Here is a 55,828-nt window from a genome sequence, read left to right on the forward strand (position 1 = left end):
GCCAACGCCCTGCTCACCAGTACGCCCGAGGGCAGGACCGCCTATCTGGACGCAGACCTGTACGACCCGGAGGCGGTCCTGGAGGCCGCCGCGGGCACGCTCGACCTGTCCCGGCCGGTCGGCCTGATGATCCTCAACACGCTGGGGCATGTCGCCGACCACGAGCAGGCGCGGGAGCTCGTGCGGCGGCTCATGGCCGGGCTGCCGGCCGGCAGCCACCTGGTGATCAGCGACAGCACCGCGACGAGCGAGGGCATGATCGCCGCGTCGGAGGCCTACAACGCGAGCGGGGCCGTGCCGTATCACGTCCGTCCGGTTGCCGAGATCGCCGGGTTCTTCGACGGGCTGGAGCTGGTGGAGCCGGGAGTGGTACGGGTGCCGGAGTGGCGGGCGGAGCCCGCCGATGTCGACGCCGCCGGTGTGGACGCCTACTGCGGCGTTGGCCGCAAGCCGTAAGAGATCCTTTGCCCTGATGATCCCCCACGCGATAATCAGGACATGTCCGCACCGCCCCCCGCCCCCGAGCCGGTCCGGCGGCTCATCAGTGATCTTCTCGCGGTGGGTGAGGCGTACGGCCTCGTCCTCGCGGGCGGGTACGCCGTGCTGGCGCACGGGCTGGTGCGGCGGGGCGGCCGGGACGTGGACGTCGCCACCGAGCACCCCGCCGGGATGGACGGCATCGCCGGCACCGTCCGGACGGGGCTGGTGGCGCGCGGCTGGCTCGTGCAGACGCTGGAGAGCGATCCGCTGTCCGCCCAGTTCCTCGTCACCGACGCGGCGACCGGTGCGGAGTACGAGGCAGGCATCCGCAAGGAAGTGCTGTGGCGCCCGCCCGTGACGACCGGGCTCGGACCGGCCCTCTCCCTCGACGACCTCGTCGGCACCCGGGTGCGGGACCTGGCCGACCGTGGACTCGCCCGCGACCTGGTCGACGTCCACGCCGCCTCGGCCCGCTGGAGCCACCCCGAACTGGAGGAACTCGGCCGCCGGCACGCCACCGAGCCCTTCGACCTCACCGACCTCCAGGCCCGGCTGACCGGCACGGACTGGCTCGATGACCGCGCGTTCACCGCCCACGGCCTCGACGCCGAGTCCGTCGCCGGACTCCGCCGCTGGGCCCAGGAGTGGGCCGACGACATCGCGGAACGGCTCATCGAGGGCGGTGCCCCGGACGAGAGCGCCCCGGACGAGGAGTGACCCGCACGGGGACTGACCGGTCGGTACCCTGACCGGATGGGGAAAGGGGCAACCGGGCAGGTGGGGGTGGTCGCCGCGCTCGTGCGGGCGGCGTTCCTGGTGGACGGTGTGTACGCGGAGGCCAGCCGGACGTACGGACTGACACCGCAGCAGGGGCAACTGCTCTGCGTGCTGATGCCGCAGCCGTACGGGATGGGCGAGCTCGGCGAGATGCTCGGGCTGGCGAAGTCGAGTCTGACCGGGCTCGTGGACCGGACGGTGCGGCGCGGGCTGGTGCGGCGGGAGGCCGACCCGCGCGACGGACGGGCCGTTCGGGTGGGGCTGACGGAGGAAGGCGCCGCGCTCGCCGAGAAGTTCTACGCCGAGACCTGCCGCCGGATGGAGGCCCTCCCGTCCGGGCTGAGCGGCACCGAGCGGGAGCGGCTGGCCGTCCTGCTGTCGCGGGTCGTCGCCGACAACGAGGTTCCCGAGGTGTTCGTGGAGGCCGAGCAGCGGACCGGCCACCGAAGCAGTTCACGGTCCTGACACCGCCGCCATCGCCCGCCGCTCCCGCCTTCCCGCCGTCATCAGCGCCAGCGTCACCCCGGCCGAGACCGTCGCCATCGCCGTCATCGCCCCCGCCGGGGAGGTCAGTTGGGCCACCGAGCCCGCGAGTGTCGCTGCCACGCCCTGCATCGTGAGCATGCCTGCCGAGTGCAGGCCCAGGGCGTGGCCCGTGAGGGTGCCGGGCGTCAGGGCCACCAGCCGCTCCTGCTGGACGAGGCTCGCGCCGAAGCCGACCGAGGCCAGTGTGACGGCGGCCGCCGCGAGCGGCAGCGGGGGGTGGAGCAGGAAGGGCACGTACGGGGCGGCCAGGAGCAGCAGGAGCGGGAAGCCCAGGCGGGGGCGCAGGCGCGGTGGGACCAGGCGGCCCACCAGGACGTCCCCGGCCAGCATGCCGAGCGCGGCGCAGGCGAACAGGGTGCCGGCGGAGTCGGGGGCGTAGGAGACGTAGAGGGATTCGCAGCCGACGACCAGGCCGTTGGGGATCCAGAGGGCCAGATAGACCTGGCGGCGGGGTGCGGACGACCAGAGCAGGGCGTTGGTCCGCCACGTCGCCGACACCGAGGGCCGGCCGGCCGTGCGGGGTGGGCGGCCGGTCAGGCCGAGGTGGACGACCGCGGCCGCCAGCAGATAGAGGGCGGCCGATGCCAGCAGGGAGGCCCGCGGGGACAGCAGGGCCACGAGCGCGCCGCCGGTCGCGTATCCGGCGATCTGCATGAGACCGCTCATCATGTTGAAGACCGAGCGGCCCAGCAGATAGCCGTCCTTGGAGAGGATCTCGTTCAGCAGACCCCAGCGCACGCCCCCGCCCACCGACTTCGCCAGCCCCATGGCCAGGACGATCACGAAGAGGGCCCAGATCGGTAAGCCGGGCAGGGCCAGGGCCGCCGTGCCCGCAGCGAAGAGGAGGGGCAGGGCCGTGAGGGCCGCGCGCGGGGGCAGCCGGTCGGCCGCCGAGAGCAGGAGCGTCGCACCCAGCACCTGCACCAGCGACGAGCCGAACATGCTCACCGCGGACAGCAGCGGCGACTCGGTCGCCCGGTACACCAGGGTGCCCAGCGCCAGTCCGCCCATCGTCTCGGCGACCGTCTGCGCCGACGCGGCCAGGAAGAACGGGGTGAACTCGGGGGTACGGAACAGTTCGCGGTAGCTGCGCATGGCCGGAGTCTCCGGCCGGCCCGGACGGCGTGGTTATTGTTTCGCGCAGGAGCGAAACATCGTGGCCGGGGGCGGTTCATGGGCTGGTGGCAGGTCAACGCCGACACCCTCGCGGGAAGCCGGTTCGTCCTCTCCCCGCTCGCCGAGACCTTCGCGAGTCTGCGGCTGCTGCACACCGGTGTGGCCACGCACCCCGGCGAACGGCGCTGGCTCGACACCCACCTGCCCGCCTACCGGCGCCGGCTCGCGGAGGATCCGGTCACCGCGCTGCTCGTGCGCTCCGGGCTCGGTCCGGAGTGGATCGCCGACTTCCTCACGCCGACCCCGCGTGCCGGGGAGAGCTTCGCGGACGAGGTCGCACGGGTCCGGGAGGCCTCCCCCGACGCCGCCCGCGACCATCTCACCGTGTCCCTGCGCGGTCCGCTCCCGCCCCGGCTGGACCGCGACGACCTGCCCGAACGCGCCGCCGGGCTCCTGGCGTACCTCTGGGAGGAGGCAGTGCGCCCGTACTGGCCCCGCCGCCGGCGGGTACTCGAGGCCGATGTCGCCACCCGGACCGCGCAGGTGGGCCGGGGCGGCTGGGCGGCCGCGCTGGACGCGCTGCGGCCGGGCACGCGGTGGCTCGGTGAGAACCGGCTGCAGGTCAACGCGCACGAGTATCCGCCGCGGGAGATCTCCGGCGCGGAGCTGGTGTTCGTGCCGGTCACCCCGCAGCGCGTCGGCTGGGTGTCGTGGGAGGGCACCGACCGGTACGCGCTCGTCTACCCCTGCGCGGGCGTCCTCGCTGACACCGGTGGCAGGCCGGTACCCGCGAGCCTCGCCGCCCTGCTCGGCACCGCCCGGGCCCGTGTCCTCGTCCTGCTGGACACCCCGCTGAGCACGAGTCAGCTGGTCGCCGTGACGGGCCAGGGCCTCGGCTCGGTCGGGCGGCATCTGCGGGTCCTGCTGGACGCGGGCCTGGTGGAACGGGCCCGGGCGGGCCGGTCGGTGCTGTACGCGCGGACGGCGGCCGGCCAGGTGCTGGTGGAGGCCGGAACCGGCGGGCCCGGCACCCGCCGGAGTTAGCATCCGCTCATGACGACTAGCAACGGTTCCTCTCCCCTCGACGTCGAGATCGGTGCCCTCCAGGGCGGTTCCGCCGACCTGTCCCAGTACGCGGGCAAGACGGTGCTCGTGGTGAACGTGGCCTCCAAGTGCGGCCTGACCCCGCAGTACAACGGGCTGGAGAAGCTCCACGAGCGCTATGCCGAGCGTGGCTTCACCGTCCTCGGCGTGCCCTGCAACCAGTTCCTCGGGCAGGAGCCCGGCAGCGCCGAGGAGATCGCCGAGTTCTGCTCGGCGACCTACGGCGTGACCTTCCCGATGACCGAGAAGGTCGAGGTCAACGGCGAGAACCGGCACCCGCTGTACGACCGCCTGACCGGCTTCGCCGACGCCGAGGGGCACAGCGGGGACATCCGCTGGAACTTCGAGAAGTTCCTGATCGGCCGGGACGGCACCGTCGTCGCCCGTTTCTCCCCGCAGACCGAGCCGGAGGCGACGGAGGTCGTGGCGGCGATCGAGTCCCAGCTGGCCTGACACCGCCCCGGTTGACCTTGCCCCTGGGGCAGGGCCGAGCGTCCTCGTCATCGGGCGGAAGAGCCGCCCGGTGACGGAGGATGCCGTGGTGGACGTACCGGACCGTGACCTGCTCACCATCGGGGCGTTCGCCGCGCGCGCCCGGCTGTCGGCCAAGGCCCTGCGGCTGTACGACCGGCTGGGGCTGCTGTCCCCGGCGCACGTCGACGAGGCCACCGGCTACCGCTACTACCGCGCCGGCCAGGTCGAACGGGCCCGGCTCGTGGCGATGCTGCGGCAGCTGGACATGCCGCTCGCCCGGATCGCCGAGGTGGTCGCGGCGGGCGACGGGCCGACGGCGGCCGAGCTGCTCGGCACGTACTGGGCGGACGTCGAGGCGCGGGTGGCGGGGCAGCGGACGCTCGCCGAGTACCTCCGTGGACGACTGTCGGGGAGGAGCTCCGAGATGTACCAGAGGTTCGCGATCGAGACGGTGGACGTGCCCGAGCAGGTGGTGATCACCGAGAAGCGGCACACGCTGGCGGACGAGCTGCCCGCGTGGATCGGCGCTTCACTGGGCCGGCTGGAGGCGGCGGCCCGGGAGTGCGGGGGCGTGAGCGGCGTGCCGTACGTCGCCTACCACGCCGAGGTGTCGATGGAGAGCGACGGCCCCGCCGAGGCGTGCGTGCCGGTCGCCGACGAGGCGGCTGCACGGGCCTGGGCGGAACGGCACCGGCGAGCCTGGGAGACGGCCGTGCGGGTGGAGCCGGCTCAGCGGCTGGCGTACACCCGGATCACCAAGGCGCAGGTGGCGCACCCGCAGATCCTGGCCGCGTTCGAGGCGGTGGAGGAGTGGATGGCTGCGGAGGGGCTGACCGCGACCGGTCCGTGCCGGGAGCTGTACTTCGCGGACTGGGAGGCGGCGGGAGCCGAGGACCCGGTGTGTGATGTGGCGTTCCCGGTGAGCTGATCGCCCTCGGAGGCCCGCGGGCACAAGCGGAGCCCTCTCGGCAAGGACGGCGAGGCTGGTCGAGAGGGCTCTTCGGGTGGTGCTTGTGCTGTTGTGAGCGGTGGCTCAGGCCTTGACCGAGGCCACGAAGGCGCTCCACGCATCGGCGGGAAACGCCAGCTTGGGACCCTCGGGGATCTTGGTGTCCCCGAGTTCCAGGGCCTCTTCGACGGTCGACCTGACCATCACACAGGCGCCGTTGTTGTTGGTGTAGGAGGACGTCGTCCACGTTTCCGTGGCGCCCAGACGAATTGCCATGTTCGCTCCGTAGCAAGTTGCGTTTACGCCAACCCGTGCTGGTGGTTGGCGTGATCGACGCTACTCGCCAACATCCTCGTTCGGAGCAGTCATTCACTCGACCGGATGGCATATTCCAGGGGAGACTTCCAGTCAGGCGTGTCAGGGGTGTAGCATCCCGCGCTTTGCCGGCCGGAAGGTCCGGTAGGTCCTGCCTCACGGACGGTCAGCGGGCGTACTCCTTCGCCCGGCGCTCGATGAGCTGCCGCGACTGGTCCACGTTCAGCGACTGCGCGCGCAGGTGCTCGTACATGACCGTGTACTTCTGCACGTCGAGCGGCTTCTCCAGGTACAGGTCGCTGGTCACGCCCTCGATGTACACCACGCTGGAGTCGGCCGCGTCGGCGAACTCCAGGATCGAGTACTGGCCGTTGATGCCGGCGTGCGCGCCCACCTCGAACGGCAGTACCTGCACGGTGATGTGGGGCAGCTGCGACATCTCGATGAGGTGCTCCAGCTGCTCGCGCATCACCTGCCGGCTCCCGACGATCCGGTGCAGGGACGCCTCGTCCAGGACCACCCACAGCCGCAGCGGGTCCGTCTCGGCGGTGATACGGCCCTGCCGGCGCAGCCGGACCTCGACGCGCTTGTCGTTGTCCGCCTCCGAGGCCTCGGGCGAGCCGCCCCGGATGATGGCCTCGGCGTACGCACGCGTCTGCAACAGGCCGGTGATGATCTGGGGTTCGTAGACCCTGAGCGACTCGGCGTCCGTCTCCAGGCCGATGTAGACGCTGTACGGGATGTCCCCGAAGGCGTGCCACCAGCCCTGCTGCCGGGAGTCCTTGGCCATCTGCATCAGCGAGTCGACGATCCGCTGGTCCTCGACCTCGTAGACCCCGCACAGGTCCCGGACGTCGCGCTGGCTGATGCTGCGCCGGCCGTTCTCCAGCCGGCTGATCTTCGACTGCGACACCAGCAGCCGCTCGGCGACCTCTTCGGCCGTCATGCCCTTGAGCTCACGGAGCCTGCGGAGCTCCTGGCCCAGCCGGCGCCGCCTGACGGTGGGATTGACATTGGACGCCACGGGACGTGCACCTCCGGCTGCGTGCCTCTACTTTGCGTATCTGCTGTTGAGCAGACTGCCACCAAGGTGCCTGCTACCGCTGGGAAACGGTGGATATGCGACGGGTACACGCCAGTTCGGCCCAGGGCACGCCGAGCGGGGCGGGGAGAGTGTGTGCTCTCCCCGCCCCGCTCGGACAGCGGCTCCCGTGACCGGGTTCTCGGGTGGTGCGTGGTGCTGCGGCTCAGTGCGCCACGGCCCGCGCCATGCTTCCGTGGCGCGGCTGCATCGGAACGCCTCGGGCGGGTTCCGCTGCGGGCCTGGCTCCGCCGGCGGCCTGACGGCCGGGCGGGGCCGGGCTGCGGCGCGGCTGCGCCGCCACGCCGTTCTGGACGTCCATCACGGCGTGCGCGACGAGACCGCCCATGGGGTCGTGCCTGATCAGGTCCCGCAGCCGGGAGCGGGACGAACGTCCCTCGTTACCCGGGTACAGGTGCTTGCCGAGGCCGACCGCGTGTGCCAGTGCGGCGAGCGCGGCGGTCCGCGGGTCCGGCGGTACGCCGGTGCGGATCGCCGAGTCCAGCCGGGCCCTGATCTCCCGGCTGATCTCGTTGTCCGTCGCCTGGTAGCGAGTCGTCGGCAGCACCCCGCACATCTGACCGGCCACGGCATGCACCATGCCGCACCGCTCGAGATGCGAGAGGTAGGTCTGGCGGAGCCCGAGACGCGGCCCGCCAATCCAGTTCACTGCCCGCACGGGAGCGCCGCGCCTACGCAGCAACTCCAACGCGCAGTCCAACGTTGGGTCTCCAGTCGGCCGTGGTACAACCACGGCGATACGATCCCCGTCTGGGGCTATCCGTCCGGCCAGTGCCAGCTCCACTAGCTGTGCTCCGGCCAGACCGAGGTCGAGCGACTGCGGCTGCGCAGTGGTACCCGTGGTCGGGTCCAATGCCAGCAGCAGAAGCTCCTCCGGAAGTGTTCTGCGGCTCCTGCCCATCCATGCCTCCCCGCGTGGATGAATGACAGGGTGACCCCTCTCACATTGGTCTGTCGAGGGTGCGTGACCGGTTCGTAGTGGAACCAGTAGGTATGTCGTTCTCGTCTACCGGATGGGTTCAGCCCGCGCACAGGACACTGGTACATGGTTCGGACAGCGCCGGGGAGCGGTGTCACGGGCGGCGGTTCACGGTTCGGTACGCGCACGCGGGGAGTGCGGCGCGAGGAGGAGGCATCGGTGGCGGGCGAGTCCCCCGACAGGTCGAAGCAGCGCGAGTCGTCGGCAGAACCGACGTCGGGGAGCGCGAGTCCGGTTCCCGAGGCCAGGAGCGAGGCCCCACCCAAGCGTGACCCGCGCCTCGCGGTGGCCCGGGACACGGAGAGGTCCGCGAAGCGCGGCGGCGCCGACACGGCGACCCGCGTGCTCTCCACCCGCACGGCGGAACAGCCGGCCGAGCGAGCGGCTGACGCCGAGCCGGACGAGGGCGAGAAGCCGGACTCGGCGACGGACGCCGGGCGGGTCGCCGGCGACGCCGGTGCCACGGGCACGGCTGACACCGAGCAGGGTGTGAGCGAGGCGGACACCGAGCGGGACACGGGCCAGACCGACTCGGCGGCTGACGCCGACCGGGACACCGGTAACGCCGATGCCACGGGCACGGCCGACGCCGAGCAGGACGAGAGCGACGCGGGCGCCGAGGAGACGCCGGCGGACGCCGGGCGCGACTCGGACGAGGCCGACTCGGCGACTGACGCCGAGCAGGACGCCGGCGCGGCGGGCACGGCTGACACCGAGCAGGGCGTGAGTGACGCGGGCGCCGAGCGGGACGCGGGCCAGGCGGACTCAGCGGCTGACGCCGACCGGGACGCCGGTGACGCCGGCGCGGGCGCGGCGGACGCCGGGCGCGACTCGGACGAGGCAGACTCGGCGGCTGACGCCGAGCAGGACGCCGGCGCGGCGGGCACGGCGGACGCCGAGCGGGACGCGGGCCAGGCGGACTCAGCGGCTGACGCCGACCGGGACGCCGGTAACGCGGATGCCGCGGGCGCGGCCGACGCCGAGCGGGACGAGAGCGACGCGGGCGGCGGGGAGACGTCGGCGGACGCCGGGCGCGACTCTGACGAGGCAGACTCGGCGACTGACGCCGAGCAGGACGCCGGTGACGCGGGCGCGGCCGACGCCGAGCAAGGTGCGAGCGGCGCCGGCGACGAGAGCGCGGCGGGCGACGCGTCCGGGGAGTCTGCGGACGAGCCTGTGAAGGGCTCCGGCGGGTCTTCGCCGACGGCCGGGGATTCGGCTTCCGCCGAGCCCTCCGACACCGACGAGGCCTCCGGCTCCGCCCGTGATTCCGAGCTCGCCGACTCCTCCGGCACCGACCAGGCCTCCGGCTCCGCCGGTGATTCCGAGCCCGGCGAGTCCTCCGGCTCCACCGAGCGCGGGGGCGACGCCGCCGCCAGTGACGGGCGGCTGCGGGATGCCGTGGCCGCGTGGGTCGCGTCGGCCGACCAGGACGCGGAGCCTGCGGCGGCCAAGGGCGCCGACAAGGGCTCCGAGGACGGCCAGGAGGCGGCTGAGAGGGCGGAAGAGCCCGTCGAGGCCGCTGAGGCCGTTACGGACGCCCAGAAGGCCGGGAAGCCCGCTGAGGCCGACGCTGACGCCCGGGACGACCGAGAGGCTGCCGAGGACGGTGCCGGTGCCCGGGGTGGGCGGGAAGAGGCCGACGAGCCGGAGGCGGACCGTTCCGCCACCGGTGGCACGGGCGATTCCGAGGCCGCCTCGGCGGACAGCACCCCCGCGGACGACACCGACACCGACAAGGGCGACGCCGAGCCCTCCGTCGACCAGCCCACCGCCGTCTTCAAAGCCGTGCGGCCCCCGGTCGACCAGCCCACCACCATGCTGAAGCTCGGCGGGGCCGCCAAGGACGCCAAGGACGCGCCCGAGAAGGACGCCGAGCGGACCAGTAAGTTCGTCGCGCTCAAGCCGCTGGACGATCCGTCGACGCGGAGGCCGGCGGCCGGCGCACAGGCCGGACAGGCCGGACAGGCCAGTCCGCCTGCTCCCGCCCCCGCCGACGCCACCGCCCCCGTCCCCACCGTCGGCCCCGAGCGGACCACCCAGCAGCCCCTTCCGCCCCGGCCGCCGCTGGATCTGCTGGCCGAGCTGACGAACACCCCGCCGCCGCCGGACACCCCGCTGCGGACGGCCGTGCGGCGGGTGAAGATCTGGACGCCCCTGGTGCTGCTGCTGGTGGTCGTCCTCGGCGTCGTGCAGAGCGTGCGCCCCCTGCCGGCGCCCACCCTCGAACTCACCGCCGAGGACAGCTACACCTTCGAGGGCGGCAAGGTCGACATCCCCTGGCCGGCCAAGGGCCAGGCCGCGCTGGACGTGCAGGGCATCGGCACGTTCGGGTCGTCCGGCGAGCAGAAGCCCGTGCCGATCGCGAGCGTCGCCAAGGTCATGACCGCCTATCTGATCCTCCGCGAGCACCCGCTCAAGAGCGGTGAGGACGGGCCGAAGATCGAGATCGACCAGGCCGCCGAGGACCAGTCCGACGCCGGCCAGGAGTCCACCGTCGACGTCACCAAGGGCGACAAGATCAGCGAGCGGGAGGCCCTGGAGAGCATCCTGATCGCTTCCGCGAACAACGTCGCGCGGCTGCTCGCCCGCTGGGACGCGGGTTCCGAGAAGGCGTTCGTGCAGAAGATGAACGACGCCGCCGAGGACCTCGGCATGAAGAACACGACGTACACCGACCCGTCGGGCCTGAACAACACCACCGTGTCCACGGCCGTGGACCAGGTGAAGCTCGCCAAGGCGGCCATGGAGCAGCCCGCCTTCCGCGAGGTCGCGGCGATGATGTCGTACGTCGACTACAAGGGCACCAAGCACGACAACTGGAACCGCCTGGTCGGCTACAACGACGTCACCGGCATCAAGACCGGCACCACCACCTCGGCGCTCGGCAACCTCGTCTTCTCGGCGAGGAAAGAGGTCAACGGTGAGACCCGCCGGATCGTCGGAGCCGTCGTCCGCCAGCCCGCCGGCGGACCGGACAACACCATCCTGGGTGCCGCGCTGCACGAGGGCGACAAGCTGATCAAGGCCGCGCAGGGCGCGCTGGAGTCGGCGACGATCCTGAAGAAGGGCACGGTCGTCGGGTACGCGGACGACGGTCTCGGCGGCCGTACGCCGGTCGCCGTCACCGAGGACGTCACGGCGGTCGGCTGGGCGGGCCTGTCCGTGAAGCTGACGTTCGCCGCGGACGAGCTGCCGCACACGGCGAAGGCCGGCACGAAGGTGGGCACGCTCACCGTCGGTGACGGCAGCACCAACGCGGTCAAGGTCCCGGTCGCCCTCCAGAAGGACCTCGTGGAGCCGGGCTTCGCGGACAAGCTCACCCGCCTCGGCTGAGCCGGCCCGCACGCGACCCGCACCCCGCCGGTGACGTCCCGTCCGGGCGCCGCCCGGCGGGGTGCGTGCTAGCGTCGCGAACCGGGCAGGCCGCCGCTCGCGGCGGCACGGCCGTGAACCGCTGACCAACGGGGCACGGCCGGGAAAAGAAGACGAGAACAGAAGACGGGACACGGGGAGTGCCTTCGAGTGGCCACTGCGGAGCCGACACGCGCCGACGACGCCGATCCGGGCCCGGTATCCGCCGGCCCGCGAATACGCCTGCCCGCAGCCGGGGAAGGCAGCAGCCAGGACGGTCGTGAGGACCGGCTGCGGACCCTCGTACTGACGCTGCGTGAGCGCATGCTGCGTCATCCGGTCCTGTCCGTCACGGGCCTCGCCGGAGCGCTCCACGTCCTCTGGTTCTTCACGTTCGCGAACAGTGGCGGCGATCTGGCCGCGCAGGACGCCTGGGCCGAGTTCGTCGGCCGGCACCCGGACTCGGCGTACAACCTCGCCTGGTACGGCGGGATGCACCCGGTGTCGTACAGCGTGGTGTCGCCGTACCTGATGTCGGTGCTCGGCGTGCGGACGACGATGATGATCGCGGGGACGGTCTCGGCCGGGCTGCTGACGCTGCTCCTGCTGCGCAGCCGGTCCGTCCGCAACCCCCTGTGGGCGTCGCTGGCGGGCGTGTTCGGGCTGTTCTGCAACGCGGTGTCCGGGCGGGTGACCTTCGGGCTGGGCATGATGTTCGCGCTCGGCGCGGTCGCGGTCGTGTTCTGCTGGCCGTACCGGTGGCGTTACAAGCGCTGGGCGAAGGCCCTGTCCGCGGCGCCGCTGGCGGCGCTGGCCACCATGTCGTCGCCGGTCGCGGGTCTGTTCGTGGGTCTGGTCGCGGTGGCGCTGTTCCTCCAGAAGCGGCGGCCGGGCGCGTGGGCGCTGGGGCTGGCGCCGAGTGCGGTGGTGGCGGTGTCGGCGTGGCTGTTCCCGTTCTCGGGGACGCAGCCGATGATGATCGGTTCGGTGCTGCTGCCGCTCGCGTTCTCGGTCCTCGTCTTCGTCCTGGTGCCGGAGGACTGGAGGACGGTCCGGCTGACGGCCGCGGTGTACGGGCTGGGCGTCGTGCTGGTGTGGCTGGTCAGCTCCCAGATCGGGTCGAACATCACGCGGCTGGCGATGCTGTTCGCCGGGGTGGCGCTGGTCGCCGCGCTGCCGTTCACGGTGCCGCGCAGCCGCAGGTGGTACGCGGCCGTCGTCGCGCTCGTCGGCTTCGCCGGGTGGATCGGCTTCAAGACGGTCGACGACATCGTGCACACGGCCCCGGCGGCGTCCTGGTCGCGCGAGCTGGCGCCGCTGGTGAACGAGTTGCAGGAGGTCGGCGCCGAGAAGGGCCGCGTGGAAGTCGTCCCCGCCCGCTCCCACCGCGAGGCCTCGGCGCTCGCCCCGTACGTCAACCTGGCGCGCGGCTGGAACCGCCAGGCCGACATGGAGCGCAACCCCCTCTTCTACGACGACACGCTCAACTCGGCCAACTACCACGAGTGGCTGAAGCGCTGGGCGGTGCACTACGTGGTGCTGCCGAAGGACGAACCGGACGGCGACGGGGGTCAGCGGGAGCGGGCGCTGGTGCAGCGCGGACTGCCGTATCTGACCCAGGTCTGGGGCGACGCGAACTGGCAGCTGTTCAAGGTGACCGATCCGACCCCGATGGCCGGGCCGAACGCGGTCGTCGACCGGGCCGAGCAGGGCGAGATGATCCTCCAGGTGAGGAAGGCGGGCCGGATCCTGGTCCGTATCCCGTACTCGCCGTGGCTGAGCATCGTCGACGCCGAGGGCAAGAGCCTGAAGCCGCCGCAGGAGACGGAGGAGTCGGAGAAGCGTCCCGAGGGCGAGCCGAGGACCTTCGTCAACGTCAACGGCTGCCTGGCGGAGACGGAGGAGGACAAGGACGGCGACCGGTGGACGGTGCTGGTCGCGCCGAAGCCGGGCACCTACCACCTGGCGGCGCCCTACCAGCTGCCCCGGGGTACGCCGTGCCCGGAGGAGCTGCGCTGACCGACGCGGGCCGTCAGCGCAGCCGGTCGACGTACCGGTCCGTTCCCGGCACCGTCGGGACGAAGGGCGCGACCAGCTCGACCCGCCCGAGGCCGGATTCGCCGACGGCCGTGTCCAGGCCGGTGAAGAAGGCCTCCCAGCACTCGCGCGGATCCGTCTGGAGGAACCACAGCAGGGTCAGCCGGGTGTCGACGCCCTCGACCTGCTTGACGTAGGTCATCCGGTCGCCGGGGAGCGGGGTCGGGCGGAAGACGGTCACCAGGGCCGCCGGGGAGCCCGCGAGCCGCCTGGGCAGGTGGCGGGAGCGCAGCCACTCCAGCAGGTGCGGGCGCTGCTCGGGGGTGCCGGCCTCGACCACCTGGAGGACCAGGCCGGCGTAGGGGTGGTCGAGGGCGTGGACGTCGCGCGGGCCCGCCGCCCCGTCCCGGTAGACCGTCGCCTCGTGGTCCTGGAACGCCGTGAGGACGTGGGTGCGGTCGTGGTAGACGCGGCCGTCGCGGTTGAGACGCTTGTTGATGGCGACCGTCCAGCGCATGTGGTCGTCGTAGCGGCCGTCGGTGATCCAGTACGTGGACAGGTAGCAGCCCGTGGTGACGGGCTGGGCGATCGCCGACTTCTCCGGGTAGCGCAGGAGTTGCAGGTCCCGGGTGGCCACCCAGCGGCGGCCGGCGAACATCCAGGGCATGGCCATCGCGCCGGCGTAGTAGTGGTCGTCCTCGTACCAGCGGTTGTAGGCGTACTCGTGGCCCGGGTGCGGCTCGACCATGGTGATCAGGGCGTGGCCGGGGTGGGTGCCGTAGGGGCCGACGGCGGCCAGTTCGGCGTACGGCTCGCTGCGGGTGTCGTCGCTCATGCCCTTCCCCTCTCTTGGCGGCTGGCTCATACTCTGACGCTCCGTCAGATAATGCGCCAGGCTCCGGGGAGGCTTCGATGTCACTGCTCGCGGGGAAGACGGTCGTCGTGTCGGGGGTCGGGGCCGGGCTCGGGCGGCAGGTCGCGGCGGCCGTCTTACGGGACGGCGGGCGGGCCGTGCTCGGGGCCCGCACGGAGGCGAACCTGGCGAAGACGGCGGCCGAGCTCGATCCGGACGGGTCGCGCACGGCGTACCGGGCGACCGACATCGCCGACGAGGAGCAGTGCGAGGCGCTGGCGGGGCTGGCGCGGGAGCGGTTCGGGCGGATCGACGCGGTGGTGCACGTGGCCGCGCTGGACAGTTGCTTCGGCGGCCTGGAGGACGCGGACTTCGAGACCTGGCGCGGTGTCCTGGACGTGAACCTGCTGGGCACGCTGCGGATGACCAGGGCCTGTCTGCCGTCGCTCAAACAGGGCGGCGGGTCCGTCGTGTTCATCGGGACGCAGTCGGCCGTGGCGGCTCCCTCGCAGGTGCGGCAGGCGGCGTACGCGGCGTCGAAGGGGGCGCTGACGAGCGCGATGTACTCGCTGGCGCGGGAGCTGGGGCCGCACCGGATCCGGGTCAACACCGTGCTGCCGGGCTGGATATGGGGCCCGCCGGTGCGGGCGTACGTGCGGTTCGCCGCCGGCTCGGAGGGCGTGTCGGAGGCGGAGGTGCTGGGCAGGCTGACGGATCGTATGGCGCTGCCGGAGCTGGCGACGGATGCGGACGTGGCGGACGCGACGGTGTTCCTGGCCTCGGACCGGGCGCGGGCGATCACGGGCCAGTCGCTGCTGGTGAACGCGGGTGAGCTGATGCGCTGAGGGCGATTTCCAGCCAGACGACGCAGTTCACGTACATAAACGCAAGTCATCTCACCGAACTTTTTTACGGTCTCTTGACCTTCCCCTTCCTTGCCGTGCACACGTCACCGAACCCAGAGTTCACATGCCTGACCCTGGCGGCGCACCCGTGGAAGGGGACTCATGAACGGTCTCGACTGGGCCGTGCTCATCGGCTACTTCGCCGTGATGGTCGCGATCGGCGTCTGGTCGCACAAACGTGTGGACAACGTCAGCGACTTCTTCACCGCCGGCGGCAAGATGCCGTGGTGGCTCTCCGGCATCTCGCACCACATGTCGGGCTACAGCGCGGTGATGTTCACCGGGTACGCGGGCATCGCCTACACCTACGGCGTCACGTCCTTCGTCACCTGGTCCTTCCCGATCGCCCTCGGCATCGCCATCGGGTCGAAGCTGTTCGCGCCGCGCATCAACCGGCTCCGCTCGCGGCTCCATGTGGCCTCCCCGCTGGAGTACCTGAAGAACCGCTACGACCTGAAGACCCAGCAGGCGCTGGCCTGGTCCGGCATGCTGCTGAAGATCGTGGACGTGGGCGCGAAGTGGGCGGCGATCGCGACGCTGCTGTCCGTCTTCACCGGGATCTCCCTCAACCAGGGCATCCTCATCACCGGCGGCATCACCGCGGTCTACTGCACCATCGGCGGCCTGTGGGCGGACGCGCTGACCGAACTCGGCCAGTTCATCATCCAGTTGCTGGCCGGCATCGCGATGTTCGTGGCCGTGTTCGTACGCCTCGACGACCACGGCGGCTTCTTCGGCGTCTGGGACTCCCCCGAGCTCCAGGGCCACGAGAAGCCGCTGGTCGGTCCGTACGGCACGGTCTTCCTGCTCGCGTTCCTCTTCATCAAGCTCTTCGAGTACAACGGCGGCATGCTCAACCAGGCCCAGCGCTACATGGCCACGCCCAACGCCAAGGAGGCCGAGCGGTCGGCCCGGTTGTCGGCGATCCTCTGGCTGGTCTGGCCGCTGGTGCTGTTCTTCCCCATGTGGATGTCCCCGCTGCTGGTCGAGTCGCAGAAGGCCGACGGCTCCGACTCCTACGCCCTGATGACCGAACAGCTCCTCCCCCACGGCCTGTTGGGCCTGGTCATCGTCGGCTTCTTCTCGCACACCATGGCCATGTGCTCCTCGGACGCCAACGCCATCGCGGCCGTGTTCACCCGGGACTGCGCGCCGGTGATCTGGGCACGGGCCCGGGCCTGGAACCAGAGCCAGGGCCTGCGGGTCGCCCGGGTCGCGACGGTCGTCTTCCTCGGTCTGTCCATGGCGGCGGCGACGCAGGTCAACTCCCCGGCGTTCAAGGACATCATCACGGTCGTCATCAAGTGGGTGGCCGGTCTGATGGGCCCGATGGCGATCCCGATGATGCTGGGCCTGCTGCGGGCGTTCCGCCGCTCCGGCCCGACGGCGGCCCTGGTCAGCTGGTCGATGGGTCTGCTCGCGTTCTGGCTGGTGAACTACCCGATCAACTGGAACGTCGAGGGCGGCGTGCCGCTGCAGTACCAGGTGTCGATCCCGCTGGCGGTGTCGCTGGTCCTCTACATCCTCGTCGGCTACATCAAGCCGGAGGACACCCCGGAGCGGCTGGCGCTCATCGAGAAGATCAACACGGACGGGGACGGGGCGGCGGCGGCCGCGATCCCGACACCGGCCGGGGCGGCGGACGGCGTGGTGGGGGCGGCGCGCAAGGAGTAGCGGCGGGGCGCGTACGCCGGGGGACGGCCGTCCAGTGGGGCGGCCGTCCTGCCGGGCAGCCGCTCTGCGAAGACCCGTCCTGCCGGGCGCCGTCCTGCCGGGAGGCCGCTCTGCGAGGACCCGTCCTGCCGGGCGCCGTCCTGCCGGGACGCCGCTCTGCGGAGTCCCTTCCTGCCAGTAGTCTTCCTGCCGGGCAGCCGATCTGCGGACGCCGGCCTGCGGGCGGGCCGATCTGCGGAGCCCCGTCCTGCCGGGCGCCGTCCTGAAGGGCGCCCTTCCCGCCGGGCAGCCGATCTGCCGGGCGCCTTCCTGCCGGCGGCCGTCCTGCGGGTGGTCGCCCTTCCGTTCACGCCCCGGCGGCCGTCCTGCTGGGCGGCAGTTCTGCGTGGCGGCCGCTCTGCGGGCGGTCGCCCTTCGGTTCACGCCCCGGCGGCCGTCCTGCGGGCGGCCGTCCTGCGGGCGGTCGCCCTGCGGGTGGTCGCCCTTCCGTTCACGCCCGGGGATACCGCGTCAGCCACCCCGGGGACGCGCCTGCCGGGCCGTGCAGGGCCGGGCCCTGGGTCATCTCCATGGCGAAGTCGTCGGCCAGCTCCAGGATCGTGGGACGGCCCTCCAGCTCGGCCAGCCAGGCCGGGGGGAGGGCCGTCTCGCCGTGCAGGGCCCCCAGCAACCCGCCCGTCAGGGCGCCGGTGGCGGCGGAGGGCCCGTCGTGGTTGACGGCGAGGGTCAGTCCGTGCCGGACGTCGGCGGCGACGAGGGCGCAGTACACGGCGGCACCGACGAGGCTCTCCGCCGTACCGGCCCCGCACAGCTCCGCCACGCGCTCGGGCCCGGGCAGCCCCTGCCGTACGGCACCGAGCGCGTGCTGGAGCGCGTCCGACACGGGCTGGTGCCCGGGCCGGGCGGCCAGCAGCGCGAAGCCGCGCTGCACGGCAGCGTCGAGACTCTCCCCGAGGGCGAGGGCATGCACGATCACGGCGTACGCACCCGCCGCGACATACGCCGTGGGATGACCGTGGGTCTGCGCCGCGCACTCCACCGCGAGCTGGGCAACGAGCTGCGGCTCCCAGCCCACGAGCAGCCCGAAGGGAGCGGACCGGGCGGCGGCCTCGGGCCCGAGCTCACCGGGGTTCTTGGGCGCCTCGGGGGTCCCCATGGTCTCGTCGGCGAGCCCCAGGAGCAGCGCACGGCTCGGATCCCTGCGCGCGTACAGCCACTCCTCCCGCGCGAGCCACCCGTCGTCCTTGCGCCGCAGGTCGGGCCCCCAGTCCCGCTGGGTGGCGGCCCAGCGCAGGTAGGCCCGGTGCAGGTCGGTGGGCGGGTGCCAGGCGCCGGTGTCACGCCGCACCTGGGCCCGGATCAGCCCGTCCACGGAGAACAGGGTGAGCTGGGTGAGATGGGTGACGGCACCGCGTCTGCCAAAGGCGGGGGCCAGATCGACCAGCCCCTCCGCCCCGTACGCCTCCCTGATCCCGTCGATCCCCAGCCCGTCCACGGGAGCGCCCAGCGCGTCCCCGACGGCCACCCCGAGCAACGTGCCGCGCACCCGGCTGCGAAAGTCCTGCTGCTCCGTACGCCCCCAGACGGCACCGGCAGTCGCACCCACCTTGACCTCCCAGGGACCGTCCACACGTACGACAGCCAGCACTGTAATCGAACGGGGGCGGTGGGCCTCCAGCAGTGCGTTCACTTTCCATCCATTGCAACGATCACTCGACGGTCGTTGCCTTGACTCTTGAACCATTGCAACGATTATGCGGCTACCACCTGCTAAAACACGAGCATCCCCGCAATGAACATGTTGCCGAATCACCGAACGCAACGTAGCTTTTCCATTGTTCGAAACGACGAGCCAGAGGAGAGCACGATGCAGAAGTTCGACACCCTCGCCCCGATCACCGCCGTCCTCGACATCCCCGCCGGACGCGTCCAGTTCATCGCCGCGGACCGCGCCGACACCACCGTCGAGGTCCTGCCCGCCGACCCCTCCAAGGGCCGCGACACCAAGGCCGCCGAGCAGACCACCGTCGCCTACGCCGACGGCGTTCTGCGGGTCAGGGCGTCGGCCGCCGGCAACCAGCTCCTCGGCCCTTCCGGAGCCGTGGAGGTCACCGTCCGGCTGCCCGTCGGCTCCCGCGTCGAGGTCAAGGCCGACAGCGCCGAGCTGCGTGGCGTCGGGCGGCTCGGTGACATCGTCTTCGAGGGCGCGTACCGCGGGATCAAGATCGACGAGGCCGCGAGCGTCCGGCTCACCGCGATCGACGGCGACGTCGAGGTCGGCCGGCTGGGCGGCCCCGCGGAGATCAGCACCGCGAGGGGCGACATCAGGATCGCCGAGGCCCTGGGCGGCACGGTCGTGCTCCGCACCCAGTCCGGTGACATCTCGGTCGTCGCCGCCGCCGGCGTCTCGGCCGCCCTGGACGCGGACACCGGCTACGGCCGTGTCAGCAACTCCCTCAAGAACGACGGCAGCACCGGACTCGACATCCGGGCCACCACCTCCCACGGCGACATCACCGCCCGCAGCCTCTGAAACGAGCAGCGCCAGAACTGTCCGGCCGAGCCCACCACCAGGGGGAACACATGACGAAGCACAGCATGTCCGCGACCGGTTCGACATGGACCGGCATGGTGCCGGTGGACGACACGGCCCTGGCCGTCACCGACACCGGCGGTCCCGGGATCCCGGTGGTCTACCTCAACGGCCAGTTCGCCACCCAGGGGTACTGGCGGCGGGTCATCGCCGAACTGGGGACGGGGTGGCGGCACATCACCTTCGACGAGCGGGCCCGGGGCAAGTCGAAGCGTTCGGCGGACTACTCCTTCGAGGCCGCCGTCCGGGACGTCGACGCCGTTCTCGCGGCCAGGGGTGTGGACCGGGCGCTGGTGATCGGCTGGTCCTACGGAGCGGTCGTCGCGGCGCACTGGGCCGAGCGGAATCCGGAGCGCGCCGTGGGCGCGGTCCTGGTCGACGGCGCGTTCCCGTACGACTGGCTGGACGAGGCCATGGAGCAGCGGATCCGGAAGCTGTTCCGGCGGCTGGGCTGGTTCATGCCACTGCTGCGCCCGACGGGCCTGACCCCGCGGATGACCGCCGCGCAGCAGGCCGAGAGCAACATCGAGCTCGGCAGGCTGTCCCGGGAGCGCGAGCTGGGCCCGGTGCTGGACGGCATCACCGTCCCGGTGCGGTACGTGGTCGCTTCGGGGAGGTCCTTCGGCAGCCGCGGTGACGAACAGGAACGGATCCGCACCGGCCTCGACGCGGTGACCGCCCAGAATCCGAACATCCGGATCGCCGCGAAGGTCGCCGGCAACCACGGCGCGATCCTCAAGAAGGACTTCCGGGCCGTCGCCGATGCCACCCGCGAGATCGCCGCCCTCGACGGCGGGGGGCGCTGAAGCCCCGGCGTCCGCCTCAACCGCGTCCGTCCCGCGCAGGGTCAGCACTCCCTGGCGCGGGACGTGTCACGTACCGGGGTCCTCGCCCGGCTCCGCGAAGTCCCGGAGCAAGGCGTCGGCCTCCTGCGAAGCGCTACGGCGGGCTGTGCCCGATTCGCACGCCGCTCACCCGTTGAGGACTGGCCTCAGTGCCGCACGGTCGGTGTCCGATAGGCGTTCCAGCGCCCCGGAGTCCAGTTCGCGGGCCTTTTCCGCATCGGACCGTGCCTTCTCGAACCGACCCATGAGCGCGTGCAGGACGGCGCGGCGGCACAACGCCCAGACGTACCCCGGCCGGAGGTCCACCGCCCGGTTCAGGTCGTCGAGGGCCTCCGCGTGGCGGCCGAGGTTGGCGAGAGACGCGCCCCGGCTCGCGTACGCGGAGGTGTAGTCGGGGTCCAGGGACAGCGCACGGTCGAAGTCGGCGACAGCCTCCTCGTCGCGGCCCGCGGCGCGCAGCGCGTCGCCGCGTTCGCAGCGGGCCCAGGGCCAGTCGGGGTTCAGGGCGAGGGCCTGGTCGAGGTCGGCCAGTTGGCGCCGGGGGTCGCCCAGACCGCGCCAGACCCGGGCGCGGCGGGCGAGCGCCCAGGCGTAGTCCGGCTTGAGGTCCAGTGCCCGGCCCAGGTCGGCAAGGGCGGTGTCCAGGTCTCCGCGGCGTTCGTGCGTGGCTCCCCGGGAGGCCCAGGCGAACTCGTTGGCCGCGTCGAGGCGGATCGCTTCGCTCAGGTCCCGGACGGCCTCGGCGTCGTGCCGGGCAAGCCGGTGGTGTTCGCCGCGCAGGGCGACGTACCAGGAGTTGTCCGGCTCCAGCGCGACGGCCCGGTCCAGGTCGGCGAGCGCGGCGTCGTCGTCGCCCAGCTCCCTGCGGATCCCGGCCCGGTGACGGTAGGCGACGGCCAGCTCGGGATCCAGGGCGACGGCCCGGTCGTACTCGGCGAGGGCCTGCGGGTACGCGGCCCGGCCGCGCAGCTCGTCACCCCGTACGACCCGGGCCCGGGCCTGGGTCGGCGCGTCGAGCACCGCGCGGCGCAGGAGCAGGCCGAGTGCGGCGACGACTCCCTCCGCGTCGAGGGCTGCCGTCAGTCCGGTGCCCCACTCGGCCACCGCCGCCGTGTCCGCGTCCTGTCCCGCGTCCACCAGCAGGCGCGCCCACTGCGCGGCCACGCCCGCACCGGCGTCGCAGGCGTGGACGAAGTCCCGCAGCGCCTGCGGCAGCGCGTCCCGCTCACCCGCGCAGAGGAGGTGGTACACCTCGGCCAGGCGCAGGCTGCGCCACGTCTCGCCGGCCCACGGCTCGTCCCCGGCGGCTTCGGTCTCCTCCCGCCAGTCGCCGAACGTCCGTGCCAGGCGCCGCTGCCGCTCGGCCCACCCGCGGGGCGACCGGCTGCGTTCCGCGCGCAGCATCGGTGTCCGTACGACGTCGTGGTAGCGCAGGCGTCCCCCGCCGCGCTCGCCGACGAACGGGATGCCCCGCAACCACGCGTAGAGCGGCTCCAGTTGCTCCGGTGGGCAGTCGGTGACCGCCCGGAACACGTCCGCGTCCAGCCATCTCGGCAGCGCGCAGGCCAGTGCGGCCGCTCGTCGTGCCGGGTCCCGTTCCCACTTCAGGAAGCGTTCCACCGCCGTGGCGCTCGGGTCGCCGACGTCGTCCGGGTCGGCGGGGCGGGATTCGGCGAGGGTGGAGACCAGGACGGGGAGGCCGCCGGTGAGGCGCAGGACCTCCTCGACGACGGGTTCGGCGGTCACGCCCTTGCCGGCCAGCAGACCGCGCGCCTCCGCCTCGGTGAAGGGGGACAGCGGGACGTCCGTCACGAAATCGCTCAGGCCGCCCCAGAGGGCGGTGTCCAGGGGGCGTTGGCCCGCCGTGACGACGACGGTGGTGGCCGGCATGGCACCGTGGCGGTCGGTGGTCATCGTCTCGTGCAGCCAGTGGTCGAGGTACGGGCCCGTCCGCTCGTACGTGTCGAGGAAGAGGGCGATCCAGGGAGCCGAGGCGGCGGCCTCCGAGAGTTCGCGCAGAAGCACCGGCGTGAGCACCTGCTCCGGTGCGAGGACCAGCCGCACGTCCTCGTGGTCGCGGAAGCGGGCCAGCACCCTCTCCCGGAACCGGTCCACTCCGCCCGCGAGTTCCTCGGAGTCGAGCATGCCCGCGAGGGGGCCCACCACCGGGACCATCCCCATCGCGACCATCCCGGCCCGGGCCACCGCCCTCCCGCCCGCCGACGGGCCCGCGTCCTCCGCCTGCGCGTCCAGTGCGGCGAGCGCGGCCAGTTCCGCCTCGTGCCTGCGCTCGTCGTGGGCGGCGAGCAGGCGGTTCAGTTCCTTGAGCCGGTGGCCCTGCGCGGCGAACTGGCGGCTGATCTCCGCCATCACCTCCGGCACGCTGCCGGCGCTGTCGTCCACGTACGCGGTCAGCGCGCCCTGTTCGCGGGCGAGCTGTTCCAACTCCCGCAGGAGGAAGGTCTTTCCGACGCCCGCGTTGCCGTGGACGTGGAAGCGGAAGCGGTGGCGTTCGTCCTGCGGAGGAGTGTCGAAGTTCGCGCGGAACAGGGCCCGTTCGGCGGCCCGGCCGACGAAACCGGCCCGGGTCCGCTGCCGTATCAGGTCCTGCATCGAAGGCCTGGCCTGCGCCATCCGTACGTCCCCCTCGCCTCGCCGGCCGCTTCCGCCGTCATTGTGTCGCGTCGGCGACCGCCGCTCGGGAAGAATGATCGGCATGGCCACCTCCTCCACCTCACGCCGCGGCGCGCTGCCTCTCGCCGCCGCGCTGCTCACCGCCTCCGTCGCGCTGTACATGGCGCTGGTCGCGTTCGGGAACATCACCGACTTCGGCACGAACCAGCAGTTCGTCCGCCATGTTCTCGCCATGGACACCACGTTCAAGGACGAGGACCTGATGTGGCGGGCCGTCACCAGTACGGGACTTCAGGACACGGCCTACGTCCTGATCATCGTCTGGGAGACCGTCGCCGCGCTCGTCCTCATATACGGGACCTGGCTGTGGGCCAGACGTGATCAGCAGCAGGCGCGGCGGATGTCCACCTACGGGCTGCTGATGGTGCTGCTGCTGTTCGGGGCCGGGTTCATCGCGATCGGTGGTGAGTGGTTCTCCATGTGGCAGTCGAAGAGCTGGAACGGCCTGGACGCCGCCACCCGCGTGTTCCTGTTCAGCGGGCTGGTGCTGATCGTCAACCACCTGCCGTCCAAGCAGTCGGACTCGACTACCTGACCACGGTCACCGTCGTACCGACCGTGCCGAACGCCCACAGTGCCGTGCCGTCCGCCTTCCGCATCCGGACCCCGCCCGTCTTGGCGCCGGATTCGGCGGGCGGCGGCGAGGCGCCGTCGACCGCGTTGGAGAAGGCGACGGAGACGCCGGACTTCGCGGCGAAGTACATGATGTGCTCGATCCGGACGCCGTCCGAGCCGGTCGTGGCCTCGTTGCGGGACGACACCGTGTAGCTGCCCGGGTCGGGGCTGACCGTGCCGGGCCACACGGTGAACGTACGGCGGGTCGCCTCGCTCGCGTCGACCAGCCACACCCGCTTCTCGCCGAGGGAGTAGACGATGCGCCGGCCGGTGCCCGAGCCGTCGGGCACCCGGGCCGGGACGGACGCGGTGGGGGTGGGCTGCGCGCCCGCCGACGCCGAGGTGCTCGGCTTGGCCGAGGTGGCGGTGGGGTGCGGGCCCTGGTCCGCCTGCACGGCCAGGACCGTCACCGCGGCTATCGCTCCCACGGTCAGCCCGGTAACCCAGGCCCACGAAGGAAGTCGGGCAGGCACGGGCACGCATCTCCTCAGTCACGGGACCCCGCAGAACGGGGGTTCCGATCATCGTACTGCGAGCCCGTTCTTCCCCAGGCGGCCTAGGGGCGGTCCATGGTTTTCCGGACCGGGACCGGGCCGGTGCCGGCTCCGTGGGCGGTGTGGCGCGGGGTGCGGACGGGGGCCGGGTAGGCGAGGTGCACGAGGCGGGTCTGTTCCTGCCGCATGTGCGTGAGCGACTCCAGGATGTAGCCCACGAGCAGGACGAGCGCCGCGATAGTCATGATCGCGGCGGCGAGGATCGCCGTGGGGACGCGGGGCACCGTGCCGGTGCGGACGAATTCGGCGATGACGGGGATGCCGAGGACGACCGAGATCAGGGCCAGGACGCCGGCGATCACGGTGTGGACGAGGGACGGGCGCTCCCTGCGTGCCAGGTCGAGGATGACCCGCAGGATGCGCCAGCCGTCCCGGTAGGTGCGCAGCTTGCTCTCGCCGCCGGCGGGCCGGACCCGGTAGTCCACGACCACCTCCGCCGTGGGGAGCCGGAGGTGGAGGGCGTGGATCGTCATCTCGGTCTCGGTCTCGAACTCCCGGGCCAGCGCCGGGAAGGACTTCACGAAGCGGCGCGAGAAGACCCGGTAGCCGCTGAGCATGTCGGTCACGTCGTTGCCGAACAGGGACCGCACAGCCCCGGTGAGCAGCTTGTTGCCGACCGCGTGTCCGGTCCGGTAGGCGCCGTCGTCCGTCACCCGGCGGGCGCCGACGACCTGGTCGTACGGCCCTTCGAAGAGCAAGTCCACCATGTCCCGGGCGCGGGTGGCGTCGTAGGTGTCGTCGCCGTCGATGATGAGCAGGGCGTCGGCATCGACGTCGGCGAAGGCGCGGCGGATGACGTTGCCCTTGCCCTTGCGGGGCTCCTGCCGGACGATCGCGCCCGCCGCGCGGGCGACGTCCACGGTGCGGTCGGTGGAGGCGTTGTCGTAGACGTAGACGACGGCCTCGGGGAGGGCGGCGCGCAGGTCGCGGACCACCTTGCCGACGGCCGCCTCCTCGTTGTGGCACGGCACGACACACGCGATCGTCGGTTCCACGACCACTCCCCACTACTCCTCATCCGAGTCATCCGAGTCATCCGAGCCGGTGTCGAATATTCATACTTCACATATGGGGGAAATCATGCGATATGAGCGCGTCCATGAGGTGGGGGCGCGCCGGGTGGCTACTCTCGCTTTGTGCCGGTTCTCGCCTCTGTGACACGTTCCGTCCGTGATGCCGTACGGGGCATCTGGCGCGAGGCCGCCAAGTTCGGACTCGTCGGGGCGCTGGCCTTCGTCGTGGACAACGGCGGCTACAACCTGCTGGTCTTCGGCCTGCCCGGCGGCGCCCAGGGCGGGCCGATGGGGAGCTCTCCCGTCCAGGCATCCGTCGTCGCGACGGGCGCCGCCGCGCTCTTCAGCTGGGCCGGGAACCGCTACTGGACCTACCGCGACCAGCACCGCGAGAAGGTGGCCCGCGAACTGGCCCTGTTCCTCGTCGCGAACGGCGTCGGACTCGCCATCACCGCGGGCACGGTCTTCGCATCCCGGCAGCTGCTCGGGCTCGACTCGGCGCTCAGCGACAACACCGCCCGCATCACCGGCTGGGTGCTCGCGACCCTGTTCCGCTTCTACGCCTACCGGCGCTACGTCTTCGTCACACCCTGAGCCGTTAGCATCCGGCATATGGGACGAATGCCATGGTTGCCGCGTGCTCAGCGCTGGGTCTGGGGGCTGGCCGCCGTCGCCGCGGTCTGCTGCCTCGGCACGATCCTCGTGTTCGACCCCGGCTACCTGAGTCCCGACAGCCTCGACCAGCTCCGTCAGGCCGAGGGGACGACGCGCCTGACCGACTGGCACCCGCCCGTACTCAGCCTGGTGTGGCGCGCGCTCATCGCGGTGACCGGCTCGATCACGTCCATGCTCGTCCTCCAGGCCGTTCTCTTCTGGGGAGCGCTCTGGGTGCTGGCCTGGTGCGTCTGGGAGCTGACCGCGAGCCGCGGCGGTTCGCTCGCCGTACTCGGCCTCGGACTGGCTCCCTTCGTGCTGACGTTCGTCGGGGTGGTGTGGAAGGACGTCCACGCGGCGGTCGCGCTGCTCGCCGCGTGCGCGGTCGCGCTCACCGGGCTGCGGCTGCGGGACGACCGGACTCCTCGTCCCGCCGTGCGGTGGGGGCTGCTCGGGCTGGGCGTGCTGTTCCTCGCGTACGCCATGCTGGTGCGCAAGAACGCCTTCTTCGCCGCGCTCCCCGTCTTCGTCATGCTGGTCCTCGCACTGTGGCGCGCTCCCGGGCGCCGTACGTGGGTGACGTGCACGGCGGCACTCCTGGCCGCCCTCGTCGTACCGACCGCCGCCATCTCCCTGTTCGCGCGGCCTCTCGAGACGGAACAGGCCGCACAGATCATGCTCGACGACCTGGTCCACGTACTGGAGGTGGACGAGCTCCGGACGGCGGACGTGCCATCCGATCTCAGGGACCGGCTCGTGGCCTCCGCGCAGGAGTGCGAGCGCGTCGGGGCCCTGTCGGACGCCTACTGGGCCTGCTACGAACGCCCGGCGGACGGGCTGCGCGGGGACTCGGCGGAGATCACGTCCCTGTGGCTGCGCGAGATGAGCGGGCATGTGCCGCACTATCTCCAGTACCGGCTGCGGCTCTTCACGACTCTGCTGTTCGAGACCGACGATCCGTACAAAGCGGGGGTCAGCCGCAACGACCTGGGCATCGAGGTGGCGCATCCCCGGCTGGAGGACATGCTCGGCACGTACGTCAACGGCATGGTGACGGACGTGCCGTGGCTGTTCCGCGGGTGGTTCTGGCTCGCCGTCGCGCTGGTGCTGGCCATCCGTCCGGGCAGGGGCCGGTTCTCGATGCCGGTCCGGGCGCTGGGCATCAGCTCGGCGGCCTACATCCTCGGCTATCTGCCGATCATGCCCGCGACGGACTTCCGCTACGTCTACTGGCCGGCGATCGCCTGCACGCTCGGCCTGCTCCTGCTCTGGCTGGGCCGGGGCGCGGCTCTCCCCCCGCCGAAGAGCCCCGGCGCCGCGCCCGACCGTGCCCTGACGGCACAGCAACAGGCGGACGCCGGGGGCCGGTAGACGGCCTCGGTCAGCCGCTCAGTCCAGCACCGGCAGCAGCTCCGGCAGGTGCCCGTCCGACGCCTGCGCCGCCCGCTGCCGCTCCTGCGGGACCTCCCCGTACAGGGTGTTCCGGGGCTTCGCCGGACGGCCCGCGGCGTCGGCCACCGCGATGAGGTCCTTGACCGACTTGTACGAGCCGTACGACGAGCCCGCCATCCGGGAGATGGTCTCCTCCATGAGCGTCCCGCCGAGGTCGTTGGCGCCCGAGCGGAGCATCTCGGCCGCGCCCTCGGTGCCCAGCTTCACCCAGCTGGTCTGGATGTTGGGGATGTACGGGTGCAGCAGCAGCCGGGCCATGGCCGTGACCGCGCGGTTGTCCCGCATGGTCGGGCCGGGCCGGGCGATCCCCGCCAGGTAGACCGGCGCGTTGGTGTGCACGAACGGCAGCGTCACGAACTCGGTGAAGCCGCCCGTGCGCTGCTGGATGCCGGCCAGGGTGCGCAGATGGCCCAGCCAGTGGCGGGGCTGGTCGACGTGGCCGTACATCATCGTCGAGGACGAGCGGATGCCCAGCTCGTGAGCCGTCGTCACCACGTCGATCCAGTCCGCCGCGGGCAGCTTGCCCTTGGTCAGGATCCAGCGGACCTCGTCGTCGAGGATCTCGGCGGCCGTACCCGGGATGGTGTCCAGGCCCGCCTCCTTCGCGGCGGTCAGCCACTCCCGGACGGACATGCCGGTGCGGGTCGCGCCGTTGACCACCTCCATCGGCGAGAAGGCGTGCACGTGCATGCCGGGGACGCGTTCCTTCACTGCCCGCGCGATGTCGAAGTACGCCGTGCCGGGCAGGTCCGGGTGGATGCCGCCCTGCATGCACACCTCCACCGCGCCGACGTCCCAGGCCTGCTGGGCCCGGTCGGCGACCTGGTCGAGGGAGAGCGTGTAGGCGTCGGCGTCCGTGCGGCGCTGGGCGAAGGCGCAGAACCGGCAGCCCGTGTAGCAGACGTTGGTGAAGTTGATGTTGCGGGTGACGATGTAGGTGACGTCGTCGCCCACGGCCGACTTGCGTACGTCGTCGGCGACCCGCGCGAGGGCGTCCAGGGCCGGGCCGTCCGCGTGCAGCAGGGCCAGCGCCTCGTCGTCGGTGAGTTTCGTCGGGTCGTCGGCCGCCGTGCGCAGGGCCTGTCGTACGTCGGTGTCGATGCGCTCCGGTGCCATGCCCGGGGCGGCGGCCTCGCGCAGGGCGGCCCAGTCGCCGTACACCTCGTCGAAGTCGTCCCGGCGGTCGCTGCTGCGGCCCTCGCTGTCGATCGAGGAGTGCAGGTCGGTGCGGCCGGACGCCACGAAGACCTCTTCCGGCTCCTGCCACGGCAGGCCCTGCGGCAGGGCCTCGGGGCGGGCGAGGCCGGTCTCCGGGTCGGCCAGCGCCGCCACGTGCGGACGCAGCCGCGGGTCCAGCCAGGGCTCGCCGCGGCGGACGAACTCCGGGTACACGCAGAGGCGTTCACGGAGTTCGAAACCGGCGGCCCGGGACTTCTCGGCGAGCTGGTCGATCTGCGGCCAGGGCCGCTCGGGGTTGACGTGGTCGATGGTCAGCGGGGACACCCCGCCCCAGTCGTCGATGCCGGCGCCGATCAGCCGCTCGTACTCGTCGTCGACGAGGTTGGGCGGGGCCTGGATGCAGCCCGAGGGGCCCATGAGGAGCCGGGCGACGGCCACCGTGGCGACCAGTTCGTCCAGTTCCGCGTCGGGCATGCCGCGCATCGCGGTGTCCGGCTTGGCGCGGAAGTTCTGGATGATCAGCTCCTGGACGCCGTGGTAGGCCCGGGACACCTTGCGCAGCGCGAACAGCGACTCGGCGCGCTCCTCGTAGGTCTCACCGATGCCTATGAGCAGCCCGGAGGTGAACGGCACGGAGGAGCGGCCCGCGTCCTCCAGGACGCGCAGGCGGACAGCCGGTTCCTTGTCGGGGGAGCCGTAGTGGGGGCCGCCCGGCTCGGACCAGAGCCGGGTCGCGGTCGTCTCCAGCATCATGCCCATGCTGGGCGCGACGGGCTTCAGCCGCTGGAAGTCGGTCCAGGACATGACGCCCGGGTTCAGGTGCGGGAGGAGTCCCGTCTCTTCCAGGATGCGGATGGAGATGGCTCGGACGTAGGCGATGGTGTCGTCGTAGCCGTGCGCGTCGAGCCACTCGCGCGCCTCCGGCCAGCGGTCCTCGGGCTTGTCGCCGAGGGTGATGAGGGCTTCCTTGCAGCCGAGCGCGGCACCCTTGCGGGCGATGTCCAGGACCTCGTCGGGGGACATGAACATCCCGTGGCCGTCCCGGCGCAGCTTGCCGGGGACGGTGACGAACGTGCAGTAGTGGCACTTGTCCCGGCACAGCCGGGTCAGCGGGATGAAGACGCTCTTGGAGTACGTGATGACGCCGGGGCGGCCGGCTGCCTCCAGGCCCGCGTCCCGCACCCGGGCGGCCGAGGCCGCCAGGTCCTCCAGGTGCGCGCCCCGGGCCTGGAGCAGGACGGCCGCCTCGGCGACGTCGAGGGAGACGCCGTCCCTGGCCCGTTTCAGGGCGCGACGCATGGAGTTCTCGGTGGGGCCGGTTCCGGAGGTCGCGGAAGTCGTCATCCTTCGAGCATACGATCGCGCTGATCAACTCGGCCGGGGCCCGTCAGTGGAAGGCCAGCCACCCGATGCCCAGGGCGGACACGAGGCCGCTGAGGGCCACGGCGAAGGGCCTGTTGCGGTGCTGCAGGCCGAACCAGACCAGCGCGGCGGTCACGAGTACCGCCGATGTGCCGATCGAGGCGCGCAACAGCCCTTGGCTGTAGCCGTATTCGGTGAAATGCCGCGCGAGCCACGATAACCAGGCAAGCCTCATGACGCCGTGCTCTCCCCCTGTGTCCGGACCGAGTCGTCAGCGAGTTGTCAGGTACCTGAAAGATACCCGGTGAGCCCGTCCAGGGCCTTCAGCACCTCCGCCTCGCCCGCCGGCGGCAGTTGCGCCACGACCTCCTCGATGCCCAGGTCCGCGTAGTGGGCGAGCTTGCCCGGGGTCGGGTGGACGGCGTACGGGACGACGTGCAGGGCCTCGGGGTCGCGGCCCGCGTCGGTCCACGCGGCGCGCAGCAGCGGCAGGGACTCGGAGAGGCCGCGCCCGCCGATGGGCAGCCAGCCGTCGGCGTACTCGCAGATGTGGGCGAACAGCTTGGGCCCGGCGGACCCGCCGAGGAGCGTGCGCGGGCCGACGACCGGGCCGCGCGGCTTCTGGACGGGCTTGGGGTGCGCGTGACTGGCCCGGACGCCGCCGAACTCCCCCTCGTACGCCATCGGCTCCGGTGACCACAGTGCCCGCATCAGCGCCATCCGGTCCCGCACCAGCTCGCGCCGGGTGCGCCACCGAACGCCGTGGTCGGCGGCCTCCTCGACGTTCCAGCCGAAGCCGAGCCCGAGCGTGAACCGGCCGCCGGACAGGTGGTCGACGGTCGCGACCTGCTTGGCCAGGTCGATGGGGTCGTGCTGGGCGACGAGCGTGATGCCCGTGCCGAGCCCGAGCCGCTCGGTGACGGCGGCGGCCTGGCCCAGCGCGACGAACGGGTCGAGCGTACGGCCGTACTCGCGCGGCAGCTCGCCGCCCGCGGGGTACGGGGTGATCCGCTCGACGGGGATGTGCGTGTGCTCGGGCAGATACAGCCCGGCGAAACCGCGGTCCTCCAGCTCGCGTGCGAGCCGGGTCGGGGTGATCGTCTCGTCGGTGAGGAAGATCGTCACGGCGATGCGCATGCCCTATCCCTACCCGATGCGGGTTCGACTGTCGATACCGACCAGTCGGCATTGTCGACCGCGGTCTCAGGTGACCGTCGCGAGCGCCGCGTATCCGGTGCCGGCCTCGGCGGTGGCCCACAGGAGGGCGGCGAGCGCGCTGTGGGGCGCGATGCGGCGGTAGGGCAGGCGGGTGGCGCCCGCGAGGTGCGGGGTGAGCGTGCGCAGCACCGGAACGAAACGGGCCAGGAACACCGCCTGGCCGCCGTGGCGGTCCATCCGGGTCTCGGCGGTCCGCCAGGCGGTGGCCGGTACCCGGCTGCCGACGCGCCCCGTGCGCAGCCGGTCGCCGAGCAGGGCTCCGGTGCGGTGGCCGAGCAGGTCACCGGCCACCGCGGCGCCCGCGGCGGCACCGATGACGAGGGGCAGGTTCAGGTGCCCGGTGCGGGCCAGTGCCCCGGCCGCCAGGAGCAGACCGAGGGTGGGGACGAAGGCGCCGACCAGCAGGACGGACTCGGCCAGGACCGCCGCCGCCAGGACCGCGTAGGCGGTGGTGGCGGGGACGTGACCGAGGAGGTCCGACGGGACGGTCACCGGTGGGCTCCGGCGACGTCACGCAGCCCGGCCCGCGTGTCCGGCGCGTCACGGGACGGGCGCCGCAGCTGCCAGACCGTGGCCGGGGGCAGGTTCGCCCACACCGACCAGCGCCCGGTGGCGTACCGGCGCCGGTAGGCGGCCATGACCTCCTCGACGGCGTGGTGCCGGCGGGCCTGCGCACGGGAGGACAGCAGGGTGCGGGCCTGCCGGGTGCCCCGGTAGGCGAAGTAGGTGAGGGTGCCGCCGGGGTGGAGGAGCTCCAGGTAACGGGCCATGACCGTTTCGGTCTGGCCGGGGGTGAAGTTGGTCAGGGGCAGGCCGGAGACGATCACGTCGTAGCGCTGTTCGCCGGGCAGGTCCTCGACGTAGGAGCGGTGGACCCGGACCCGCTCGGGCTCCGCGGCCAGGAGGGGATGCGTGTCGACCAGGTGGCGCAGCCGGGCGGCGAAGCGGGGGTTGGCCTCGACGACGTCCAGGCGGCTGCCCGGCGGCAGTTGCGGGATGAGGGCGCGGGTGACCGCGCCGGTGCCGGCTCCCGCCTCCAGGACGGTCAGCGGCCGTGGTGCGAGGGCGCGCACCGGGTCGGTCAGCGCACGGGCCAGGGCCTTGCCGCTGGGGGCGATGGCGCCGGTCGTGCGCGGATCACGGGCCGCTTCGGTGAGGAACGTCCAGTCCAGGGTTCGGGAATCCATGGTTTCGACGCTAGGAAGCAGCCCGCGCCCGGAAATCCCTCGTTGTGCGGCGGCCTGCCCCTACGAAAGTAGGGGGTCGAGGGCGACCGAGGTCGGAGGCCGGACAGGCCCGGCCCGCCTAGGATCCGGGGAGTGATGCGGAGAGTGAGCCTGCCGTGGGGCACCTGTGGGCGCTGGTGCCTGGTCGTGCTGCTGACCGCCCTCGCCGTCCTGAACAGCGCCTCCACCGCCGGCGGCCGGTACGTCACTCCCGCCACCGTCGCGGCGGTGCTGTGCGGAGCGGCCCTGCTGGTGCGGCGGCTGCCCTGGTACGCCTCCGCCGTGCCGGCCACCGCGGCGACCGGGCTGTGGGGATGGCCGCTGCTCCCGCTGCTGCTCGTGGCGCTGTTCGACCTGGCGGCGCGGCGGCGTGCCCGAGTGGCGGTGGGATGTGCCGCCGCCGCGCTGGGCACCAACCTGCTCATCCCGCCGGCGGTCTCGCTGTGGACCCCGCAGCAGTACGGCTCCACCCTGTTCGTGCTGCTGGCCCTGGTGGGCGGGTTGTGGGTGGGCAACCGCCGCCGGCTGCTGAAGGCGCTCGGCGACCAGGTCGAACACCTGCGGGTCGAGCGGGAGTTGCGCGAGGAGGCCGCCCGGGCCGCCGAGCGGTCCCGGATCGCCGCCGAGATGCACGACGTACTGGCCCACCGCCTGAGCCTGATCGCCCTGCACACGGGCGTCCTCGCGACCCGCGGCGAGCAGTTGCCCGCACCGGTCGTGGAACGCCTCGCCCTGCTGCGCACCGCCTCCACCGAGGCCCTGGCCGACCTCCGGGACGTCCTCGGAGCCCTGCGCGACCCCGGCCCCGAGCCGGCCGAGGCCGCTCCCGTCCCTGTCCTGCGCGACGTGACCGCGCTGGTCGAGCAGGCACGGGCGGCGGGGCAGCACACCGAGCTCCGGGTCGAGGGCCGGCCCGAGGAGGCTCCCGCCGCGCACCGGCTCGCCGTCCACCGGCTCGTCCAGGAAGCGCTGACGAACGCCCGCAAGCACGCCGGGGGCGCCCCGGTGCGCATCCAGCTCTGCTACCGGCCGCCCGCCACCACCGTGGAGGTCACCAACGGCCCCGGCAGCCCGGCCGCACCCGCCGTCGCCTCCGGTTTCGGACTGGTCGGCCTGCGGGAGCGCGTCACCGCCCTCGGCGGCCACCTGCACGCCGGACCCGGCGGGGCCGGCAGCTGGCGGCTGGCCGCCCGCATCCCGCACCCCGCCCCCCTCGAACAGAACGGCACCCGCACATGATCCGCGCCCTGATCGCCGACGACGACGCCCTGGTCCGCCTGGGCCTCACCGACCTCCTCGACGGCGATCCGGGCATCGAGGTCGTCGCCCAGGCGTCCGACGGCCTGCACGCCGTCGAGCAGGCCACCGCGCACCGCGTCGACGTCGCCCTCGTGGACGTCCGCATGCCCCGCATGGACGGCATCACGGCCACGGCCCGGCTGCGCGCCCTGCCCCGGCCCCCGAGGGTGATCACGCTGACCACCTTCGACCTCGACGAGTACGTGTACGACGCCCTCGCGGCCGGGGCCGACGGCTTCCTGCTGAAGGACACGGACCCGGCCGAGATCCTGCGCGCCGTCCACCTGGTCGCCGCGGGCTCGGCGATGCTCCACCCCAGCGCCGCCCGCCGCCTCATCGACCGTTACCACCGCTCGGGCGGCCCGCAGGCGACCGCCGCCCGTGCCCGGCTCGACCGGCTCACGCCCCGGGAACGCGACGTGCTGACCCTGCTCGCCCGGGGCGAGACCAACGCCGACATCGCCGGCCGTCTCGGCATGCGCGAGAGCACCGTCAAGGCCCACGTCAGCCGCGTCCTCACCGCACTGGAGGTCACCAACCGGGTGCAGGCGGCCCTGCTGGCCCGCGACGCCGGGCTCACCGCCTGAACTCCCCCGCCGACGCGGCTTGTTCGGCCGTTTTCCGCCGTCGGATTCCCTTCCCTTGCACGCCGGTTCACTGCTGAATACAAGGGTTGCACGCACCACCACTGCACCACCCATGCCTTGTCACCGACGACACCTGGGAGCAGCAGCATGTGCGAGGACAACCACGGCGGGCTCGGTCGGCGCGCTCTGTTCGTGACGGGAGCGGCCGCCGCGCTTACCTTGGGAAGCGTGAGCTTCGCCGCAGCGGCAGACGGGGAGCAGGAGAGCAGAACGGTGCGCGGCACCCTGCCGCCCGGCTCCCCGGACTTCGTGTACGTGCCCGTCGAGGTCCCGGCCGGTGTCCGGGAGATCAAGGTCGCCTACACCTACGACCGCCCGTCCGTCCCCGCCGGCACGACCGGCAACGCCCTCGACATCGGCATCTTCGACGACCGCGGCACCGAGCTCGGCGGCCGGGGCTTCAGGGGCTGGTCGGGCGGGGCGCGCACGGAGTTCTTCATCCGCGCGGACGAGGCGACACCCGGCTACCTCCCGGGCCCGGTGCGCGAGGGCACCTGGCACATCGCGCTCGGCCCGTACACGGTCGCCCCGCAGGGCCTGTCGTACGAGATCACGATCACGCTGACGTACGGGGAGCCGGGCGAGGCCGTCAAGCCGGTGTACCCGCCGGACCGCGCCAAGGGGCGGGGGCGTGCCTGGTACCGGGGCGACTGCCATCTGCACTCCTGGTACTCCGACGGCCGCCGCACCCCCGCCGAGATCGGGGCGCTGGCGCGGGCGGCGGGCCTGGACTTCATCAACTCCTCCGAGCACAACACCCACTCGGCGCACGCCCACTGGGCGGACGTGGCCGGGGACGACCTGCTGGTCATGCTGGGCGAGGAGGTCACCACGCGCAACGGCCACGTCGTCGCGCTCGGCACCGACCCCGGCACCTTCGTCGACTGGCGCTACCGGGCCCGGGACAACCGCTTCGGCCGTTTCGCCCGCCAGATCCGCCGCGCCGGGGGCCTGGTCGTCCCGGCCCACCCGCACGCCACGTGCGTCGGCTGCAACTGGAAGTTCGGTTTCGGCGAGGCGGACGCGGTCGAGGTGTGGAACGGCCCCTACACGCCCGACGACGAGGTGACCCTCGCCGACTGGGACAGCATGCTGGTGGCGTCCGTACGGGACGGGCGCGACTGGATCCCGGCGATGGGCAGCAGCGACGCCCACCGCGACCCGGACGCCGTCGGGAGCCCCCAGACGGTCGTCCTGGCCGACGACCTGACCCGGCAGGCCATCCAGGAGGGGATCCGGGCGGGACGGTCGTACGTCGCCGAGTCCGCCAAGGTCGAGCTGTCGTTCCGGGCGTCCGGCGGGCGCGGGGAACACGCGGGCATCGGCGAGCGGTTGCGGGTGGACCGCGACACCCCGGTCACCGTCCGCCTGGAGGTCACGGGCGCCCCGCGCTGCACGGTCCGGTTCGTCACCGACCAGGGCGTGCTGCACACCAGCGCCCCGCTGCCGGTGTCCGGCTCGGGTGTCGTCGAGTGGCGTACGACGCCGTCGTACGCGGCGTACGTACGGGCGGAACTGCGGCACGAGGCGGCGGCGGGGCCGGTGCCGGGTGCGCTGGCCGCGTTCACGAACCCGGTCTTCCTGGGGCGCACGGGCGGCTGACGCGGGAGGTCAGGCCCCGTCCGCGGCCGCCCGGTCCGCCAGGTCGGCGACGACCGCCGCGTGGTCGGAGGGCCACACCCCGTCCACGGGGCCGTGGCACGCCCGCCGGACCTCCCGTACGTGGCCGAGTCCGCCGGGGCCGGGCGGGCCCACGTGGATGTAGTCGATGCGCACGCTCGGCTCGTGGGTCGGCGCCACGTACGGGTTGGCCGCGTCCCAGGTGGCGGCGGGGGCGGCCGGGCCGGCGTACTCCCAGGCGTCGAGGAGGACCTGGCGGGGCACGGCCGGGGCGGTCTTGTAGCCCCCGAGGAGGCGGATCTCGTCGGAGTCGGGCCAGGCGTTGAGGTCGCCGGTGACGACGGGCGGGAACGGGGTGCCGCCGCGGTGCCGGGCGACGAACTCGGCGAGCGCGGCGGCCTGGCCGCAGCGGACCGCGGAGGCGTCCGGGGCGGAGGCGAAGTGGGCGGTGAAGAAGGGCACTTCGTGGTCGGGGCCGGCCAGGCGGGCGTAGAGGGCCAGTCGGCCGTCGTCCGTGTCGGCCGGGGCGGGCAGCGGCAGCACGTCCCGGTCCACGACCGGCCATCTGCTGAGCACGGCGTTGCCTATGTCCACCGTGGGGTCGCCGATCCGCCGCCGCCAGCGCTCCGGGGCGGGCGAGGGGGCCCAGGCGCAGTGCAGGCCCAGCTCACCGGCCAGCCACTCGGCGAGGTTCTCACCGTCGGCGGCCCACACCTCCTGGAGGCCGACGACGTCGGGGCGCAGTTCCCTCAGGGCCGTGAGAATCGCCTTCTGCCGGGCCTGCCAGGGCCCGAAGCGCCACCACAGGTTCCACGTCACGATCCGCATCCGCAGCCACCCGCTTTCGTCCCGCCGCGTCAGGGATCATTGAAGCAGGAACGGTTGCAGAAACCGTGAGAGCTTCGTGCGAAGGAGACCCGCGACGATGTCCCGCCTCGCCGACGTAAGGTTCCGCGCCGCCACGTCCTTCCAGCGCCGCATCAATCCGGTCATGCGGCGCCTTCCCCTCCAGACCGTTCTGGAGACCAAGGGCCGCGTCTCCGGCCTGCCCCGCCGCACCCCGGTGGGGGGCCGCCGGGCCGGCGGCTCGTTCTGGCTGGTGTCGGAGTTCGGCGAACGGTCGCAGTACGTGCGCAACATCAAGGCGGATCCGCGGGTGCGGGTGCGGATCCGGGGGCGGTGGCACACGGGGACCGCGCACCTGCTGCCGGACGACGACCCGGTGGCGCGGCTGCGGCGGCTGCCCAGGTTCAACGGGCTGGGAGTACGGGCGTTCGGGACGGACCTGCTGACGGTGCGGGTGGATCTGACGGACTGACTGCCCCCTGGCGCGCGGCCCTCACCCCGGCCACACGATCGCCTGCACCTCGCTGTACGCGTGCAGGGCGTACGAGCCGACGTCCCTGCCGACGCCGCTCTGCTTGAAGCCGCCGAAGGGGGCCTCCATATTGCGGCCCACGGTGTTGACGCCGACGCCGCCGGCCCGCAGGCGCCGGGCCAGCCGGAAGGCCCTGGCCACGTCGGCCGACCAGACGTAGTCGATGAGGCCGTAGTCGGTGTCGTTGGCCAGTGCCACGCCCTCCTCCTCGTCGTCGAAGGGGATGACGACGACCACCGGGCCGAAGATCTCCTCGCGGGCCACGCGCATGTCGTTGGTGCAGTCGGCGAGGAGGGTCGGGGTGACGTAGAAGCCGGTCGGCAGGCCGGGGCGGTCGCCGCCCGTGACGAGCACCGCGCCTTCCTTCCGGCCGAGTTCGACGTACGTCTCCACCCGGTCCCGGTGCGCCGCCGAGATCACCGGCCCGACCACCGTGTCCGGCTCCCGGGGGTCGCCCACTTTCAACCGGCGCGCGTAGGCGGCCAGTTGCCCGACCAGACGGTCGTAGATCCCTCGCTGGGCGAGCACCCGGGTCGGTGCCGTGCAGATCTGGCCGCTGTAGAAGGAGAAGGTCGTGCCGATGCCGGCGACCGCCGAGCCGATGTCGGCGTCGTCGAGGACGACCGCCGCGCCCTTCCCGCCCAGCTCCATCAACTGCCGCTTCATGCCGCGCCCGCACACTTCGGCGATGCGCTGCCCGACCGCCGTGGAGCCGGTGAAGCTGACCATGTCGACGTCCGGCGAGTCCACGGCTGCCTCACCGACCTCGGTCCGTGCACCGCTGACCACGTTGACCACGCCCGGCGGCGCACCGGCGGCCTCCAGCGCCTGAGCCATCCGGTAGACCGACAGCGGATCCTGGGGGGCCGGCTTCACCACGACCGTGTTGCCCATGGCCAGGGCGGGGGCGATCTTGCCGGCCGGGTTGGCCCAGGGGTTGTTGTACGAGGTGATGCAGGTGACGACGCCGACGGGCTGGCGCACGGCGAGTGCGCCCATGACGCCCGCCCTGCCCATCGGGCCCGCCTCGTTGATCTGCGGCGGGATCGCCCACTCGGCGGGCTCCACGCGCGCGTAGCGCCGGAAGCGGGCGGCGGCGACCCCGACCTGCAGGGCGCGAGCGGTACCGGTGGTCGCGCCGGTCTCCGCCCGTGCCAGCTCGGCGTACGGCACGAGACGGTCCCGGACGATGTCCGCGGCGCGGGCGAGGACCGCCGCCCGCTCCTCAGGAGGAGTGGCCGACCACGGCCCGCAGGCCTCGCGGGCCGCGGCACAGGCCGCGTGCACCTGATCCCGCGAGGCCTCCGGCGCCCATCCGACGGTCTGCTCGGTCGCCGGGTCGATCACCTCGTAGTGGCCGCCGTCCGGCTCCACCCAGGAGCCGCCGACGAACAGCGCCTGCCGTGCCGTCACCTCGTGCTCACCGTCTCCGTGTCCCGGCCCGAGCGCAGCACCCGGCCCGGCACGGCACCCGTCACCACGTCGTCCCGGATCGCCTCGACCCCGTTGACCCACACGGCCCGCACGCCCAGCGCCCGGGAGTCCAGCCGCGGGCTGTCACCGGGCAGGTCGTGCACCAGGGTGGCCGGGCCCGCGTCGATCCGCTCCGGGTCGAACAGGACGAGGTCCGCGTGCCAGCCCTCCCGCACCTGCCCTCGCTCCCGCAGGCCGAAGAGCCGGGCCGGGTCGTCGGTCAGCATCTTGACGGCCTGTTCCAGACCGGCCAGCTTCCGGCCCCGCAGACAGTCCCCGAGGAACCGGGTCGTGTACGGCGCCCCGCACATCCGGTCCAGGTGCGCCCCCGCGTCGGACCCGCCGAGCAGCACGTCCTCGTGCCGCCAGGTCTCAGCCCGCAGCGCCCAGGACGCCGGGTCGTTGTCGGGCGGCATCGGCCACAACACCGTGCGCAGCTCGTCGTTGGCGCAGATCTCCACCAGGCACGCGAAGGGCTCCTGCCCGCGCTCCCCGGCGATGTCCTCGACCACGCGCCCGGTCAGCCCGGCGTTCGCCTCGCTGTAGGTGTCGCCGATGACGTACCGCCCGAAGTTCGCCAGCCGCCGGAAGACGCCCGCCTCCTTGGACCGGGCGCGCCGCAGCATCCCGTCCCGTACGTCCGGGTCGCGCAGCTTCTCGATCCGCTCGGGCACGGGCAGCCCCAGGATCGGCCCCCACCCGGGGATGAGGTTCAGCGCGCAGAACGTCCCCAGCGACATGTTCATCGGCGTGAGGATCGGCATGGTGAGGGCCACGACCCGCCCGCCCGCCTTCCGCGCCTGCTCGCTCGCCAGGAGCTGCCGGGGCACCCGCTCGGGAACGGCCGCGTCGATCGTCAGCACGTTCCAGTTCAGCGGCCGCCCCGCCGCCGCGCTCATCTCGGCGAAGAGGTCGATCTCCGCGTCGCTGAACTGGTCCAGACAGCCCGCGACGATGGCCTCGATCTGCGTGCCCTCGTGCTCCCCGACGGCCCGCGACAGCGCCAGCAGCTCGGCCGGACCTGCGTGGCAAGAGGCGACCGGCTTTCCGTCGCCGTCGGAGTGGCTGGTCGACTGGGTGGTGGAGAACCCCCAGGCACCGGCGTCCATGGCCTCCCGCAACAGCGCGACCATCGCCGCCCGTTGCTCCCCGGACGGCTGCCCTCCGATGGCCTCCGGCCCCATCACATACCGCCGCAGCGCACAGTGCCCCACCATGAACCCGGCGTTGACGGCGATCCGCCCCTCCAGGGCGTCCAGGTACTCCCCGAAGGAATGCCAGCTCCAGGGCGCCCCTTCCTCCAGCGCCACCAGCGACATGCCCTCGACCTTGGACATCATCCGGCGTGTGTAGTCGGCGTCCTCGGGGCGGTCCGGGTGCAGCGGGGCAAGAGTGAACCCGCAGTTCCCGCCGGCGACGGTGGTGACCCCGTGGTTGAGGGAGGGCGTCGCGTACGGGTCCCAGAAGAGCTGGGCATCGTAGTGGGTGTGGGGGTCGACGAAGCCGGGGGTGAGGACGAGGCCGTGCGCGTCCTCGGTGGTGCGTGCTTCCGCGGTGATCGGGCCGATGGCCGCGATCCGACCGTCCTGGATGCCGACGTCGGCGGTGTACGCGGGCGCACCGGTCCCGTCCACGACGGTCGCGCCCTTGATGACGTGATCGAGCATGACCACTCAACTCCTTGAGTACGGTTCCTTCAGGGGCGCGGGGAACTGCGCGACCAGCCCCCACGAACCCGCACCCGCCAACGGCGATCAGACACCCTTCCGGAACCGCGAAGTCCGATGCACAGGATCCGTATCGATCTTCGGAATCACATGCTCCCCGACCAGCCGGATCGTCTGAAGCGTCTCCTCCTTCGGCACCCCCACCGGCAGCCCGAAACTCAACTGATCCGCCCCCGCCTGCTCCCACCGCTTGCACTGCGTGAGCACCTCGTCCGGATCCCCGCAGATCAGCAGCTCCTCCTCGATGAGGACCTCCACCAACTCCTCGGTGTACTCCGGCAGCGTCTCGGGCCACACCGGAAACCCCTCGGGCCGGGGAAACGTGTCGTGGTACCGGAACACCAGCGACGGCAGATAGTGGAGCTGCCCGTTCGCCGCGATCCGCACCGCCTCCGCATGCGTCGGCGCACAGATCGCCGTGGTGGTCACCATCACGTTGTCGTTGACGAAGTCACCGACCGGCTCGGCGTCCACGATCGCCGTCTTGTACTGCTCCAGCACCCACTCCATGTCGGAGACCTTCTGCACGCTGAAGCCGAGCACGCCGAGCCCTTTCCTCGCGGCCATGGCGTACGACGGCGGCGACCCGGCCGCGTACCACATCGCCGGGTGGGAGCCGCCGTACGGCTTCGGCAGGACCTTCCTCGGCGGCAGCGACCAGTGTTTGCCCTGGAAGCCGGCGTACTCGTCCTGGAGCCACATCCTGGGGAACTCGGCGATGGTCTCTTCCCAGATCTCCTTGGTGTGGTTCATGTCGGTCACCCCCGGCATGAACCCCAGGATCTCGTGCGAGCCGGCGCCCCGCCCGCTGCCGAACTCGAACCGCCCCTCGCTGAGATGGTCGAGCATGGCGACCTTCTCGGCGACCTTCACGGGGTGGTTGACCGGGGCGAGCGGGTTGAAGATGCCCGAGCCCAGGTGGATCCGCTCGGTGGCGTGTGCCAGGTACCCGAGGAAGACGTCGTTGGCGGACAGGTGCGAGTACTCGTCCAGGAAGTGGTGCTCGGAGGCCCAGGCGTACTTGAAGCCCGACCTGTCGGCCTGGATGACGTACTCGGTCTCCTCCATCAGCGCCTTGTGTTCGGCGAGCGGGTCGGTCTCGGCCCGTTTGCCCACGTATCCCTGTACGAAGACCCCGAATTCCAAGGAGATTCACCGCCCCACAGTCAGTTCTGACGGTACGTCAGATACCTGGCTCCGACTGTTCCACCGCTCCCCGGGAGCGTCAATAGATGACGGCCCGTCAGGTCGCACCGGGCGCGCGGGTCAGATGACGCTCACGCCCGCCAGCCACCCGCCGTCGATCACGAACGGCTGCCCGGTGATGTAGGAGGAGTCGTCGCACGACAGGAACAGGGCGAGCCGCGCCACCTCCTCCGGCCGCCCGACCCGCCCCAGCGGCACGAGCTTGCGGTACAGCCGGTCGAGGCCGCTGGCCGTCTCCTCCGCGTCGGCGTCCGGGTCCAGCCGGGCCGGGTTGGACATCGCGGTGTCGATGGCGCCCGGGCAGACGGCGTTGACGCGTATCCCCCGCCCGGCCAGCTCCAGCGCGGCGACCCGGGTCAGACCGACCACCGCGTGCTTGCTCGCCGCGTACGCGCCCACTGCAGCCATCCCGGTCAGGCCGGTGTACGAGGCGGTGTTGACGATCGTGCCCCCGTCGGCCATCCCGGGGGCGACGGCCCTAATGCCGAGGAAGCAGCCCACCTGGTTGACCTGGACGACCTGCATGAACTCGTCGAGGGGCGTGTCGAGGAGGGAGTTGAAGCGGAGGACGCCGGCGTTGTTGACGAGCCCGTCGATCCGGCCGTACGCGTCCTGGGCTGCGGTGACGGCGGCCTGCCAGTCGTCCTCCCGGCCGACGTCGAGGTGGACGTACCGGGCGCCGATCTCCTTCGCGAGGGCCTCGCCCTGGTCGTCGAGGACGTCCGCGACGACCACCCGGGCGCCCTCGGCCGCGAACAGCCGGGCCTCTTGCTCGCCCTGGCCCCGCGCGGCGCCGGTGATGATGACGACCCGTCCGTCGAGCTTGCCCATGGCAGCCCCCTTCGCGCGGTGGACACGGTGGACTCCGCATCGTACCGACATACCTGACGGAGCGTCAGATGCAAGGCCGGGCCGTTGCTGAGGCGAATCTCACGTAACCCGCAAGTAGGGATGTTTGACCCTGTCGGGGCCGGTCGGGACCTTCCAGGATCAGGCCCATGGCCAAGAGAAGACTGAAGAACAGAAAGATCAGGATCGTCGCGGTCGGATCGGCTCTCGTGACCGGTGGCGCCGTGGCCACGGTGCTGCTTCCGTCGGCGAACGCCGCCGACGAGAAGACACCCGAGCAGATCATGACGATGTGCCAGCGGGCCAAGGTGCTCAACGGAAAGCAGCAGTCCATCTCCGATTTCGGCGGCCATCCCGTCGCCGGCCCGAGTTTCGCGTCCGACAACTGCGATTTCGTCGAGACGAAGTTCGAGACCTTCGACGGGCCGGCCGAAAAGGCCTCCGTCGACTTCCCGAACTGCGAACCGAACGCCACCGAACCGGCGAAGGTGTCGGTCACCTGGCAGGCGACGACCGCACAGGGCCAGGGCAAGTACACCGTCACCCAGCAGGGCGGCGCCGGAGGGCTCTTCGGGGCGCTGAGCGGATCCTGGGTCAAGCACAAGGGCACCCTCGACATGACGGTCCGGTCGGCGACCGCGGGTGACACGGAACAGCGGGAGGTCCCGGTCGGCAAGGTGCTCCACATGCAGTTCACGCCGAAGATGCAGCGCATGACGGGCGAATGGCGGGTGCGGATCGACGCCCGTGAGGCGACGACCGTCACCAACGCCACCCCGGAACAGAACTTCGTGGCGCCGGAGGTCGTCGAGGGCCCGGTCGTGCTGCCGGGCGCGGCCGGCGCGCCGGGTGTCGTGGACGGCACCTCCAAGGCCGTACTGACCGACTGCTGACCCACCGCAGCCTTCCTTCCCCCACAGGAGAACCCCATGACACGCACCGGCCGCTCGAGAAGCCACCGGAGCAAGAAGAAGCGCATCACCCTCGCCCTGGCCCCGGTCGCGGCCGTCGCGGTGGCCGTACCGCTGATGAACCCGGCGGGTGCCGCCACCCCCTCCGAAGTGACCGCCGACTGCTCGGCGGACTCCGACAAACTGGAGAACTGCGAGTTCGTCGACGTCCAGTTCAAGCGGAACAACCTCGGGCCCAATCAGCGAGTCTCCGCGGTGACAGACAACTGCGGATCGACGAGCACCGCCTCGAAGACCTTCAACGTGAGCACGTCCGTCACCAGGACCATTCAGCTGGAGGACGGATTCACCGCGGGTGCCGACACGAAACTCGGCAATTCCTTCTTCGAGATCGGCGTGAAGTTCAGCACGTCCGAGATCAACATCACGCGTGACGACAAGACGACCACCTTGCAGTTCAGCAGGACGGACACCGTGCAGCCGGACAGCGTCGGGTTCTTCATGTGGTCCGCGAAGCGCACCGACGTGAGCGGCTATCTCAAGGCCACGTACAAGGAGGCGCAGGACGGCGGCAAGGTCTTCTTCTCGCCGGGCGAGGGCGCCACGAGCGTGCACGTCTTCTACCCGCAGATCCTGAAGAACGGCACCCCGGACGGGCGGCTGTGGCTGCGCAACGTGAAGTGCGGAACGCCGGAGGCGTCGGGCCTGAAGAATTCCACGCGCGCCCTGCGGTCCGAACCGGGATTCGGTGAGGCCGGCGAGAACGTCACCGACGTCGAGATCCCGCTGTCGGAGATTCCGGCGCCGTAGCCGGTCGCTCCGGAGGTTCTCAGTCGAGGTCGAGGTCGTGTAGCGCGGGTACGGGTTCTTGATGCCGTACCGCAGGCTGGTGCTCGACTACGGGCACAAGCCCCGCTCCTCCGAGTCGCGGGCAGCAGATCATGGCGTCCGCACCCCCTGTTAGCCTCGTACGGCTCTGACCACTCGTCACCGTAAAACAGGGGGATTGAATTGCGCATCAAGCGGATTGTTCAGGGCGGAATGTCCGCACTGGCCATGGGTGCTGTCGCAGTGGCCATGGTGCCGGGCTCCGCGCAGGCGGTGAACTGGGACCACGGACCGCTGTACGACCGGGGCAAGCACGCGGCGGCCTACATCGAGGAGCACGGCGACCACCTCAAGGTCTGTGACACCAAGAGTGACGGCAAGAAGGCGTGGGTGAACGTCTTCGACTACTACAGTGGCGACCTCGTGTACAGCCTCACCGACACGAAGAACGACGGTAAGTGCAGCTACCGGGACGCCTCGGACGGCGGCAAGTACAACCTCGCGGAAGACCAGAAATTCGACGTCATAGTCTCGCATGAGCCCTCGGACAATTCGGGCTCTTACCACTTCCAATTCCTCAACGATCACTGATCCCCACGTCACTTGCCACTCTCTCAGACGCGAAGCACGGGCGCGGCTCCCAGCCACCTCAGGACCGCGTCCGTGCTGCCTCGCGCGTCCAGCTTGGCGTAGATGTTGCTGAGGTTGTTGCGGACGGTCTTCTCGCTCAGCCGTAACCGCAGCCCGATCTCCTGCGCGCCCAGGCCGGTCGACAGCAACTCCATGATCTGCCGCTCGCGCGGGGAGAGCTGTCCGCGCAGCCGCTCCAGCGCCGTGTCCTCGGTGGTCACCTGCCGGGCCCCCTCGCGCAGGGCCGCGCAGGCCGCCGGGGAGAGGTAGGTGTGCCCGATGGTGGCCCCGACGACGGCCGAGGAGAGCATGCAGGTGCAGTAGTCGCCCTCGACCAGGTATCCGGCGCCGCCCCGGAACACCTCCACGATGGTCTCGGCGTCCCGGTGCGGCCCGATCACGATCACCGGCACGCCGTCGGCCCGCAACTCCCGCAGCCCGTCGACCGGTTCGGCGCAGCGCAGGACGACGACGTCGACGCCGTCCGGGACACGGAAGGGCGGGGGCGGGCGCAGGCTCACCGCCTGCTCGACGTACGGGTCGTCCGCGGCCGGCCAGTCGGGATGCGGCCAGGGGCCCTCCGGGCAGGCGAGGGCGACGGAGAGTTTCCGGGAAGTGCGCACGTCATTGTGTCCTTCCGCCGAAGCCGTACGAGTCCGTACGTGTCCGTACGTCCGTACATACGGAGATCGACGTGGACATGTTCAAGCTTTCAAGGAACGCGCTCACGGCAGCAGCGGCGCGACCTCCTCCACGAACTGCCCGATCTGCGCGATGAGTTCGCCGCGGCTCCGGCTGCGGAACCGCACCTGGACCTGGTCCACCCCCATTGCGCGATAGGCCCGCAGCGACTCGGCGATAGCCTCGGCCGGGCCGCTGACCGTCCGCCGCCCGACGTCCCAGCCCGCCACTCCGACGTACAGGGGCTCGGCGATGGCGCCGACGGTGAACGGCCCCTCGATGCCGGCCTCTTCCCTGAGCCGCCGTATCCGCGTGATGCGTTCCGGCAGCACGTCCCTCGGGTCTCCCTGCGGCAGCCAGCCGTCGCCCTTGAGCGCGGCCCGTCGCAGGGCGGCGGGTGACGACCCGCCGACCCAGACCGGGACCCGGTCCTGCGCCGGGCGGGGCCGCTGCCCGAGCCCCTCGAAGTCGTACAGCTTGCCGTGGTGTTCGGGGAACTCCTCCGCCCCGAGGGCCGCGCGCAGGGCGTCGATCGACTCGTCCAGCACGGCCCCGCGCCGCTCGAAGTCGGCCCCCAGCGCCTCGAACTCCTCCCGCACGTGCCCGGCCCCGACCCCGAGGATCAGCCGGCCGCCCGACAGGTGGTCGAGGGTGGCGTACTGCTTGGCGGTGAGCAGCGGATGCCGCAGCCCCACCACGGCGACGTGGCTGAGCAGCCGGGTCCGCTCGGTGGCCGCCGCGAGGAAGGCGAGGGTGGCGACCGGGTCGTACCAGACCGTGCTCATCGCGGACGCGAGGCGGCGCGGGACGGCGACGTGATCGCAGCTCGCCAGGTAGGCGAACCCGGCACGGTCGGCGGCGCGGGCCACGGCGAGCAGGTCCTCGGGCCCGGCGGCGGCTTCCCAGGGTTCGGCGTAGAGGGTGCTCTGGGACTGGACCGGGAGCTGGATCCCGTACGACAGGCTCACCGCGGCCCGTCCCAGAGGCCGTCGTCGGTCAGCCCCAGCAACTCGATCGCGTTCCGCCGCACGATCCGCTCCACCACCTCCGGCTCCAGGTGCCCCATCTGCGCCTCGCCGACCTCGCGGGACTTGGGCCAGGTGCTGTCGGAGTGCGGGTAGTCGGTCTCGTAGAGGACGTTGCCCAGGCCGATCGCGTCCAGGTTGCGCAGGCCGAAGGCGTCGTCGAAGAAGCAGCCGTAGACGTGCTCGGCGAACAGCTCGGACGGCGGCCGGTGCACCTTGTCGGCGACGCCGCCCCAGCCGCGGTTCTCCTCCCACACCACGTCGGCGCGCTCCAGGATGTAGGGGATCCAGCCGATCTGGCCCTCGGCGTACATGACCTTGAGGTTCGGGAACTGCTCGAACTTGCCGCTCATCAGCCAGTCGACCATCGAGAAGCAGCAGTTGGCGAAGGTGATGGTGGAGCCGACGGCGGGCGGGGCGTCGGCGGAGGTGGAGGGCATCCGGCTGCTGCTGCCGATGTGCATGGCGACGACGGTGCCGGTCTCGTCGCACGCGGCGAGGAAGGGGTCCCAGTCGTCGGTGTGGACGGAAGGGAGCCCGAGGTACGGCGGGATCTCGGAGAAGGCGACGGCACGGACCCCGCGGGCGGCGTTCCGCCGGACCTCCTCGGCGGCCAGCTCGGGGTCCCAGAGGGGGATCAGGGTGAGCGGGATGAGCCGCCCGTGCGCCTCGGGGCCGCACCACTCCTCCACCATCCAGTCGTTGTAGGCGCGGACACAGAGCAGACCCAGCTCGTGGTCCTTCGCCTCGGTGAAGGTCTGGCCGCAGAAACGCGGGAACGTCGGGAAGCACAGGGCGGACTGGACGTGGTTGACGTCCATGTCGGCGAGCCGGGCCGGGACGTCGTAGGAGCCCGGCCGCATCTGCTCGTAGGTGATGACCTCCAGGCGTATCTCGTCCCTGTCGTACCCGACGGCCGTGTCCAGGCGGGTCAGGGGCCGGCGGAGGTCCTCGTAGACCCACCAGTCACCGACGGGGCCCTCGTCGCCGGGCGCGCCCATGACGGGCCTGAAGCGCCCGCCGAGGAACGTCATCTCCTTCACGGGCGCACGGACGATCCGGGGGCCGACGCCCCGGTACTTCTCCGGAAGCCGGTCCTGCCAGACGGTCGCGGGCTCCACGGTGTGGTCGTCCACGGAGATGATCAGCGGAAACGTGCTCTCGTGGGTGTCCATGGGGCCACGGTAGCGCTCATCTGACGGGGCGTCAGCTATGTGGGTCGCCACTGTCAACTGGAGCGTCCGGGCGGCAGCCGCCTCCCCACACCTGGGCACGCCCGTGTCCCTGCGGCCCATCTGCTCCAACTCCAGCCCGCCCGCTCACCCCAGGGCGATCAGAGCCGCACGAATCTCGGCGATCATCCGCACGGGCTCCCCGAACACGTCCTGAGCGGTGAAGCGCAGCACACTGCGCACCTCAGGGCACTGAAGGACCTGGTTGAAGCGGGAGACGTCCCGTCGGTGCGCCTCGCGGGTGCCGTGGTAGGCGTACCCCTCGATCTCGACCGCCAGCCCGGCACGGCGGAAGAGGAAGTCGAGGACCACACGGCGCCCGGCCGGGGTGAACAGTTCGACCTGACTCTCGGGCCGGAGACCGGCGTCGGTCATACGCAGGCGGGCGACGGTCTCGGCCGGTGACCCGGACCGGGGGTCACTCAACCCGAGCCATCGGCGGGCCCTCGCCGTTCCCTGTGAGGGGTGGGCCAGCGCCGCCGCCACCGCGTCCGGTTCGACGATCGGCGCCCTTCGCACTCCGCCGACCCGACGGTAGGTCACCGCCGACTCCAGGGCGACGAGCGCATCGTCCCTCGGCAGGGAGCGCAGCAGGTCAGTGAGCGTCCGCACGGGGCTCGTCAGCCGCAGACCGTACCGCAGCACCACCTCCCCGGACCCCAGGAGTATCCGACGCACGCGTACGCCCTGGGCCTTGCCGCGGAAGCTGAGGGCGGGGTCGATGAACTCCAAAGGCCCCCTGGCGGTCGGGGCGAGGGTCTCGATCCACCACAGGGAGGCAGCGGAACAGTGGCTGACGACGAGCCGGGGGTTGAGGAGCTGGACGGCTCGGAGCCGGGTGGGCAGGTCCGCCGCCCGCCCCGGCTCCACCCAGGCACCCGACTGCAGGCGGCCCCAGCCCTCCGCCCGGAGGGCACGGGTGAGGCTCCGCGCCGGCCAGCCGGATTCCAGTGCGCGGGAGGTGAGCAGCACGCCGCCCTGTGCCAGCTCCCGCAGCGCCTTTCGTTCCTCCATGCCGCCAAGATCGCAGGAATACGGCACGGCTTGGCGGCCTGTGGATAACTCTCGGGCTCAGCCCTTCAGGGAGGTGAGGAAGGCGGTCCAGGCAGAGGCCCGGAACAGGAGCACCGGGCCTGCGCCCGAGGTCTTCGAGTCCCGGACCGGCATCACGCCGGGGTGCCCGTCCGCGACCTCGACGCAGTCACCGCCGCTGCCGTTGCTGTAGCTGCTCCTGCGCCACACCACCGCGCCCAGGTCATCTGCGGAGATTGCCATCTCGGTAGTCCTCTGCCGCTTGTTCGATCATGGTCAGGGACGCCTCTGGCGGGAGTGCCGCGGCCCTGAGCAGATCGTACGACCTGCGGTAGTCCTTCACGAGGGCCGGATAGTCGATGAGTTGGCCATTGTGGAGACCCTCCGTATAAGCCACCGGCGGGGCGTCCGGGAAGGTCATGATCTTCATCATGCCCATCATGCACGGGTGGGCATGCGCCGTTTCCGGGAGGATCTGCAGAACGCCCTGCGTGGAGCGGACCACGTGCGCGATGTGCTCCAGTTGCGCCACCATCTCGGACGGGGGCAACAGGGGCTTGTGCACCAGCCCTTCGTGAAGGATCGCCCAGAACGCCGGGCGCTCCTCGCCCGCCCAGATCTCCGCCCGCTCCAGACGGGCCCGGACCTGCTTGTCGACCGTCTCGGGGGCGAGCCACGGCACCGACGTGTGGACCACCGCCTCCGCGTAGGCCTTGGTCTGCAGCAGACCGGGCACCAGCATCGGCGCCCACTCCTCGATCGTCTCCGCGTGCCGCTCCATCTCCGCCACGTCGGCGAAGTACTCGGCATGTCCCGACTGCCGGGCTCTGCGGGCGTCTTCGCAGCGCCGCTCGAAGAAGCCGTCCGTCTTGAGCACCTTGTCGACGTGCCGGGCCAGATCCAGCGGCATACGCCGCTCTCCGCGCTCGATCTGGCTCAGGAACGGCACGCCGCGGAAGCTCCCTTCCGCCAGCTGCTCCAGAGTCAGGCCCGCCAGCTCCCGCTGGTAGCGCAGCTCGGCGCCGTAGAAGGAGGGAACGTTGGCCGACGCGTCGGGGTCCTTGCGTGGAGGCACAGCTCAAATCACCGCCGTTTGCCAGTTGCTCTTGCGCAGTCGAATGACCTCCCACGCTACGGGAATTGGCGGCACTGTGTGACTGATTGGTCACAGTACGCATGCGAACACGGGAAGGCCCCTCATGCGCCACACTCAGCCCGCCACCGCGACCACCGTCGCCTCCCTCAACACCGTCGACGACGAGACCGACCGGTGCGTGGACGACCTGAAGTCCGCCCTCGCGGTGCACGGCATCACGCTCCCGTCCCTGTGCGTCGACGTACCGACGTTCGCGGGCGTGTGCGGAAGGAACGCGGGGCTGGTCGCGCTCGGCAACTGCAACACCGAGACGGCGCGCAAGCTGATCACCGCGTTGCGGGGAACCGGTCGGGCGGAGGGATCCGTGCTGCTGGATCTCGACCTGGTCGCTGCGCCCAAGGTCGTACCGGAACTGCGTCGCACGCTGCGCGCGTGCCTGGGGGCGCCCTGCGCCGACGTACAGCTGTGCGTCACGGAACTGGTCGGCAACGTCATCCGGCACCTCGGTGAAGGTGTCCCGGTGACGGTCCGCGTAGCACGCTCCGGCGGCCGGACCCGCGTCGAGGTCAGTGACCCGGACCCCCGTGCGCTGCCCGTACTCCGGCACGCCACGGCCGACGACGAAACCGGGCGGGGCCTGGCACTTCTCGACGCGGTGGCGTTGCGGTGGGGCGTCGAGCAGGGTGCGGCGGGCAAGACGGTCTGGTGCGAACTGGCGGAGGACGAGCCGGCACGGGCGGCCTGACACGCGGGTTCCGGACACACCTCGGCCGCGACGGCTCCCCCTCCGCGCCGCCGCGGCCGAACCCCGTGTGGAGATGGCTTACTTCGTCGGCTTGAAGGGCTCCGACGTGGCGTGCAGGTCCTTGGTCTCCAGCGGCTCGTCGGTGGCGTGCAGGTCCTGCGTCCGCACGGCACCCTCTTCCGTGGCGTGCAGGTCCTCCGTCGAGGCCTCGCCGTCCGTGCCGCCCGTGGCGTGCAGGTCCTGCGGCTTGAGCTCGTCGCCCATGATCGTCAACTCCCCTTGGCATGGATCAAGCAGTGAGGTCGGCGGGCCCGCCCGGTCACTCCCCCGAGGGTGACCGGGCGGGCCCGCCTGGGCCGCTCACCCTGATTCGGCGGTGGCAGGCCCTGCGCAGTGACCCGTCTGCCCCCCGACGCGACGGATCGACTGCCTCAAGCATGGCGGAGAGCGATAAACGAATGATGAACGCGTGCGCGCCGGGCCTCAGGCCGCCCGCACCGGCGACAGCAGCGCGCGCACCTCGGCGGCCTCGGGCGAGCCCAGCTCCTCGTAGATCGCCGCCGCCTCCTGCCAGCACACCTGGGCCCGGCCGGTCTGCCCTATGCCGCTGAGCGCGCGGCCGAGGACGGTGAGGACGTTGCCCCGCCGCCACTCCCCGCCGATGCCGCGCAGCACGGTGAGTGCCATCTCGGCGTTGGCGGCGGCCTGTGCGGGGCGCCGGGCGGCGAGATCCACCTCGGCCAGCCGGAACAGGCTCATGCCCTCCCACAGGCGCTGCCTGCTGTCCCGGAACACCTCCAGCGCTTCCAGGAGCCGGCCGGCCGCGTCGCCCAGCTCACCGCTCTGCGTGAGGGCGAGGCCGAGGGCGTAGCGGGCGTTCGCCCCGCGCATGGAGTTGCCCATGGCGTCGTAGATGTCGATGCCCTCCTGGGCGAGTGCGACCGCGCTCTGGGTCCGCCCGGTCGCGAGGTGGATCCGGGACAGGTTGCACAGCGCGGCGGCCTCGCCGGGGCGGTCGCCCAGGGCCCGGAAGTGCTCGATGGCCCGGGAGAGGTGTTCCTCGCCGTCCTCGTGCCGGTTCTGGTAGAGCGCGATGATGCCGCGGGCGTTACTGGCCCAGCAGACGGGCAGCAGGTCGCCGGCCTGTTGCGCGAGGACGATGGCCCGTTCCGCCTCCTGGTCCGCCCGCTCGAAGCGGCCGCCGACGTGGTGGACGTTGACGAGCGTCATCAGCGCCCGGGCCTCCGCCCGCGTGAGGCCGAACTGCCGTGCCGCGTCCAGGAGCGCCTCGGCCGTCGCCTCGTACTCCCGGGAGTTGGCCCCCGACTCGGAGAGGTCGTGCGCGGCCCACAGCAGGTCGATCGCCCGGGGGAGGGTGTCCGGGAGTCCCGCGGACTGCCGTACGCAGGCGAGGAGGCAGATGGCCTCCGCGTACAGCCAGTCCTGCGCCGCGTGCCGGCTGTCGAACCGCAGCCCCGGGTACGAGGCCGGCTCCAGGTGGTCCACCAGCCCGTCGCCGGGCCGCTCGATCGCGTACACCCCGGCCGCGGACGCCAGGTAGAAGTCCAGCAGCCGCGACAGCGCCGCCCCCCGCTCGCTCGGCGGCAGCTCGTCCCTCTCCGCACAGGCACGCGCGTAGAGCCGCACCAGATCGTGGAAGCGGTAGCGGCCGGGAGCGGCCGACTCCAGCAGGGACGTGTCCACCAGGGACTCCAGGAGGTCCTCGGTGTCCTCCGACGGCAGGTCCAGGACCGCCGCCGCGGCCGGGAGGGAGATGTCCGGGCCGTCGGCGAGGCCCAGCAGGCGGAAGGCGCGGGCCTGGGCGGGCTCCAGCTGGCCGTAGCCCAGTTCGAAGGTGGCCTTCACCGCCAGGTCGCCGGCCTGGAGTTCGTCCAGGCGGCGGCGTTCGTCGGCGAGCTTCGCCGCGAGGACCGACACCGTCCAGGTCCGGCGGGCCGCCAGGCGGGAGGCCGCGATGCGGATCGCCAGCGGCAGGAAGCCGCAGGCCGCGACCACGTCCAGGGCGGCCTTCCGTTCGGACGCCACCCGCTCCTCGCCCACGATCTTCGTGAACAGGGCCAGGGCCTCGTCCGGCGACATCACGTCCAGGTCGATCAGATGGGCGCCCGCGAGGTCCACCATCCGCACCCGGGAGGTGACCAGCGCGGCGCAGCCGTCCGTGCCGGGCAGCAGGGGGCGTACCTGGGCGGCGTCGCGGGCGTTGTCCAGCAGCACCAGGACGCGGCGGCCGGCCAGCACCGAGCGGTACAGCGCCGCGCGCTCCTCCAGGGAGTCGGGGATCGCCGTGTCGGCCGTGCCGAGTGCGCGCAGGAAGGAGCCCAGGACCGTCTCCGGATCCGCCGCCCGGGCGCCCGCGCCCTGGAGGTCGACGTACAGCTGCCCGTCCGGGAACGCCCCGCGCGCCTGGTGGGCCACGTGCACGGCGAGGGTCGTCTTGCCCACGCCGCCGATGCCGGCCAGGGCCGAGACCGCCATGACCCGGTTCTCCGCCGCGGCCAGGATGTCGCCGAGCTCGCGTACGAAGCCGGAGCGGCCGGTGAAGTCCGGCACGGTCGCGGGCAGCTGGGCCGGGCGGACCGGGACGGCGGCGGGCTCGGGGGCCGGGGAGGAGGGCTCCGCGAGGCCCGGGTCGGCCTGGAGTATCCGCTGTTGCAGTTCGCTCAGGCCGGGGCGCGGGTCCACGCCCAGTTCGTCGGCGAGCAGGCGCCGCGTGTCGGCGTAGACCGCGAGGGCCTCGGCCTGGCGGCCGCTGCGGTAGAGCGCCAGCATCAGCAGCTCGCGCAGCCGCTCGCGGAGCGGATGGGCCGCGGTGAGGGCGGTGAGCTCCGAGACGGCCTCCGCGTGGCAGCCCTGCTCCAGGTCCATGTCCAGCCGGGACTCGACGAGCTGGAGCCGCCACTCCTCCAGGCGGACGCGCTGCGCCTCCGCGTACGGGCCCGGTACTCCGGCCAGTGTCTCCCCGTCCCACAGGGCAAGGGCCCGCCGCAGCACCTCCCGGGCGTGGCAGAGGTCGCCGGCCGACCGGGCCTTCTCCGCCTCGGTCGCCAGGTCCTGGGCGACGGTCAGGTCCAGGGCGCCGTCGCCGAGGTCCCGTACCGCGTAGCCGCCGGATTCGCTGACCAGGACGCCGGGGTCCAGCACCTTGCGCAGCCGGGAGGCGTACGTCCGCAGCGCCGCCAGGGCCTGCGAGGGCGGTTCCTCGCCCCACAGGGCGTCGATCAGCTCCGCGGCCGTGGCCGTACGGCCCTCGCGCAGCAGCAGGGCGGCGAGCAGGGCGCGCTGCTGGGGGGAACCGGTGGTGAGCGGCTCGTCGCCACGCCAGGCGCGCACCGGTCCGAGCACGCCGAAGCGCAGCACCGTCCGCGCCGTCGGTCCCCCCGACTCCGCCGGCTCGGGCGGCTTGGCCGCGGAGTCGGAACGCCGCTGCTCCGGTACGCGCGGTACACCGTCCGGTACACCGTCCATGCAGTCCCCCTAGACATCCTGAGCAACCACGCCAGTTTGCCTTGTGCGCGGCGGATACGTCAGCCGTGGGAGACACCGATCACAGGGCGACGCACGGGAGTCCACAAGGTCCGCACACTCTCTCCGCTTCCAGGGGACTTCGCTCCGCGCCGGGATCGCTCCGGCTTCCCGTGTTTGCGGGTGTGAGTGGCGGCGCCGGGCGGCATAGTGGTCCGGCAGATCATGAGTCGGACCGAGGGTGGAGGTGGCGGTGTATGCCCGGTGAGCAGCCCCAGACGTACGAGACGCTCGACGAGCGGTTCCGGACCGGCCGGTGCCAGGCCGGGGACTCGCGGCTGGAGACACTTTTCGAGGGGTGCCGGTGGGCCGAGGGGCCGGTGTACGTGCCGGCCGGGCGGTACCTGCTGTGGAGCGACATCCCGAACGACCGGCTGCTGCGCTGGGACGAGACCACCGGGTCCGTCGGGGTCTTCCGCTCGCCCGCCGGGTATCCCAACGGCAACACCCTGGACGGCCAGGGCCGGCTCATCACCTGCGAGCAGGGCAACCGGCGGGTGACCCGGACCGAGCACGACGGCTCGGTCACGGTGATCGCCGAGCGGTTCCGCGGCAAGCGGCTCAACAGCCCGAACGACGCCGTGGTGCGGTCCGACGGGTCGGTGTGGTTCTCCGACCCCGAGTTCGGGATCGCGACCGACTACGAGGGGCACCGCGGGGAGAGCGAGATCGGGGCCCGGAACGTCTACCGCGTGGACCCGCGCAGCGGCGAGGTGCGAGTGGCCGCCGAGGACTTCCAGGGCCCCAACGGGCTGGTGTTCTCGCCCGACGAGAGCAAGCTGTACGTGTCGGACAGCCTGGCCAATCACATCCGGGTCTTCGACGTCCGGCCGAACGGCACCCTGACCGGCGGCGACGTCTTCGCCGAGTGCCGCGACGGCAACTTCGACAACATCCGGTTCGACGACGAGGGGCGCCTGTGGGCCGCCGCCCTGCACGGCGGTGTGCACTGCTACGACCCCGACGGCACGCTCCTCGGCCGCGTCCTGGTGCCCGGCACCGTCGCCAACATCCGGTTCGGCGGTGCCCGGCGCAACCGGCTGTTCATCGCCGCCGACACCACCCTGTACTCCCTCGTCATGTCCGTCACGGGGACCCCGGCGCTGCCGTCGGTCAGCAGCTGAGCAGGCCGTCCCGCAGCGCCCCCTTCAGGACCTTTCCGCTCGCGTTGCGGGGCAGCTCCGCCACGAACTCCACGGTCCTCGGGACCTTGTAGTTGGCCATCTCCCTGCGGGACCAGGCGATCAGGTCGTCGGCGGTCAGCAGTGCGCCCGGGCGCCGGACGACGTAGGCCCTGCCGACCTCGCCCAGCCGGGCGTCGGGGACGCCGATCACGGCGACGTCGGCCACGTCCGGGTGGATGCCCAGGAGTTGCTCTATCTCCGCGGGGTAGGCGTTGAAGCCGCCGACGATGAACATGTCCTTGAGGCGGTCGGTGATGCGCAGGTTGCCCGCGGGGTCCAGGACGCCCACGTCGCCCGTGCGCAGCCAGCCGTCCGCCGACAGCACCTCGGCGGTGGCGGCCTCGTCCTCGTAGTAGCCGGTCATGACGTTGAAGCCGCGGACCAGGACCTCGCCCGGCGTGCCGGGTCCCAGAGGCTCGCCCCGGGAGTCCACGACCCGGACCTGGGTGCCGGGGATCGCGCGGCCCGACGTCGACGCGATCACCGTCGGGTCGTCGCCGCGCCGGCACATCGTGACGACGCCGCCGGCCTCGGAGAGGCCGTAGGCCGTCAGGACCGTGCCGACGCCGAGTTCCCCGCGCAGGCGCTCGACGAGTGTCAGCGGCACCACCGCCGCTCCCGTCACCACGAGGCGCAGTGCCGACAGGTCGTG

52 protein-coding genes (2 of these 52 only partly in view) are annotated in these 55,828 nt (G+C 72.0%); 24 read left to right on the plus strand and 28 right to left on the minus strand.

Annotated features, from left to right (window positions below; all coding sequences use genetic code 11):
• The 3 genes in view from ACH4G3_RS30125 to ACH4G3_RS30135 are tightly spaced (at most 42 nt apart) and all read left to right on the plus strand, a layout consistent with a single transcriptional unit that may run on beyond the window.
• A protein-coding gene (locus ACH4G3_RS30125; protein ID WP_397627465.1) for an SAM-dependent methyltransferase crosses the window boundary here: on the plus strand, positions 1–456 show its 3' portion. It extends 339 nt beyond the left edge of the window; only the last 456 of its 795 coding nucleotides appear in the window; its start codon lies off the left edge, out of view; its stop codon occupies positions 454–456.
• 42 nt (positions 457–498) lie between these two features.
• Positions 499–1,197: a hypothetical protein gene (locus ACH4G3_RS30130; protein ID WP_397627466.1), complete on the plus strand. Its 699-nt coding sequence runs from the start codon at positions 499–501 to the stop codon at positions 1,195–1,197.
• 36 nt (positions 1,198–1,233) lie between these two features.
• Positions 1,234–1,722, plus strand: coding sequence for a MarR family winged helix-turn-helix transcriptional regulator (locus tag ACH4G3_RS30135; RefSeq protein ID WP_397627467.1), 489 nt, complete (start codon positions 1,234–1,236; stop codon positions 1,720–1,722).
• On the opposite strand, the gene ACH4G3_RS30140 is transcribed toward ACH4G3_RS30135, so the two are convergent.
• A complete protein-coding gene (locus ACH4G3_RS30140; RefSeq protein ID WP_397627468.1) occupies positions 1,711–2,898 on the minus strand; it encodes an MFS transporter in 1,188 nt (395 codons plus the stop codon). The two genes, ACH4G3_RS30135 and ACH4G3_RS30140, sit on opposite strands and share 12 nt — an antisense overlap.
• 78 nt (positions 2,899–2,976) lie before the next feature.
• Between ACH4G3_RS30140 and ACH4G3_RS30145 the strand changes: the two genes are divergently transcribed.
• The 3 genes from ACH4G3_RS30145 to ACH4G3_RS30155 all read left to right on the plus strand — a co-directional run bounded on the left by ACH4G3_RS30145 (position 2,977) and on the right by ACH4G3_RS30155 (position 5,425).
• A complete protein-coding gene (locus tag ACH4G3_RS30145; RefSeq protein ID WP_397627469.1) occupies positions 2,977–3,963 on the plus strand; it encodes an ArsR family transcriptional regulator in 987 nt (328 codons plus the stop codon).
• A 9-nt stretch (positions 3,964–3,972) separates the two neighbouring features.
• Entirely contained in the window at positions 3,973–4,476 is a 504-nt protein-coding gene (locus tag ACH4G3_RS30150) for a glutathione peroxidase (protein WP_397627470.1), read from the plus strand.
• 70 nt (positions 4,477–4,546) lie between these two features.
• The gene (locus ACH4G3_RS30155) at positions 4,547–5,425 is read left to right on the plus strand and encodes a MerR family transcriptional regulator (RefSeq protein WP_397627471.1); all 879 of its coding nucleotides are present in this window, start codon (positions 4,547–4,549) and stop codon (positions 5,423–5,425) included.
• A gap of 105 nt (positions 5,426–5,530) precedes the next feature.
• Here the strand turns inward: ACH4G3_RS30155 and ACH4G3_RS30160 are convergent, their stop codons facing one another.
• From ACH4G3_RS30160 to ACH4G3_RS30170, 3 genes are all read right to left on the minus strand, one after another.
• A complete protein-coding gene (locus ACH4G3_RS30160; protein ID WP_010035575.1) occupies positions 5,531–5,722 on the minus strand; it encodes a DUF397 domain-containing protein in 192 nt (63 codons plus the stop codon).
• A 205-nt stretch (positions 5,723–5,927) separates the two neighbouring features.
• Positions 5,928–6,785: a helix-turn-helix domain-containing protein gene (locus ACH4G3_RS30165; protein WP_020277020.1), complete on the minus strand. Its 858-nt coding sequence runs from the start codon at positions 6,783–6,785 to the stop codon at positions 5,928–5,930.
• A gap of 223 nt (positions 6,786–7,008) precedes the next feature.
• The gene (locus ACH4G3_RS30170; protein WP_397627472.1) at positions 7,009–7,764 is read right to left on the minus strand and encodes a GOLPH3/VPS74 family protein; all 756 of its coding nucleotides are present in this window, start codon (positions 7,762–7,764) and stop codon (positions 7,009–7,011) included.
• Positions 7,765–7,908: 144 nt separating this feature from the next.
• On the opposite strand from ACH4G3_RS30170, the gene ACH4G3_RS30175 reads away from it, so the two are divergent.
• On the plus strand, positions 7,909–11,178 hold the full coding sequence (locus ACH4G3_RS30175; protein ID WP_397627473.1) for a D-alanyl-D-alanine carboxypeptidase: 3,270 nt from the start codon (positions 7,909–7,911) through the stop codon (positions 11,176–11,178).
• A 189-nt stretch (positions 11,179–11,367) separates the two neighbouring features.
• Complete coding sequence (locus ACH4G3_RS30180; RefSeq protein ID WP_397627474.1) at positions 11,368–13,215, plus strand: MFS transporter; 1,848 nt, start codon at positions 11,368–11,370, stop codon at positions 13,213–13,215.
• A gap of 13 nt (positions 13,216–13,228) precedes the next feature.
• Here ACH4G3_RS30180 and ACH4G3_RS30185 read toward each other — a convergent pair whose 3' ends face one another.
• Positions 13,229–14,068, minus strand: coding sequence for a hypothetical protein (locus ACH4G3_RS30185; protein ID WP_397627475.1), 840 nt, complete (start codon positions 14,066–14,068; stop codon positions 13,229–13,231).
• Positions 14,069–14,145: 77 nt separating this feature from the next.
• Here ACH4G3_RS30185 and ACH4G3_RS30190 point away from each other — a divergent pair, with 77 nt between their 5' ends.
• Positions 14,146–14,931: an SDR family oxidoreductase gene (locus ACH4G3_RS30190; protein WP_397627476.1), complete on the plus strand. Its 786-nt coding sequence runs from the start codon at positions 14,146–14,148 to the stop codon at positions 14,929–14,931.
• 162 nt (positions 14,932–15,093) lie between these two features.
• Positions 15,094–16,665 carry a sodium:solute symporter family protein gene (locus tag ACH4G3_RS30195; protein WP_397627477.1) on the plus strand — a complete coding sequence of 524 codons (1,572 nt, stop codon included), beginning with the start codon at positions 15,094–15,096 and terminating at the stop codon, positions 16,663–16,665.
• Between the two features lie 490 nt (positions 16,666–17,155).
• Here the strand turns inward: ACH4G3_RS30195 and ACH4G3_RS30200 are convergent, their stop codons facing one another.
• Positions 17,156–18,271 (minus strand): ADP-ribosylglycohydrolase family protein, encoded by a 1,116-nt coding sequence (locus ACH4G3_RS30200; protein WP_397627478.1) that lies wholly within the window; start codon positions 18,269–18,271, stop codon positions 17,156–17,158.
• Positions 18,272–18,532: 261 nt separating this feature from the next.
• Between ACH4G3_RS30200 and ACH4G3_RS30205 the strand changes: the two genes are divergently transcribed.
• Together ACH4G3_RS30205 and ACH4G3_RS30210 are read left to right on the plus strand one after the other, a co-directional pair.
• A complete protein-coding gene (locus ACH4G3_RS30205) occupies positions 18,533–19,198 on the plus strand; it encodes a DUF4097 family beta strand repeat-containing protein (protein ID WP_397627479.1) in 666 nt (221 codons plus the stop codon).
• Positions 19,199–19,248: 50 nt separating this feature from the next.
• Entirely contained in the window at positions 19,249–20,064 is an 816-nt protein-coding gene (locus ACH4G3_RS30210; RefSeq protein ID WP_397627480.1) for an alpha/beta fold hydrolase, read from the plus strand.
• A gap of 165 nt (positions 20,065–20,229) precedes the next feature.
• Here ACH4G3_RS30210 and ACH4G3_RS30215 read toward each other — a convergent pair whose 3' ends face one another.
• Positions 20,230–22,821, minus strand: a complete 2,592-nt coding sequence (locus ACH4G3_RS30215; RefSeq protein WP_397627481.1) for a tetratricopeptide repeat protein — start codon at positions 22,819–22,821, stop codon at positions 20,230–20,232.
• On the opposite strand from ACH4G3_RS30215, the gene ACH4G3_RS30220 reads away from it, so the two are divergent.
• Positions 22,820–23,332 carry a DUF2165 domain-containing protein gene (locus tag ACH4G3_RS30220; RefSeq protein WP_354738263.1) on the plus strand — a complete coding sequence of 171 codons (513 nt, stop codon included), beginning with the start codon at positions 22,820–22,822 and terminating at the stop codon, positions 23,330–23,332. The genes ACH4G3_RS30215 and ACH4G3_RS30220 overlap by 2 nt on opposite strands.
• Here ACH4G3_RS30220 and ACH4G3_RS30225 read toward each other — a convergent pair.
• Complete coding sequence (locus ACH4G3_RS30225; protein WP_397627482.1) at positions 23,325–23,885, minus strand: hypothetical protein; 561 nt, start codon at positions 23,883–23,885, stop codon at positions 23,325–23,327. The two genes, ACH4G3_RS30220 and ACH4G3_RS30225, sit on opposite strands and share 8 nt — an antisense overlap.
• 83 nt (positions 23,886–23,968) lie before the next feature.
• Complete coding sequence (locus ACH4G3_RS30230) at positions 23,969–24,967, minus strand: glycosyltransferase family 2 protein (RefSeq protein ID WP_397627483.1); 999 nt, start codon at positions 24,965–24,967, stop codon at positions 23,969–23,971.
• A 153-nt stretch (positions 24,968–25,120) separates the two neighbouring features.
• On the opposite strand from ACH4G3_RS30230, the gene ACH4G3_RS30235 reads away from it, so the two are divergent.
• Positions 25,121–25,573, plus strand: coding sequence for a GtrA family protein (locus ACH4G3_RS30235; RefSeq protein ID WP_397627484.1), 453 nt, complete (start codon positions 25,121–25,123; stop codon positions 25,571–25,573).
• A gap of 18 nt (positions 25,574–25,591) precedes the next feature.
• Positions 25,592–27,004: a hypothetical protein gene (locus ACH4G3_RS30240; RefSeq protein ID WP_397627485.1), complete on the plus strand. Its 1,413-nt coding sequence runs from the start codon at positions 25,592–25,594 to the stop codon at positions 27,002–27,004.
• Between the two features lie 18 nt (positions 27,005–27,022).
• Here ACH4G3_RS30240 and ACH4G3_RS30245 read toward each other — a convergent pair whose 3' ends face one another.
• From ACH4G3_RS30245 to ACH4G3_RS30265, 5 genes are all read right to left on the minus strand, one after another.
• Entirely contained in the window at positions 27,023–29,608 is a 2,586-nt protein-coding gene (locus ACH4G3_RS30245; RefSeq protein ID WP_397627486.1) for a bifunctional FO biosynthesis protein CofGH, read from the minus strand.
• A gap of 43 nt (positions 29,609–29,651) precedes the next feature.
• On the minus strand, positions 29,652–29,861 hold the full coding sequence (locus ACH4G3_RS30250; RefSeq protein ID WP_020275131.1) for a hypothetical protein: 210 nt from the start codon (positions 29,859–29,861) through the stop codon (positions 29,652–29,654).
• A gap of 47 nt (positions 29,862–29,908) precedes the next feature.
• On the minus strand, positions 29,909–30,763 hold the full coding sequence (locus ACH4G3_RS30255; RefSeq protein ID WP_397627487.1) for an LLM class F420-dependent oxidoreductase: 855 nt from the start codon (positions 30,761–30,763) through the stop codon (positions 29,909–29,911).
• Between the two features lie 66 nt (positions 30,764–30,829).
• Complete coding sequence (locus ACH4G3_RS30260) at positions 30,830–31,336, minus strand: DedA family protein (protein WP_397627488.1); 507 nt, start codon at positions 31,334–31,336, stop codon at positions 30,830–30,832.
• Positions 31,333–32,031, minus strand: coding sequence for a class I SAM-dependent methyltransferase (locus tag ACH4G3_RS30265; RefSeq protein WP_397627489.1), 699 nt, complete (start codon positions 32,029–32,031; stop codon positions 31,333–31,335). Before ACH4G3_RS30265 ends, ACH4G3_RS30260 begins: the two co-directional genes overlap by 4 nt.
• 135 nt (positions 32,032–32,166) lie before the next feature.
• Between ACH4G3_RS30265 and ACH4G3_RS30270 the strand changes: the two genes are divergently transcribed.
• From ACH4G3_RS30270 to ACH4G3_RS30280, 3 genes are all read left to right on the plus strand, one after another.
• Complete coding sequence (locus ACH4G3_RS30270) at positions 32,167–33,309, plus strand: sensor histidine kinase (protein ID WP_397627490.1); 1,143 nt, start codon at positions 32,167–32,169, stop codon at positions 33,307–33,309.
• The gene (locus tag ACH4G3_RS30275; protein ID WP_397627491.1) at positions 33,306–33,956 is read left to right on the plus strand and encodes a response regulator; all 651 of its coding nucleotides are present in this window, start codon (positions 33,306–33,308) and stop codon (positions 33,954–33,956) included. The genes ACH4G3_RS30270 and ACH4G3_RS30275 overlap by 4 nt, the downstream gene beginning before the upstream one ends.
• Positions 33,957–34,103: 147 nt before the next feature.
• Positions 34,104–35,618 carry a CehA/McbA family metallohydrolase gene (locus tag ACH4G3_RS30280; protein ID WP_397627492.1) on the plus strand — a complete coding sequence of 505 codons (1,515 nt, stop codon included), beginning with the start codon at positions 34,104–34,106 and terminating at the stop codon, positions 35,616–35,618.
• A 9-nt stretch (positions 35,619–35,627) separates the two neighbouring features.
• Here the strand turns inward: ACH4G3_RS30280 and ACH4G3_RS30285 are convergent, their stop codons facing one another.
• Positions 35,628–36,464 (minus strand): endonuclease/exonuclease/phosphatase family protein, encoded by an 837-nt coding sequence (locus ACH4G3_RS30285; protein WP_397627493.1) that lies wholly within the window; start codon positions 36,462–36,464, stop codon positions 35,628–35,630.
• 97 nt (positions 36,465–36,561) lie between these two features.
• Here ACH4G3_RS30285 and ACH4G3_RS30290 point away from each other — a divergent pair, with 97 nt between their 5' ends.
• On the plus strand, positions 36,562–36,954 hold the full coding sequence (locus ACH4G3_RS30290) for a nitroreductase/quinone reductase family protein (RefSeq protein ID WP_397627494.1): 393 nt from the start codon (positions 36,562–36,564) through the stop codon (positions 36,952–36,954).
• Between the two features lie 21 nt (positions 36,955–36,975).
• On the opposite strand, the gene ACH4G3_RS30295 is transcribed toward ACH4G3_RS30290, so the two are convergent.
• The 4 genes from ACH4G3_RS30295 to ACH4G3_RS30310 form a co-directional block, all read right to left on the minus strand.
• Positions 36,976–38,427, minus strand: a complete 1,452-nt coding sequence (locus ACH4G3_RS30295) for an aldehyde dehydrogenase family protein (protein ID WP_397627495.1) — start codon at positions 38,425–38,427, stop codon at positions 36,976–36,978.
• On the minus strand, positions 38,424–40,154 hold the full coding sequence (locus ACH4G3_RS30300) for an N-acyl-D-amino-acid deacylase family protein (RefSeq protein ID WP_397627496.1): 1,731 nt from the start codon (positions 40,152–40,154) through the stop codon (positions 38,424–38,426). Before ACH4G3_RS30300 ends, ACH4G3_RS30295 begins: the two co-directional genes overlap by 4 nt.
• A gap of 87 nt (positions 40,155–40,241) precedes the next feature.
• Positions 40,242–41,360, minus strand: a complete 1,119-nt coding sequence (locus tag ACH4G3_RS30305) for an LLM class flavin-dependent oxidoreductase (protein WP_397627497.1) — start codon at positions 41,358–41,360, stop codon at positions 40,242–40,244.
• A 120-nt stretch (positions 41,361–41,480) separates the two neighbouring features.
• Positions 41,481–42,251: an SDR family NAD(P)-dependent oxidoreductase gene (locus tag ACH4G3_RS30310; protein ID WP_397627498.1), complete on the minus strand. Its 771-nt coding sequence runs from the start codon at positions 42,249–42,251 to the stop codon at positions 41,481–41,483.
• A 167-nt stretch (positions 42,252–42,418) separates the two neighbouring features.
• Here ACH4G3_RS30310 and ACH4G3_RS30315 point away from each other — a divergent pair, with 167 nt between their 5' ends.
• From ACH4G3_RS30315 to ACH4G3_RS30325, 3 genes are all read left to right on the plus strand, one after another.
• Positions 42,419–43,162 carry a hypothetical protein gene (locus ACH4G3_RS30315; protein ID WP_397627499.1) on the plus strand — a complete coding sequence of 248 codons (744 nt, stop codon included), beginning with the start codon at positions 42,419–42,421 and terminating at the stop codon, positions 43,160–43,162.
• Between the two features lie 36 nt (positions 43,163–43,198).
• Positions 43,199–43,990 (plus strand): hypothetical protein, encoded by a 792-nt coding sequence (locus ACH4G3_RS30320; RefSeq protein ID WP_397627500.1) that lies wholly within the window; start codon positions 43,199–43,201, stop codon positions 43,988–43,990.
• Positions 43,991–44,236: 246 nt separating this feature from the next.
• Entirely contained in the window at positions 44,237–44,599 is a 363-nt protein-coding gene (locus ACH4G3_RS30325; protein WP_392039689.1) for a hypothetical protein, read from the plus strand.
• A gap of 23 nt (positions 44,600–44,622) precedes the next feature.
• Here ACH4G3_RS30325 and ACH4G3_RS30330 read toward each other — a convergent pair whose 3' ends face one another.
• From ACH4G3_RS30330 to ACH4G3_RS30355, 6 genes are all read right to left on the minus strand, one after another.
• Complete coding sequence (locus ACH4G3_RS30330; RefSeq protein WP_397627501.1) at positions 44,623–45,261, minus strand: LuxR C-terminal-related transcriptional regulator; 639 nt, start codon at positions 45,259–45,261, stop codon at positions 44,623–44,625.
• Positions 45,262–45,363: 102 nt separating this feature from the next.
• The gene (locus tag ACH4G3_RS30335; RefSeq protein WP_397627771.1) at positions 45,364–46,281 is read right to left on the minus strand and encodes a TIGR03619 family F420-dependent LLM class oxidoreductase; all 918 of its coding nucleotides are present in this window, start codon (positions 46,279–46,281) and stop codon (positions 45,364–45,366) included.
• A gap of 2 nt (positions 46,282–46,283) precedes the next feature.
• Positions 46,284–47,519 (minus strand): amidohydrolase family protein, encoded by a 1,236-nt coding sequence (locus tag ACH4G3_RS30340; protein WP_397627502.1) that lies wholly within the window; start codon positions 47,517–47,519, stop codon positions 46,284–46,286.
• 144 nt (positions 47,520–47,663) lie between these two features.
• On the minus strand, positions 47,664–48,590 hold the full coding sequence (locus tag ACH4G3_RS30345) for a hypothetical protein (protein ID WP_397627503.1): 927 nt from the start codon (positions 48,588–48,590) through the stop codon (positions 47,664–47,666).
• Positions 48,591–48,647: 57 nt separating this feature from the next.
• Positions 48,648–48,851, minus strand: a complete 204-nt coding sequence (locus tag ACH4G3_RS30350) for a DUF397 domain-containing protein (protein ID WP_397627504.1) — start codon at positions 48,849–48,851, stop codon at positions 48,648–48,650.
• Positions 48,832–49,683: a helix-turn-helix domain-containing protein gene (locus ACH4G3_RS30355; protein WP_397627505.1), complete on the minus strand. Its 852-nt coding sequence runs from the start codon at positions 49,681–49,683 to the stop codon at positions 48,832–48,834. Before ACH4G3_RS30355 ends, ACH4G3_RS30350 begins: the two co-directional genes overlap by 20 nt.
• Positions 49,684–49,807: 124 nt before the next feature.
• On the opposite strand from ACH4G3_RS30355, the gene ACH4G3_RS30360 reads away from it, so the two are divergent.
• Positions 49,808–50,449 (plus strand): ATP-binding protein, encoded by a 642-nt coding sequence (locus ACH4G3_RS30360; protein WP_397627506.1) that lies wholly within the window; start codon positions 49,808–49,810, stop codon positions 50,447–50,449.
• 78 nt (positions 50,450–50,527) lie between these two features.
• Here the strand turns inward: ACH4G3_RS30360 and ACH4G3_RS30365 are convergent, their stop codons facing one another.
• Positions 50,528–50,713 carry a hypothetical protein gene (locus ACH4G3_RS30365; RefSeq protein ID WP_037671516.1) on the minus strand — a complete coding sequence of 62 codons (186 nt, stop codon included), beginning with the start codon at positions 50,711–50,713 and terminating at the stop codon, positions 50,528–50,530.
• Between the two features lie 219 nt (positions 50,714–50,932).
• On the minus strand, positions 50,933–53,935 hold the full coding sequence (locus ACH4G3_RS30370) for an SARP-family global regulator AfsR (RefSeq protein WP_397627507.1): 3,003 nt from the start codon (positions 53,933–53,935) through the stop codon (positions 50,933–50,935).
• A gap of 254 nt (positions 53,936–54,189) precedes the next feature.
• Between ACH4G3_RS30370 and ACH4G3_RS30375 the strand changes: the two genes are divergently transcribed.
• Positions 54,190–55,116 carry an SMP-30/gluconolactonase/LRE family protein gene (locus ACH4G3_RS30375; protein ID WP_397627508.1) on the plus strand — a complete coding sequence of 309 codons (927 nt, stop codon included), beginning with the start codon at positions 54,190–54,192 and terminating at the stop codon, positions 55,114–55,116.
• On the opposite strand, the gene ACH4G3_RS30380 is transcribed toward ACH4G3_RS30375, so the two are convergent.
• Positions 55,106–55,828, minus strand: partial view of a FadD3 family acyl-CoA ligase gene (locus ACH4G3_RS30380; RefSeq protein WP_397627509.1) — the end only. 888 nt of this gene lie beyond the right edge of the window; only the last 723 of its 1,611 coding nucleotides appear in the window; the start codon falls outside the window, past its right edge; it ends in the stop codon at positions 55,106–55,108. The genes ACH4G3_RS30375 and ACH4G3_RS30380 overlap by 11 nt on opposite strands.

The sequence above is a fragment of the Streptomyces afghaniensis genome (genome assembly GCF_044327915.1).
GTDB classification, from domain to species: domain Bacteria; phylum Actinomycetota; class Actinomycetes; order Streptomycetales; family Streptomycetaceae; genus Streptomyces; species Streptomyces afghaniensis.

Coding starts and splice junctions, on each gene's coding strand:
- ACH4G3_RS30130 (WP_397627466.1), top strand. CDS start 499: ATGTCCGCACCGCCCCCCGCCCCCGAGCCGGTCCGGCGGCTCATCAGT.
- ACH4G3_RS30135 (WP_397627467.1), top strand. CDS start 1,234: ATGGGGAAAGGGGCAACCGGGCAGGTGGGGGTGGTCGCCGCGCTCGTG.
- ACH4G3_RS30140 (WP_397627468.1), bottom strand. CDS start 2,898: ATGCGCAGCTACCGCGAACTGTTCCGTACCCCCGAGTTCACCCCGTTC.
- ACH4G3_RS30145 (WP_397627469.1), top strand. CDS start 2,977: ATGGGCTGGTGGCAGGTCAACGCCGACACCCTCGCGGGAAGCCGGTTC.
- ACH4G3_RS30150 (WP_397627470.1), top strand. CDS start 3,973: ATGACGACTAGCAACGGTTCCTCTCCCCTCGACGTCGAGATCGGTGCC.
- ACH4G3_RS30160 (WP_010035575.1), bottom strand. CDS start 5,722: ATGGCAATTCGTCTGGGCGCCACGGAAACGTGGACGACGTCCTCCTAC.
- ACH4G3_RS30170 (WP_397627472.1), bottom strand. CDS start 7,764: ATGGGCAGGAGCCGCAGAACACTTCCGGAGGAGCTTCTGCTGCTGGCA.
- ACH4G3_RS30175 (WP_397627473.1), top strand. CDS start 7,909: ATGGTTCGGACAGCGCCGGGGAGCGGTGTCACGGGCGGCGGTTCACGG.
- ACH4G3_RS30185 (WP_397627475.1), bottom strand. CDS start 14,068: ATGAGCGACGACACCCGCAGCGAGCCGTACGCCGAACTGGCCGCCGTC.
- ACH4G3_RS30190 (WP_397627476.1), top strand. CDS start 14,146: ATGTCACTGCTCGCGGGGAAGACGGTCGTCGTGTCGGGGGTCGGGGCC.
- ACH4G3_RS30195 (WP_397627477.1), top strand. CDS start 15,094: ATGAACGGTCTCGACTGGGCCGTGCTCATCGGCTACTTCGCCGTGATG.
- ACH4G3_RS30205 (WP_397627479.1), top strand. CDS start 18,533: ATGCAGAAGTTCGACACCCTCGCCCCGATCACCGCCGTCCTCGACATC.
- ACH4G3_RS30210 (WP_397627480.1), top strand. CDS start 19,249: ATGACGAAGCACAGCATGTCCGCGACCGGTTCGACATGGACCGGCATG.
- ACH4G3_RS30220 (WP_354738263.1), top strand. CDS start 22,820: ATGGCCACCTCCTCCACCTCACGCCGCGGCGCGCTGCCTCTCGCCGCC.
- ACH4G3_RS30215 (WP_397627481.1), bottom strand. CDS start 22,821: ATGCCGATCATTCTTCCCGAGCGGCGGTCGCCGACGCGACACAATGAC.
- ACH4G3_RS30240 (WP_397627485.1), top strand. CDS start 25,592: ATGGGACGAATGCCATGGTTGCCGCGTGCTCAGCGCTGGGTCTGGGGG.
- ACH4G3_RS30245 (WP_397627486.1), bottom strand. CDS start 29,608: ATGACGACTTCCGCGACCTCCGGAACCGGCCCCACCGAGAACTCCATG.
- ACH4G3_RS30250 (WP_020275131.1), bottom strand. CDS start 29,861: ATGAGGCTTGCCTGGTTATCGTGGCTCGCGCGGCATTTCACCGAATAC.
- ACH4G3_RS30255 (WP_397627487.1), bottom strand. CDS start 30,763: ATGCGCATCGCCGTGACGATCTTCCTCACCGACGAGACGATCACCCCG.
- ACH4G3_RS30265 (WP_397627489.1), bottom strand. CDS start 32,031: ATGGATTCCCGAACCCTGGACTGGACGTTCCTCACCGAAGCGGCCCGT.
- ACH4G3_RS30270 (WP_397627490.1), top strand. CDS start 32,167: ATGCGGAGAGTGAGCCTGCCGTGGGGCACCTGTGGGCGCTGGTGCCTG.
- ACH4G3_RS30275 (WP_397627491.1), top strand. CDS start 33,306: ATGATCCGCGCCCTGATCGCCGACGACGACGCCCTGGTCCGCCTGGGC.
- ACH4G3_RS30280 (WP_397627492.1), top strand. CDS start 34,104: ATGTGCGAGGACAACCACGGCGGGCTCGGTCGGCGCGCTCTGTTCGTG.
- ACH4G3_RS30285 (WP_397627493.1), bottom strand. CDS start 36,464: ATGCGGATCGTGACGTGGAACCTGTGGTGGCGCTTCGGGCCCTGGCAG.
- ACH4G3_RS30290 (WP_397627494.1), top strand. CDS start 36,562: ATGTCCCGCCTCGCCGACGTAAGGTTCCGCGCCGCCACGTCCTTCCAG.
- ACH4G3_RS30300 (WP_397627496.1), bottom strand. CDS start 40,154: ATGCTCGATCACGTCATCAAGGGCGCGACCGTCGTGGACGGGACCGGT.
- ACH4G3_RS30310 (WP_397627498.1), bottom strand. CDS start 42,251: ATGGGCAAGCTCGACGGACGGGTCGTCATCATCACCGGCGCCGCGCGG.
- ACH4G3_RS30315 (WP_397627499.1), top strand. CDS start 42,419: ATGGCCAAGAGAAGACTGAAGAACAGAAAGATCAGGATCGTCGCGGTC.
- ACH4G3_RS30320 (WP_397627500.1), top strand. CDS start 43,199: ATGACACGCACCGGCCGCTCGAGAAGCCACCGGAGCAAGAAGAAGCGC.
- ACH4G3_RS30325 (WP_392039689.1), top strand. CDS start 44,237: ATGGGTGCTGTCGCAGTGGCCATGGTGCCGGGCTCCGCGCAGGCGGTG.
- ACH4G3_RS30340 (WP_397627502.1), bottom strand. CDS start 47,519: ATGGACACCCACGAGAGCACGTTTCCGCTGATCATCTCCGTGGACGAC.
- ACH4G3_RS30345 (WP_397627503.1), bottom strand. CDS start 48,590: ATGGAGGAACGAAAGGCGCTGCGGGAGCTGGCACAGGGCGGCGTGCTG.
- ACH4G3_RS30350 (WP_397627504.1), bottom strand. CDS start 48,851: ATGGCAATCTCCGCAGATGACCTGGGCGCGGTGGTGTGGCGCAGGAGC.
- ACH4G3_RS30360 (WP_397627506.1), top strand. CDS start 49,808: ATGCGCCACACTCAGCCCGCCACCGCGACCACCGTCGCCTCCCTCAAC.
- ACH4G3_RS30365 (WP_037671516.1), bottom strand. CDS start 50,713: ATGGGCGACGAGCTCAAGCCGCAGGACCTGCACGCCACGGGCGGCACG.
- ACH4G3_RS30370 (WP_397627507.1), bottom strand. CDS start 53,935: ATGGACGGTGTACCGGACGGTGTACCGCGCGTACCGGAGCAGCGGCGT.
- ACH4G3_RS30375 (WP_397627508.1), top strand. CDS start 54,190: ATGCCCGGTGAGCAGCCCCAGACGTACGAGACGCTCGACGAGCGGTTC.